A 57671-nucleotide genomic window follows, 5' to 3' on the forward strand; every position below is an offset into this window, starting at 1 on the left:
GGGCGACTCAGCTCGGCAGCGATGCCGTCGCACTTTGACTTCGTACGGCTGGCAAGCATGATCTCCCCGAAAACTTCCGGAAGCTGGGCGCACTTGTGGGTGACGACACGGCCGACACCGCCGGCACCAATGATGAGGACTCTGTGGGACATGATGGGAAAAAGAAGAGAAGTTAAAGGAAATCACAGCGGCGAATCACTCCGCCGCCCGTCCGGAATCAGTCAGGACTCGAAATACGTGTAGCCACGCAGGCCGTTTTCATACGCTTCCATGATGGAGAAGCGCTCCTTCGCTGTGATGCGTTTTTTCACCACCGCGTCCTCAGCGAGCACGCGGAAACGGCGCACCATTTCCTTGGGATCGTATTCCACGTAGCTCAGCACTTCACTGACGGTGTCCCCCTCAAGCTCGCGGGTGTACTTCAGCTTGCCGTTCTCCATGCGCACGCTGACCACGTTGGTATCGCCCAAGAGGTTGTGCAGGTCGCCCAGCGTCTCTTGATACGCACCCACGAGGAAGATGCCGAGCATGTACTCGTCCTCTACCTTGATGTCGTGGAGGGGCAGGCTGGACTTGATCTCGCGGTCATGAATGAACCGGTCGATCTTGCCGTCACAGTCGCAAGTGATGTCGCTCAGAACCACCGTGCGTGTGGGCTTCTCCTTCAGCCTGTGAATGGGCATGACCGGGAAAAGCTGGTCGATGGCCCAGAAGTCAGGCAGGGACTGGAAGACGCTGAAGTTCCCGTAGTAAAAGTCTGTGAGGACCGCATCCAGCCGGGCCATCTGCTCGGCGGTAAAGTTGCCCGATTTCACGTGCTGGGCGATCCAGGCGAGGATCTCCCAATAGAGCTCCTCACCCTGTGCACGCTGACGGAGACTGACCTTCCCGGAGCCGAACTCGGAGCGGATCTTGTCACGATAGTACACCGCATCGTTGTAGATCTCCTGAAGGAACTCTGAGGTGAGCTTCTGGCCGTTCTTGCGCACGCGTTCACAGAGCTCGAAGACATTCTTCAGCAGCGGCGGCGACTTGGCCGGGAGCTTCTTGATGCCGGAGGCCTCGTAGCGGTTGATGTCCAGCACGTTGATGACGAGCACGGAATAGTAGGCCACGATGGCACGACCGGATTCCGAGATGATGTTGGGGTGCGGGATGCCAGCCTCATCGGTGACTTCACTGATGGCCTCGATGACGTCCGCGCAGTACTCCTTCATGCCGTAGTCGGCGCTGCTGGTCTCGTTGGACTTCAGTCCGTCATAGCTGATGGCCAGACCGCCGCCGAGGTCCAGGATGCCCATCTTGGCACCTTCCTGCACCAGGCCGACATAGACGCGGGCAGCCTCCACCGCCGCGTTACGAATGGCGCGAATGCTCGGGATCTGGGAGCCCTGGTGGTAGTGAAGCATCTGTAGGCAGTCGAGCATGCCCTTCTCGCGCAGGACGTCCACGGTCCGCATCACCTGGCTGATGTTCAGACCAAAGACGCTCTGGTCCCCACCGCTCTCGCTCCAGTGACCGGCGCTCTCCGTGGAAAGTCGAATGCGCACACCGAGCTGCGGCGTGATGCCGAGCAGCCTCGATCGCTCCAAAATGAGATCAAGCTCACTGGGCATCTCCAGCACGAGGATGACCTGCAGGCCCATCTTCTGCGCACGCAGGGCGAGATCAATAAACTCCTCGTCCTTGTACCCGTTGCACACGATGTAGGCCTCTGGATCCTGCATGTAGGCCAGGGCGGCGATGAGTTCCGGCTTGCTGCCAGCCTCGAGACCGTAGTGATACTTGCGACCATAGCGGGTGACTTCCTCAATCACCTCCTGCTGCTGGTTTACCTTGATGGGATAGACGCCACGATAGACGCCCTTGTAGTTAGCCTCACGGATGGCGTTGTTGAAGCTCTCGTTGAGCTCCTCAATCCGCCAGCGAAGCAGATCACCAAAACGGATCAGCACGGGAAGCTGCATGCCACGCTCGCGCATGCCGCGAACGATGTCGGGCAGACTGACCGGTTTCGTCTTTGTCCCATCCTTCAGATTCACCACGACTTCGCCTTTGGCGGAGACGTCAAAGTATCCATTGCCCCAGTCGCGAATGCCGTAGGTGGTGGCGGATTCCTCGATGGACCACGGGGGGAGTTTTTTGCTCATTTCTGGATTGTAGGGAACTGGCGAGGGTGACTGGCTCTAAAGAGGGCCGATTGTGGACACATTTTGCCGGATTGGAAAGTGAACTTTACGGAAACAAATAGCGGACGGACGGGGTCATTCCCATCATTTGCCAATGCAGAAACGGCTGAAGATGGCTCCGAGGATTTCCTCAACGTCCACCCGACCGGTGACTTCGCCGACCGCCTCCATCGCTTCACGGAGAAAAACCGCGACAAACTCGGGGGCCTCTCCCCGCTTCAGCGCCGCAGCTCCATGCACCAACGACTCCGCCGCACGCTGGAAACAAGCCTGATGCCGGGCATTGATCGCTACCATCTGGGAATTACCCGCCCCTGCCCCGGTCCATACGGCATCGCGCATGGCCGCACGCAGAGGATCAAGCCCCTCTTGGTTTTCACAGGATAAGAGAATCGCCCCGCGCTCCACATCAGGCAGCCAGCTTGGATGAAGTCCCAGATCGCTCTTGTTCAAGATCAGCAGATAGCCACGGCGATCCTCCAGCCCCGGCACGCGGCGGGCAGCGTCGCGAGGAAGACTGCCATCCACGACCTCAAGGATCACATCCGCACGAGCCATTTCCCGGTTGGTCCGGTCGATCCCGCTCTGCTCGATGCTGCCAGCGCCCTCGCGGATGCCGGCAGTATCCACCAGCACAAACGGCAGCCCGTGAATATGGAGCACTTCCTCGATCGTGTCCCGTGTCGTCCCCGCTTCGGCACTGACGATGGCACGGTCAAAACCACTGAGCAGATTGAGGAGCGAGGACTTGCCCACATTGGGCTCCCCGCAGATCACGGTGCGAGCCCCGCTGCGGAGGATGCGACCGTGATGGGCCGTGTCGAGCAACGATCCAACCCGCAGATGGATCGATGCCAGACGCTTCTGCATGGCAGCACCGGTGTCGGGATCGATGTCCTCATCCGGGAAGTCGATGTAGGCCTCCACGTGAGCGAGAAGTTCGATCAAGTCCGCCCGCAGATGCTCGGATTCCTTGCCCAAGCGCCCCTCCAGCTGCTGCGTCGCCGCCTTGAGCGCCATTTCGCTCTGCGCGTGAATTAGATCCATCACCGCCTCGGCCTGTGTGAGATCCATCTTCCCATTCACGAAGGCCCGTTGGGTAAACTCACCCGCTTCGGCAGCGCGCGCGCCATGGTGCATGAGCAACTCAAAAATGCGCCGCGTCACCAGGATGCCACCGTGGCAGGAGATTTCCACGACGTCCTCGCCCGTGTAGCTGGCCGGGGCCCGGAAATGGCTGAGCAGAACAGAGTCCACCACCGCGCCTTCCTCATCCAAAATGTTCCCAAAGTGCTGCACGCGAGGCTCCAGCGCCTCCAGGACTCGCTTCCCCTTAAAGACCCGCTGGGCCACCTGCAGGGCATGTTCCCCTGACAGGCGCAGGACGCTGATGGCTGCCTCACCGAAGGCAGTGCTGATCGCGGCGATCGTATCGTGCATGAACTGGGCTGACTGTACTGGACCAAGGCAGAATGACCCGGCCTGAGATGAGCCAGAGCAGCTCCTCAAACCGGGTCAGACACATTTAACTCTTTTTAAGGGAATCGAAAGCGACTTTCACTTCCCCAAAATGCCCTTCAGGGTGGCGATGCAGCGCTGGTTCTGCTCCATGGTACCGACCGAAATACGCACCCAGTCGGGCAGCTTGTACTCTGCCATGGCGCGAACGATGACACCCTTGTCCAGCATCTTCTGGAAGACCAGATTGCCGTCTCCCACCTTCACCAGCACGAAGTTGGCGTAGCTGGGCACAAACTCCAGGCCCATTTTGCCAAACTCGTCTTGGAGATAGGTGCGACCTTCATCGGTGATCTGCTTGGTGCGGTTCTGGTGCTCCTCGTCGGCCAGACCTGCCACGGCACCCGCTTGGGCGATGGCGTTGGCATTGAAGGGCTGACGGGTCTTATGCAGCACGGTGATCAGCTCCTCGGGTCCGATCCCGTAACCGATGCGCAGACCGGCCAGGCCCTGGATCTTGGAGAAGGTGCGCAGCAGGATAACGTTCCGGCCCTCACGCACATACTTCATCGTGTCCGGCGGGTTGTCGAGGAACTCGTAATAGGCCTCATCCAGCACCACGACGACATGGTCGGGCACCTTGTCCATGAAGCGATCAAGCGCCTCCATGCTCACCACCGTCCCAGTGGGATTGTTGGGATTGGCGATGAAGAGCTCGCGAGTCCGCGGGGTGATGGCTGCCAGCATGGCATCCAGATCATGCACGAGGCCCGGATCGGGCACCTCAATGGTTTCCGCACCGAAGAGCGTGGCCATGAGCTTGTACACCACGAAGGCGTGCTCGGCCGTCACCACCTGATCGCCCTCACGCAGGAAAGCGTGGCCGATGAGTTCAATGATTTCGTTGGAGCCGTTGCCCAGAACGATCTGACCGAGGGTGACGCCAAACTTGTTGGCCAGAGCCTCGCGCAGGCGATAGCCGGCTCCATCCGGGTAGATGTGAGCCTCCGTGAGCGCGTTCTGCATGGCCGCCACCGCCTTGGGCGAGGGCCCCAAGGGATTTTCATTGGAGGCCATCTTGATGATGTCCCCGGGTTGCAGACCGCGTTCGCGGGCCAGTTCTTCAATCGGCTTGCCTGGCTTGTAAGCGACCAGGTCTTTCAGTTGGGGATTGGCTTGGGTCCAGACACTCATGATCGAGTTTGCGGTGAATCGGTTCCTTCCTACGGATTGCCCGGGGACGCAATGAGGAAGTGAATTTCATCTCCATCCAGGTTTCTAAGACATTCCCCTTCAACTGGCAGCTAATTGTTGTCCCAATCCGGCGTTTTGTAGCGATCCATTGTGCTCTCTCCCTGTTGCAACCCATGAAACTGCGAACCTTCCTCATTCTCTCCCTCTGCTTCCTCACGGCCACTCTGGCCTCCGCCCAAATCTCCTTCCAGGGCAAAGAGGGCCCGGGCAAGGGCAAGAAGATCGTCCTTCTCGCCGGGGATGAAGAGTATCGATCCGAAGAAGTGATGCCCATGCTGGCCAAGATCCTGTCCGAGCGACATGGCTTCGATACCACCGTCGTGTTTTCCATCAACCCCGCCAGCGGCGAAGTGGATCCCGAAGCCAAGGGCAACAATCCCGGCCTGGAAGCCCTGGATTCCGCCGACCTTTGCATCATGCTCCTGCGCTTCCGCACCTGGCCCGATGAGCAGATGAAGCACTTCGCCGCCTACGCCGCTTCTGGCAAGCCGATCATCGCCATCCGCACCAGCACCCATGCGTTTAACGGTCTGAAAGGCCAGTACGCCTCCTTCAACAGCTTCGGCAAAAAAGTCCTTGGCGAGCAGTGGGTCTCCCACTGGGGCAAACACAAGTCTGAGGCGACCAAGGGCATCATTGAGCCCGGCCAGGAACAGAATGCGCTGCTGCGCGGCGTGAAGGACATCTTCGGCGACACCGATGTCTATGAAGCTTATCCCCCAGCGGATGCCAAGATCCTGGTTCGTGGTCAGGTGCTGAATGGCATGACTCCCGAGTCCCCCGCCGCCAGCTACTCCAAAAAGCGCGCCAGCGACAAAGCCGAGCAGGATGTGAACAGCCCCATGATGCCGGTGGTCTGGACGCGTGAAGTGAAGACGGAGTCCGGCAAGGACGCCAAGATCCTGACCACGACCATGGGCTCCTCCTCGGACTTCCGTAACGACGACCTCCGCCGCCTCATCATCAACGGTGCCTACTGGGCCACCGGACTGGAAGTGCCAGCCAAGGCCGATGTCAGCTTCGTCGGCGACTTCAAGGGCAGCTTCTACGGCTTCAAGGGCTTCGTAAAAGGTCTGAAGCCTGAGGACTACAAGAAGTAAGTCACCAAGTGATTTTCCGGCACCAGAGGGAACGGCGCACCAGCTCCGCCGTTCCCTTTTTCATTTTACGGGAAGAGACGTACGCCGACTGAGCGGCGAAATAGAGCTATGAATGCAGGCAGGAGTTCATCCCGACTGAACCGGGACCTCACATGGGGTGGTCTGATCAGTCCAAGGAGCGGCGCTTTGTGCTTCAAGCACAACCAACGAGGTGATCGGAGGGGTCAGCGCAATCGAGCGATCCAGGCGAACGAAGTATCTTCCACTCCCCGCCCTTCTCCCGCCGCATAGCGGACGGGATCTACTATGTGACCTCTACAAAAGGAGAGTGACGGCACAGCCACCGCCCCCCCCCAGGATCATAGTCCCACCCGACTACCGTCTTCTGCGCCGCAAGAAGAGGCAGCCCAGCCCGAGCAGCAGCAAGCAGGCCTTCGATGGCTCTGGCACCACGACGACCACCACCCCATCCGAGAGGAACAGACTGCGATCCCACTTCAATCCAGTTCCGAGTGTTGGCAGAATGAGATCCAAGTTTACATCCCACTGCCCGTCCGTCGTCAGGGGGTTGGCCAACGTGGCCCAATCCATAAGATCCAGCATGTCACCAGCCACAAAGGTACGTGTACCGCCGTCAACCACGATGAGCCCCCCTGCTTCCAGCGTAAGCGTGCCCTTGATATCAAGCTGGTCATGAGCACCCAGCCCAAGCTCACGCAAGCTTGTCCCCGATCCGTCGATGTCTGAAAAGTCCAGCCCGGCCAAGTAAGTTGCAATGGCGCTTTCGCTGAGCGTCTGAATAATCGAATCGTTGTAGAGCATTTCGAAGCTGCTGACTTGGAACAACAACCGGGGCTCGGCAGACAAACCACCTCGCTTGACCATGAGATCTCCAGCGAAGGTCAAGCGGTCGATTTCCGAAAGCCGGCTGCCAGCATTGATCACCCCTCTCTCACTCACCACCACATTGCTGTTGATCGTTCCCTTGCCGCCAAGCTGACCACCGGTCACGCTGATCCTGCCAGCTACGGTTCCAGACGAGTAGCCATCCACAAGCAGCCTCCCTGCAGTCACCTTGGATTCGCCCGTCAAGGCATACCGAGTGGACACCTCCGTGGTACCCGATCCCGCCTGCACCAACGATCCGGCTCCTCCCACATCTCCAAGCACCACATCTCCAGAACTGTTCACCGCCAGTGTGGCTCCGGTGGCAATCTGCACCGCCCCGCCAAGAACGACGGAGGTGGCCCCGCCATCGCCAAACTGCAATGTCCCGGCAGAAACGGATGTGGATCCGGAGTACGTCAACAGGCCCGACAACACCTGCGTGCCCGCGCCAGACTTCTCGATGGAGAGGGGCGAAACCCCATCCTCAATCTTGCCTGCATACTTGTAAGTCTGCCCGGCAGCCACTGAAACACCCAATACAGAGGCCGATGAGCCTCCGTTTCTGACTGAGCTGGTCGCGTCCACGCCTGACAGGCCGCCCACCGCTTCTGAATAGCCATCGAGATCAAACATCCCGGTCTGAACCAGAGTGAGGACGGAACTGTTGTTGATCTGATTGGTCTGACCAAGGCGCAAGATCCCAGTGTTGTTGACCACAATGGATCCGGCAATTGCATCCACTCCGGCGGACTTTCTCAAGAGCAAGACGCCAGCGTTGATCACCGTGTCACCTGTGTAAGTGTTGGCGACAGTACCCGAAAGTGCCAGAATGCCATTGCCGCTCTTTGTCAGCCCAGCTTCCGCATTGTAGTAACCATCGTTGGTCTCAGTGTCACCGCTGGAGATGACACCGCTCAATTCAAGCTCCACACCTGCCGTCCCAATCCGGAATTCACCGCCGCCAGAATACAGGCGAACATTTCTGCTCGTCTGCGCACCCGCTGACCCAGTGTACTCAAGGATACCGTTGTTGAACGACAGACCGTTCGATCCCGCTGTGGACTGGCCAATGTTGCTGTCGCCAGTGTCAGAAATCTTTGCGACAGAGAGAATCCCCCTGGTGGCACCGCCCGAAGAGCCATTGATGTAGGTCCCCCCAGAGTAGGTGTTGCTGCCAGAGAGAACCATCTTCCCGGCTCCTGATTTGGTCAGCGCCGTAGCACCCGTGTTGTCGGCGATGATGGACTCGATAAAAAAGTCTGCCCCCGCGTTGTTCTGGTGAATGATAAGATCACCACTGACAGATCCCATCAGGGTTCCGCCCGTGATGCGCGTCGCGTTCCCAGCGACAGTGGAGGTCACCAGAATACCTCCAGAACTGATGACGTTGGATCCCTGAAGCGTCAGGGTGACACCTGCTGCGGTGTTGAAACGCAAGCTGTTGATGGTGAAGTTTGCCGCCGGACCCTGGCTGCTGGTGATATCCACATTGTTCGCCGCCACCGTGAACGAATTGGTCTGAAAGGAGGACAACCCGGAAATGGTGATATCTGTGCCGGAGGCACCGCTCACCGCCCAGGTATTGCCGCCCCAGGTCGCATACCCGCCAATGATACCGTTGGTGTTGAGGGTGCTGGTCGTGAACGCAACCACCGGCGAAGAGGTATTGGTGATGTTCAACGTGGCACCGACAGCGCGGTTGATGACATCAAGGTGAATCACTTGGCTTGTCGCAGTGTGAGTCAGAGCGGAAGCCCCGGCCTCAATGCGCAAGCCCCCACCGGCCACCCGGAAGGTGGTGGCGTTGCTGCTGCCGTCCCGGATCCAGTTACCTCCGCGCAGCGTGATACCCTTGCTCACAGCAGCCACGTTGTAGAACCTCAGTGTCGCATTGGAGTTGATGTAGATAGTGTTGCTGGCATTGCCGAGAGCGTTGGCACCACCGCCAAAGGTGAAGTCGCCCTGCTTGACGTAGAGATCTCCCAAGTTGGTCGTCCCCCCGCCTTCATAAGTGACCTGGGACGAGCCGATCTTCGTAAGGGCGAATCCTGCGGCAGATAGCGTACCATCGAAGTCCAAGCGTTTGGTGCTAGTGTTGATCGTGGTGTTTCCTGCCAGGATGACGTTGTTTACCCGGACCTGGTCTGCCCCACCACGTAGTGAAGTGACGTTGGCCAGAGAAAGCGCCCCCTGCCGGTTGTACCCTTCGCCAGTAAGCGTGATGGCTTCCGTGTAGGTGCCCTCCGCTGTGAACTCCAGAGTCGCACCATCCTTCACAACGGTTCCTCCCGCAGTCGTTCCAAGCGCATTGGCGTGCCCCACCACCAGTTTACCAGCATCAACATTCACCGCTCCCGTGAAGGTGTTGTTGCCAGCCAGTGTGACCGTTCCCAGCCCCACCTTGGTCAGCGCTATTCCACCGGTACCATTGATGATGGTGCCGTAGTAACTGCTGGAGGCATCCCCGGAACCCACCGTCAACAGAGCTTGCGTGACGGCCGTGTTCGTGATCACGCCCAGTGTGGCCTGAGGGCTGGCACTCGAGAGCGCTCCTGCTGTGACATTGTACCCATTGAGGTCCAGCGTGCCGCCTTCAATCGCAAGCCGGTTGCCCACCGCCACTGCCTGGGCGTTGCCCAAGCGCAAGGTTCCGGCATTCACAGTGATCCCGCCAGTAAAGGTATTGCTTCCCGCGAGAACAACCGCCCCTGCACCGCTCTTGGTGAAAGCCACCTCACCAGTTCCGTTGTTCCCAATGGATGCCCCAATGGTCAATGTGGAGGCGGCAGCAGTCTGATGCACCACCAGTTCACCGGTCGTATTGGCACTGGTTCCCGCTGTGAGGGTGCCATTGGTGATGGCACTGTCAAAGTTACCGCTCACCAACAATCCGCCTGATTCAATCCGAAGCGTGTTACCGCCCAGATCCACAGTCGTGGCCCCAACCTGCGCGAGGTTCAGGGAGTTCACATTGCGGCTGGATGTGAGCGTGGAACTTGCCGTCTGCTTGATGTTCTGCTTGAAGGTCCACGTGCTGACAGCGGTGTTCAGCGCATAGTCAGCCCCAGACATGGCGGTCACACCAAAGGAGCCATACTTGGCAAACTCCGTGCCCACCGTGGCCCAAGCTCCGATCAGTCCATGATCCTGGGTGGAAGGCACTGTATTGAACCGGATCTGGTTCTGCAAATCTCCGCCCAATCCTGTCCCGACAAAATCCACTGTGGAATAGTTCAGGCGATTCAGAGAGGCGAATGTGAGCTGGGAGGTAAATCCCCCTGCTGCCTGCGAGCTCGAGATGCTGTTGGCACCGGATTCCAAGTTCAGGGCGCCTGCGGTCTCTGAGTAACTCGCACTGCCTCCGTTGTGAGAGAACTCCAGCTTGCCACCGACCATGGAAATCGCGGCGCTGTCGTTGAGCCGGTTCGCAGAATTTGCGCCACTGGTATTGGTCAGACGCAGAGTGCCCCCGGAGGCGACCTGGATCGCCGTCGTACCGCTCAAGGTACCGCCACCAGAGAGCTCCAGCACACCCGCGCGGACGCTGGTGGCCCCAGTATAGGTGTTGGCACCTGTCAGACTCAAGATGCCATTGTTGATCTTGGTAAACGCCAAGGTTCCGGCCGCACCATTCTGCAGGATGCCGGAGAAGACATCATTGGTGACATTGTTCACTGTAAGCGTGCTGACCCCCGAGCCTCCATTTTCGATCACGCCATCACCGTTTGTGCTCCGGATGGTCCCCACCGTTTCGTTAAAGCCAAACAGCTGAAACACGCCACCGCCTGCTCCTGATCCCTTGAAGCTCAGAACCGTGCCCGTGTCATGAATCTGGTCGCTCGTACCGAGACGAAGGATGTCCCTGCTAGAGCCCACTCCATCACCGATGTTCACCTGGGTGTTCGTAGTGATGGAATTGAGGAACTGCGTTTTGGCCAGCCGAAGGATGCCTGAATTGACGGAGGTGGCGCCTGTGTAGGTGTTGGAACCGTTGCCCGTGAACTGCACGATCGCAGCAGGATCCACCGCCGTAATGACTAGGCCGGCACTGCCGCTGATGACGCCACTAAGCGACACCGTACCCGCTTGCGCAGTGATCTGGGAGTTGGTGGCAACGCTGATGGTCCCGGAGAAGGTGTTGGAGCCGGACTGGTTCGAAATGGCTCCGAGGGAGACACCACCAGATTGATGACCAGACCCATTGATCACCAGGTTTTCATTAACGGTGATACCCCCACGGATTTCCAGGGTGGCCCCGCTCATCACAGTAGTGGTACTGCTGGCATTCGGTCCGAGCGCGTTGGCATGCCGGACGTCCAGTACGCCCTGCGCAACTGTCACCGTTCCGGTGAAGGCGTTGTTGGCGTTCAGAATGAGACGTCCTTGTCCGGACTTCGTCCAGTTGGTCCCGGCCAGAATCGCGGTGATGGTGGTGCCCGCCGTGTCTGAGTAGGCATGATTGGTAGCGATCCAGGCCCCGGCAGTGAGCGTCACATTTCCGCCCTGGATGGTGTAGTTGCTACTCCCAGCATCATTGAAGGTGATGTTGTTGACCAAAACTCCACCCGCCTGGACGCTGACCGCCCCGGCGGCACCTGATCCGCTGCCGAAAATCACGTTCAGGGTGCCATCGGAAACGAAAGACGTGTTGGCACTGCCAGTCCACCAGTTCGTGTTCGGGGTGACGGCCCAATTACCTGCTCCGTCTTGAGCACCATTGGTACCGGTGTTCGCATCCCAGACCAGAGCATTGGCCAGCACCACGATGGTGCCGTCCACCAGAAGACGGCTCGTGTCCCAATAGGTATTGGCGGAATCCGAAAGTTTCATCGCCCCGATATCCAGCAGCATATCGGCGATGCTGCGATCCAGGACCGACATGGTCCCCCAGTCAAAAAGCTTGAGTGACTGGTTCGCGGTCCAGAGGTTCGAGGAGACCGCGTTGTTGTTGACGATGAGCCTGCCGTTGAGATCCACGGTGCCTGAGCCGGTGAACTTGATTTGATCAATGCCGCTGGCCGACCACACATCCAGACTGATCACGCCATCATTCACCAGTGAGCCCGCGAAAGTCAGTGTCTGGGCCACCGTTTGACCAAAGACACCCACGCTCAGAAGACCATTGGCCGCGATGGAAGTATTGCCCCCGATAATTCCGTTGCCGGACAGCGTGGCGCTGGCTGCTACCGTGACAGCACCACTTCCGGAACGAGCCGTGCTGGTTGCCGATCCCGTCCCAGCACCCATCTGCAGAGTGCCTTCATTGATGCTGGTGGTCCCAGTGTAGGTATTCACACCAGAAAGGATCTGCGTCCCCGTGCCGACCTTGGTCAGAGACACCGCACCGGATCCTGTCCCATCATTGTCCTGGATGATCCCGGCGTAGCCTGTGCTGGACGCAGAAGTCAGGTTTGTGACGCTGGACGCATTGCCATTGCCAAACGTCAGGTTCTGACTGCCTGCGCCGTTATTTCTAATGATGGCACCTGCTGATCCCGACAAGAGACCCACACTCTGGCTGGTGCCATTAAGATCCACCACGCCCGCTGCCCCCACCGTGAGGTATCCGATTGAGGCTCCCAGTTTGCCAGCCCCGCTAAGGCGCAAAATGCCGCCATTGACGATGTTCCCGCCAGTGTAGTCATTGTTCCCATTGCTGATGACAAGAGTGCCAGCTCCGGTTTTCGTCAGTGTACCCTGTGAGGAGAAAAATCCTTCATCCGCGGCGAGGGCCTCTCCGGAGATCTTTCCAGAGATTTCCACCGTCACCCCGGCAGTGACCACCTCCAAAACTCCGCCCCCTGAGAGCAGATTCACATCACGGCTGATCGTGCCATTCGCGCTAGTGTTCGAATAGCGGAGCGTGCCGTTGTTGAAGTAGAGATCATTGGTCGCGCTGTTGTCCCCGAGGTTGTCATTCCCACTCGCCGTCACGTTGGTGACCTGAACCACTCCAGTGCCGATGGTGCCGCTGTTGTTGCCACCGTTGATGTAAGTGCCCCCACTGTACGTATTGGTGCCGGAAAGAATCAGCGTTCCCGTGCCCGACTTGGTCAATGCCGTGGCTCCACCGTTGTTGCGAATGGTTGAACTGATCGTGAGCGCTTGTGATGCATTCTGAATCACCACCAGATCTTGCGAATTACCGCTTTGAAGGAAGCCACCGGCGATACTCGTCGCACCCGCCCCGGTAACCAGCACCCCCCCGCTCCCAAGAGTCAACGACTCCCCCGCTCCAATGGTCAGATTCGCCAACGCGGTCAAACGCAGAGAATGAATGGTGCGGGTGGAGATGCTGGCCGCAGGATCACCCGCCAGACTGACGTTCTCCGTCGCCAGCCATGTGGAAGAATCACTGCTCGTCTGGAAGGAAGCATCCACCAGTCCACCGATGGCACCATCGTCCGTGTCCGGTCCGTTCACCGCCCAGGTGGTGCCGCCGTAGGTAAAATACCCGCCCAAGATTCCATTGGTATTGCGAGTGTCGGTGGTGGCAAGAGTCTTGTAGGTCGTGGGGCCCACCACGAGAACGTCATGGTCCACTGTGGCCCCCACGCTGCGATTGATCACGTTTAGCCCCCAGATCAAACCGTGGACGGTTGAGTTGCGGGCGATGCTGGATGCCCCAGCGTTCAGGGTGATGCCTCCCGTTATGCCGATCGTCGTGACGTTGACGTTGGTGCTGCCACCGCCGCGGCGCAGCGTACCACCGTTCAGAGTGATCCGCTTCAGGTCGCTTCCCTTGTCGTAGGTTTGCAGGACAGCTCCCGTGTTGATGAAGATCGTGTTCCCAAACGTGGCACTGGCATCATAGCCCATGTCCGCGCCGCCACTGAAGTTCAGCGTCCCCTGCTTCACGAAGACGTTGCCCAGGTTTCTGGTGTTGCCCCCTTCCAGCGGCAGTTCCCCAGTTCCCAACTTGGTGAGACTGAACCCTGCCGCGTCAAAGACGTTGTCCATATCGATGCGGGAGTTGTTGAAGATGGTCGTGTGTCCGGTCAGGTACACGTTCATGGCGCTCTGGTTTTGGCCGCCATTTTTGATGAGGGCCCCCTGCCCGTTCACCCCGCGTCCTTCCAGAGCGATGTACTCATTGAAGGGCTCATTTGCGGTTCCCCCGCCGGAAAGGTCCAAGGTGGCCCCATTCTTCACAAGAACCCCGTTGACCGCCGTGCTCCCTGAAGTTCCTAGAATGGTAGCCGTCGTACCCGTAGTAGCTGGGTTGATGGCCAAAGTACCCTCATTCACCACAATCTGCCCGGTGTAGCTCGGGCTCGCCGCGTTGAGCACCAGGATTCCGGTTCCCTGCTTGGTCAGCGTGCCACTCCCAGACAATGCACTGGAAAAGTTGATCAATCCTCCATTGGTGTTGATCACAGCTCCACCTGCGCCAATGGGGTCCAACTGGTCAGATACATCATCGGCCACACCACGCCCATATCGAAGCGTCGCTCCATTGATGATCAATCTACCTGTGCCAAGCGCCGCAGCAGACCCGATTTCGGTCACACCACCTGAGAGAGTGATGTTGCCCGTCAAGACATTGGCACGATTCAGGTACAATGTCCCACTGCCGGTCTTTTCAAGCGCACTGCCCCCCTTCAATACCGCATCGATCAGAATGTCCGAAGAGGAGGCCCGGAACTCAAACGACAGCCCAGTCGGCTGAATCAGTAGAGACAAGCCAGACAGGAACTGGAGATTGGAGCCACTCCCGTTGATCACTGCGGCTCCCGTGAGGGTGAGGGTGCCGTTGCCACCCAAGATCGTGGAGGTGCCCGTGACGCTTTGCGTCAAATCCCTGACATTGACCTCATTCGTGATGTTGACCAAATTCGTCCCACCTGTCTGGAAGTAGGCGTCCCCGCCGTCTGCCCATGCACCTGGCGGCGTGGTACCAGGAGAGTCAAACGACTGCCAAACGTTGCTCTGCCAGTTTACCGCCGTGGGTGCAGGTGTTAATCCAGAAGCGCTGCTGCTGTCGAAGTACTGCCCGAAACCTGGTAGCGATGACATCACGCCGACGGAGGCGAGGATCAAGCAACGGGAGGCGGCAAAGAAGCGTGTCGTGGTCAACATGGCTAGGGGAGGGGCCAAATAAGAACAGAATTTTCCCGGGAATTCATACAAAAACTTGGATGTACGAGATAAATGCAAAAGTCTGGTGTTGAGGGTCTGCCGACTTACTGGCCACCACGCCCCGTAATACAGGCTTTTCCCTACCTCAAGCCAAGCAAACCATTTAACCCAGGAGAGCCCAAGCTCTCAAATTCCATGAGTTTGGTCCGAATGTCCCCAATAATCGGCACCGCTTCTCCGTTTAGCCTTGTCCCGCCGGAGGTGCCGTAGGCACCAGGCGATGCCTGCCCTACCCACTACCGTGACCCTGCAAAGACTCGTCTTCAGCTCTATGTGCGTCGCGCCGTTGTGCCAGGCTGCGCCCGATACCAAGGCCTTTTTCGGCAATCACTGCCTGGAGTGCCACGATACGGAAACCAGAAAAGGCGGCGTGGACCTGGAGGCACTACGCTGGGCTCCGAATGAGAAAGCTGCCTACGACAAGTGGGTGAAAGTTTACGACGTGGTGCAAAAGGGTGAGATGCCCCCCAAGAAGGAAGACCGCCCCGCTGCCGATGCCTCCAGAGCCTTTCTGACCGACCTCGGTGACAACCTGAGCACGGTGGACAAGCAGAAGATTGCCGCGAATGGACGCACCGTTCTGCGCCGACTCAACCGCGAAGAGTACGAGCGGACGGTGCAGGATCTGCTGAGCATCAGCCTCCCTCTCACGGCCATGCTGCCAGCCGACACGCCGCTTTACGGGTTCGACACTGTATCAGAGGGCCTGCGCCTCTCCACCCTCCAGATGGAGAAGTACCTGGAGGCCGCGGACGCCGCCGTCGATGCTGCGATCAATCTCGGACCAGAACCCGCTCCCATCAGCGGCCACTGGCTGGTCAAGAACGAGGAGGGCGTGCGCAAAAACATCGACACTCCTGAAGGCACTCTGACCAACCCCAATGACCCCAAAAGCAAGCACCGCCAGCTATTACGGGAACTGCCGGACGGGGCCATCGTCTTCTTTGATCAGGGCTATCCTGCGGCGCAGATTCGCCAGGTGGAGCGCCATCCGGCCGGACTGTTCCGCATCCGCGTGAGCGCCTACGGCTTTCAGAGAAAGGGCGAGAGCATCCCCATGCGGGTTTACGGAGATAACTTCAAGGACAAGCAGCTCCTAGGCTGGTTCGACATGCCGGCCGACAAGCCTCGCGTGGTGGAGTTCGTGGGCCGTCTCCGAGCCAATGAACATTTGCGCATCGAGCCGACCAACACGGGCGTGGATGAAAAGGGGCAGAACGTGTACAATATTGGGGCCAAGGAGTTTGGAGGATCGGGCCTGGCCATCCAGTGGGTGGAGGTGGAAGGCCCGCTCAAAGAAACCTGGCCTCCCCGCAGCATGGAGGCCCTCTTTGGCGACACGCCGATCACCAAGATCGAGGAAGGTCGCAAGAACCGCGACAAACGGGTGGCTTATGAAATCAAGCCGGAAGATCCCAAGGCCAGCGCCAAGGCGGTTTTGGAACGCTTTGCCACCAAGGCCTTCCGCCGCCCGCTGGAACCGGGTGAGGCAGACCGTTATGTGAAGCTGACGACGGATGCGCTGGATGAACAACTGAGCTATCTCGACGCCATCCGCATCGGTTTTCGCGCCATTCTCACCGCTCCGCAGTTCCTTTTCCTTGAGGAGCACACCGGCAAGCTGACCGACTACGCCCTGGCTTCCCGGCTCTCCTACTTCCTCTGGAGCACCATGCCGGATGAAGAACTGCTCAAGCTGGCAACCGAGAAGAAACTCAGTGATCCCCAAGTGCTGCGGGGCCAGGTGGAGCGGATGCTCAAAAACGAACGGGCCAAGGCCTTTGTCACCAACTTCACCGGCCAGTGGCTGGACCTCCGCAACATCGACGCCACCACGCCGGACAAGAAGCTCTATCCCGAGGCGGACGAGCTCCTGCGGGTTTCCATGGTGGACGAGACCGAGGCCTTCTTCACCGAACTCCTTGCCTCGAACCTCCCGGTCACCAACATCATCCACTCAGACTTTGCCATGCTCAACAGCCGGCTGGCCGCGCATTACCAGATTGACGGTGTGGATGGCGAGCAGATCCGCAAGGTCACCCTGCCCGCCAACAGTCCGCGGGGCGGCATCATCACCCAGGCCAGTGTCCTCAAAGTCACGGCAAACGGCACCACCACCTCGCCCGTCTTGCGCGGTGCCTGGGTCATGAAGAAGCTGCTGGGGCAGCCTCCCTCCCCACCCCCACCGGGCGTCGGCTCCCTGGAGCCAGACACTCGCGGTGCCACCACGGTGCGCGAGCAGCTGGACAAGCATCGCAACTCGGAAACGTGCAAGGGCTGCCATAGCAAGATCGACCCACCCGGTTTCGCGCTGGAGAGCTTCGATGTCATCGGCGGCTTCCGGGACCGCTACCGTTCCCAGGACAAAGGTGACACTGCCACCGTGTCGAATACCCGGAAGAAGCGCCTCTACATCAAGCTCGGCCCAGCCGTGGATGCCAGCGGTGCACTGGCGGATGGAGCCGCCTTTACCGGGATCATCGACTTCAAGAGTCTGCTCATGGCCAATCCCCAACCGGTGGTCCGTGCACTGACTGAAAAGCTCGTCATCTATTCCACCGGCGCAGGCATCGGATTCTCCGACCGCCCCGCCATTGATGCCATCGTTGCCAAAACGGAGGAACAGGGCGGCGGACTCCGCACTCTGGTTCAGGAAATTGTGCAAAGCCCGCTCTTCCAGTCCAAGTAAGACGCCCACCCGATCCCGCCACCGCCACTATGAACCGCCCATCATCCCCCCTTTCCCGCCGCGGCTTCCTGCGTGGCAGCGGCGTCTCCCTGGCTCTGCCCTTCCTGGACGCCATGTTGCCTCACAAAGCTGCCGCTGCCGCTGCCGCATCGCCCAAGCGGATGGTGGCCGTCTGCACGAGTCTCGGCATCTACGGCCCGGCCTTCTTCCCCACCCAGGCCGGTCGCGGCTATGTCGCCACAGAGTACCTGGACCTGATGAAGGAGCACCGCAATGACTTCACCGTCTTCTCCGGGCTCTCCCACCCGGACCAGTCTGGCGCCGATGGCCACTCCTCAGAGATGACCTGGCTCACCTCCGCCCGCCATCCCGGCTTGGGAGGATTCCGCAACACCATCTCTCTGGACCAGTATGTGGCGGAAAAGATCGGTGTGGAGACACGCTACCCCTCGCTCACACTGGGCACGAACAATGTCAGCCAGAGCTACACCCGCAGCGGCGTGATGATCCCGGCAGAGACGCGCCCCTCCGTCGTCTTCGCCAAGCTCTTCACCAACGGCTCCCAGTGGGAGGTGCAGCAGCAGATGCGCAAGCTCAAGGACGGACGCAGCATCATGGATACCGTCCGCGAAGAGGCCAAACGGTTCGGCTCCCGAGTTGGCTCCTCAGACCGCGAGAAGCTGGACGAGTACTTCACCTCTGTGCGGGAGATGGAACTGCGCCTGGCCAAGCAAGAGGAATGGGTGCAGAAGCCCAAGCCCGTGATCGACGCCAAGGCTCCCTCCGATATCGCAGAGAATGCCGACATCATCGGCCGCATGCAGTTGCTCTTTGAACTGGTCCCCCTCGCCCTTCAGACAGACAGCACCCGCCTCATCACCATCTTGGTGCAAGGACGCGGCGACGTGCCACCGGTGCCCGGCGTGAGCATCGATCACCACAACCTCTCCCACCACGGCCAGGATCCCGAAAAGATCCGCCAGCTTGAGCTGGTGGAAAAGGCCGAGATGAACGCCTGCAACAAGCTGCTCGGCGCTCTCAAGCAGAAGAAGGAAGGTGACAAGTGCCTGCTGGACAACACGATGGTGCTCTTCGGCAGCAACCTCGGCAACGCCAACAGCCACGACTGGCGCAACCTGCCCGTGCTGCTGGCCGGCGGTGGCTTCCAACACGGTCAGCACGTGGCGCGCGATGCCAAGGACAACACCCCGCTCTGCAACCTCTATGTGCAGATGCTCCAGAAGATGGGCATCGAAGGCGACACCTTCGGCACCAGCAGCGCCGCCAGCGTGCCCGGGTTTGTGTGAGACCTGCTGCGCGGGAGACTCCAGACTAGAAGACACAAGACGCAAGACCTGACGCCGGGGGGGCGATGCCACCCCGTAGCGCAGATTGGCAATCTGCTGTGCCGTCGATTGGCAATCGGCAACATTCGCCAGCGGGGTTGGCTTGCATTTACCAGAACACCAACAGGGCGTTGGACTCTCCATGTGGCGGATCGAGGTCCGAGCCGGGGTTGGAGTACCGCTTTAAAGCGGAATCACGCCTCACATGTTCCTTGAAGTGAATATCTCCCCAAAATACCCAGTCATCGCCAACCGGTCCTGCGCATCCCAGCGACGCAAAATCAGAGAACACGCGCCTCCTGATTCCGCTTAAAAGCCAATGCCATCAGGGAAATCGGAGCCTTGGTTCCATCATCGCATCAAAGCTAGCATCTGGCTTTTGCATGGCATTTACCAAGCGGCTTGATTCGCGGTGACGGAGCCGAAGCTGAGGGCCAAAGGCCCGGATTCATACCAGCCCTGGGCAGCGCCCAGGGTTTGGGATTCCTCAATACATTCAGGGCTGTAGGCCCGGCCTCATCAAGCCTGCGCACGACGAGCATCCCTGCACGACGCCGGGCCTGCAGCCCTCAACATCTAAAACCAACGCCAACCTTGAGCGTTGCCCAAGGCTGTTATGACTCCGGGCTTTCAGCCCTCAGCTCTTTCGCAAAGAGGATCATCAGCCTCGCCACACTTTCCCTGATGGTATTGGCTTAAAAGCGGTACTCCAACCCTGCTGCGAAGCGTGGTGGTGATTTGAAAGGGCCAGTTGGAGAAAAGCCGAAAGCGACACTTGATCCCGTCCCCGCTTCGCCCATCCCACAGACCGCGGGGCCAGAGACCCCGCCTCCTTTACTCCGCGACCAAGTCGCCTCGCAGCTTGTTCGTGAGTACAGGAGGCGGTGGTTCCCAGCCCCGCTCACGCTCCAAACGTCTCTTGCTCCAGTTCCCGCTCCGCACACCAACAAGACCGCAGGGCCGGAGCCCCCGCCTCCTGTACTCTGCGGCCAAGTCATCTCGCAGTTCGTTCGCAACGCCCCCCTCCCTACGCGCCCTTCTTCTGCTCCTTCATCGCCTTCTTGACGCTCTCTTCCATCGCGGCGTATTCATCGCGATAGTCATCACTCTGGAGTGTGAGTGCCCGCCCCGCTGTCCGAAGCGCTTTCCAGGCCAGCTCAAGCTGGTTCGCCTTCTGAGACTCCCGGACGAAAGGCGTCAGCATGTCTGAAAAGACGGGACCGCTGCTGGCTTTACCCAGCTTGCCCATGGCCCAGTCCAGTTGCTTGTAGGCCTCATCCCATTTGCCCTCTTTCATGAGTTCTTTCATCTTCCGGTTGGCAGTGTCCAGACTGAGGTCAGTGCGTTCCTTGGAGTTCGCGGAAACCACACCACGCTCCAGCTTGTCCGCCATGTCGGTCTGCCCGGTTTCCCGCAGCAGCGCCACGTACTTGGTGGTGTATTCGGCCTTCAGGTCTGCATTGCGACTGAACTGGCGAATGGCTGCCTCGTAGTGCTGGGTCATTTGCGCAGGCACTGCCCCGGTGCCTTTGAGGATGTCCGTCCGACGGTCCCAAGCATCCGCATCATTGGGGCAAAGCCCAATCGCCGTCTCGATGGCAGCCTTTTCCCGAGGCAGATCGTTGGACGCCTTGAATAGATCCGCCATCTCCACATGGAAACGCGCCGTCAGATACTCCGGACGGTTACGGAAGCGGCTGGCCAGATACAGCAAATCGTGATCGGTCATCTTCTTCCCCGTCTGCGGATCTCGTGCGGAACCAGTCGCATAGTTGTCGTAGGAATAACGCCCCTCGTTGAGCTCCCAATGATCGTCAGACTTCATGTAGCCAAACCAAGCATGAGCTCCGCGATTGCCCTCCCCCACAAAAAGAATGGAGGGAAGCCCCCGTGCCTTGCCTGAGGTCCAGGCGAAGTAAGCCTGATCCACAGTCATCCCATAGCCCTGCAAAAGCAGCGCCAGAGGCTTGAGTTGGTGATGTTTTGAAGTGCCTTTTGCGAAAGTGATTTCTCAAACGGGGCGGTCCTGCTCCGTTATGCGACGCCTGCTGTCCCATAGACGGGGGGCTCCAGCCCAGGCAGATACACGCTTTGCGGGCTGGCTCGCATCTTCCATGGACCGCCTGCTGTCCCATAGAACGCCAGCAATCTGAGCAGATCCACCCGGCTCCAAGTCACCCCTCGGATCATCGTGAAGAGGCGGGTGAAGCTGTGCGGCCAGCCCGATACTTGTGCCAGGAACCGCAGCAGCACATAGAGCAACAGGGCCGCCCAGAGCTGCCAGCGGATCGCGTTTTTGCTATGTCCCAAAAAATCACAGATGCAGAGCGTTTGCTTGATCTGCTTGAAGAACACTTCAATGCCCCAGCGGCTCTGGTAGAGTTCTCCTACCGTGCTGGCGGCCCATTCTGTCTGGTTGGTGATAAAGGCCATGCGCACTTCCTTGCCGTCAAGCTCCACGAGCATCTCCACCCGGCGCAGCGGGCCGGGATGTTGCGAAAGGCTCCTGGCTCCTTTGAGCACAATGAGGTCATCGCGCAGCACCTTGCCTTGCGGCCGTGCCTGGAGCTTGCGCGTCACCCGGTAGCTCATGTTGTCCTTGGCACGGGTGACCCAGAAGATGCCCCGCCCAGTCAACTCCCAGAGGTGGGCAAAGTTGATGTAAGCCTTGTCAAACAAGGCAATTTCCCCGTCTTTGAGGCTGGCACAAAGCGCGCGGGAGCGCGAGTCATCATGATGAGAGGCTTCTTCGATGATGGCAAAGGCTGGCAGGAAGGTTTGCAGGTTGAGACGCAAATGGAGCTTGGCCGCCGCCTTGCGCTGCCGGTGCTTGGCCCAACTCATACAGTTGGCCACCAGGGCGATGGTGCTGGAGTCGATGGCGTAGATGGCCCGTCTAAACCGCCGGGGCAGTCCTTCATAGCGCAGGCCAAACCCGGGGTGCCGATGCTGGAGATGATCCAACATCTTCCAAAAGAGGGTCTCCATCAGGTCGCTGTCCCGATTCTTATTGGCATGGGACAGGGTGTTGCGGGCTGGCGGTGTCGCTCCGCGGATGGCAGCGAGGGCCCCGGCATGATGCCTCAAGCTGTCGCACACATCGTTGAGACTGATGGAGTGTGTCAGTTGCGCGTAGAGCAGGCTGACCACGTGACTCCAGGAACTGAAGGTGCGCGGCTGGCTGCCGTGGTGGTGTTGAGCGCAGAGGTTCGCGACCAAGTGCCCGGGAATGAGCTTGCAAAGCTGCCCCAGAACGCTTCCAATGACTTTGGCTGGTTTGAATTTCATCTCAGGCCTACCCTGTGTGGGGTAGGCCGCCAGTCACCTTTTTGTTTCGCTGTGGGACGGCTGTGAGCCTGATCAATACAGATGCCGCCGGTCTTTTCGATATCGACCAGCTTGTAGCTTTCACCCAACCAGGAGAGCTTGCCCTCTTCGTACCGCGGAGTGTCGTAGTTGATGCACGAGAAGGCGCGACCAAAATCATTCCGGGGAAAACGCACGTTCTTCTGCGCCCAGCGCAGTTCATCGAAGCTGATCCAGGTGTCCACGATGAACTTGATCTGCTCCACCTCAAGCTTCTTGATATCCAGCATGAGCTTGCCTGCCGTGTCGCTCTCCAGCCAGAAGTTGAAACGGTCCACGTTGGTGACGCTGTCCGACTCCAACGGCACTGCGGACGACTTCACTTGATGGTGAGGCCATGAGTCAGGGCGGTTCCGGTCAAAGACCACGGCCACCGCAATGGCCAGCGCCTTGTACACCTTCCAGGCCTCCGGCTTGGCGTGGCGAATGGCGGCCAGCGTTCCCAGTACCTTGGAGGCATCGTCCTCGGTACGAAGATTGGCGAACAGCTGATAACTCAGCGATTCGTCCCCTATGAACTCATCCACAATGGCCGTGGGAATCTCAGCCGTACCGTCCTTGGGATACTTCGCCTGATCAAGGAACGCGCACCATTGCTGAATGCGACGCCAGCGGCCAAACGCCGGATCGGTGCCCGAAGTGGACTTGTACCCCGTGCGCAGGACGCCGCCCAACTGGAACGCCGCCGTATTCCACCCCAGGGACTTGATGGCTGCAATTTCGGGTGCCGTCGGGACCTTGCTGATATCAGCAGCCTTGGCAGCCGACTGGGTTCCCAGGGCAGCCGCGAGGTGAGCGCCGAGAGAGAGGAGGAAGCGGGTGGTGCGCATAGGGTCAAAATCCCTGATCCAGGGACGTTTTATAGTGAGAAATCCCCCACCCAGCGTTGGAAAAAAGCCAATCCGGGGCAGTCTTTGCCTCCACTACTTGCCATCCTGCGCCTTGAGGACGACAACGGAGCCGTTTTTGGCCAGATCCTTGCCAAAGGCAAGTTCCACCTTGGCCTGGGCATCTTTCACCCCATCCACGGTGACTTGGGGCACCGAGCTATAGCCCGCACCGGCATCCACCAGCTCAAAGGCGGTGACCTTGCCATCCTTCACCAGTGCGTTGGCCACCGCTTCGCGATGCACCCAAGTGCATCGCGCCTCCGGGCGAAGCGGTTTGCACCAGACAAGCTGAATTTTCGCCAACACACAATGCCGAGTCAGGATTGCTTAGCCTCTGCCAGCACCGCCCGACAACCCACAATTAGTTTTGGACTCTTTTTAGCTCGTCCGTGCCACTGTTTCGCGCAAAGATTACCTCCTAACATATCCAAATTGACCCATCTCGCCTGCTGGCACGAAACCCATAATCAGCGCCCCTTTCATGTCGGGTGATCTCGAAAAATAACCGTCGATCAATGTATGCCTGCGCCTGGGGACTGCTATGACTGACAATTCCTCCATCTCTTTCGCCAAATCAAGATCCAAGCGGCCACAGCAGTCATCAATAATACCAAGCGCCCTCAGGATGTCCTTTGAATCCACCAACGCATCATCCAGAATCAAACAGACAAGCACGCTTCTAATCAACTTAATTTCACATTTCCTCACTGCAAGCACTGACATGCGGACGGCAAATGTGACAAATGCATATGCTTGCTCTGGATCCAATTTTCCGCGCAGCAAAAGGATCGCAGCGCTGTCCAGAGCATGCAATTCAAATGCCCGGGCAAGCTGAATCTCCACTTCCAATGGAATTTCAACCCCTTCGCCAAGTGGAAAGTCATAACATTTTGGCCGAGAACTAGCCCATTGGTCAATTGCCGAGTTGAGATCCGCATCTGTACGCATGGGTACATTCTACTCAGAAATCAATTTACCACCACGACTAAGAACACGATTTATCTCTCCCCAGGTAACGGATCCTCTACGCACAGCGTCAAAAGGAGTCACCAGCCTCACAGGGAGACCTGCATCAACGCCACCATCGATCCACGCATCGTTGATTCCCGGAGTCCAATCACGATCGGCCATTCGAAGCGCCTGCCATCCGTCCTTGGCCTGTTCAATTGCTGAATCGCCATGCCCTATGACCAGCCCGGATTTTGCTTTGCTGGCATTTTGGTATACTTCCCAGGCTTTTTCCGCCTCTTTCGGATTTGCAAAGGTTCGTCCCTTCGCAAACGCTTCGAACGACGCGGCGATCCTATCAGAAGCTACTTTTGCGGCTCGCTTGGTTCCAGCTTTTATCCCGTCATCACCGTGCCTGAACAATCCAGTTAGCTTCTTGCCCACAGTTCTACCGAAAGGCAATACACCCAACAAAGTGGCACCCCCGCTCACCCATTGATTAACTGACTCTCCCGTAAGTGGGTCTGAACCTGTTACCGTCTCCCACACTCCCTTCGCTGACCCCGCAAAAGGAAGAGCGTCACTAACCGTAGAATACATCTGTCTTCCAGCCTTGCCGTCATTCTCAAAACCAAACGCGTGTTCATGCCGTGAGCCGTGTGGAGTCGTCCAATCTAGTCGCGTTCCATTGTCGTCAATCGTCCAACGAACCTTCGAACCATCAGGCACGTCGACCTTCTCTCCACTAGCTTCCACCTCCAATAGTCCCTCTGGATCAAAGCTCGTCCACGGATTCTGCCGCACGTACGCATACAAGTTGGGGCCATCCACAAACCCCGCAGGATCCTTGGTCAAGAATGTACCCGTCTCCAGATCACGGTACCGGAATCCCTCATTCAGCAGCCTTGTCGGATCTTCATCTTTCGAATTCGCCTTTTGCCGATCCAACGTGCTGCCAGCCTCGACGGTACGCGTTCCGAAGGCCTCATAGCTGGCTTGATAGGTTAGCGCCCCCCCCTCATCGGTCTTGGCGATGATGTCACCCCGCACGTTGTTGTGCGAGTAGCTCGGCACGCTGGCACGCAGACTGTAGAGCATGCCTCCCACGCCGCCCCCCATTCCATTCCCACGAAGGTATTCCACGCTCAATACCGCGTCCTCAAACTCCTGCACAGCCAGTCCACCACTAAAGACGACTTTTCTGGTCTTGGTTGTGGGACCGTCGATCTCAACCACTTCCACCCGCCGGGTCCGGTAGTCATAGGCATGCAGGAACTCCCTGTCGTTTGCCCTTGGATCATAGACCCTCACCAGTCGGTTCTCATAGTCATAGTCGTACTCGGCGTCATCCTCCCCGGCGAACTCCCGGGTCCGGCGATTGCCATTGAGATCATAGGTGTAGACAGTGGTATCGGCCCCCGTGGTCGACGAAGTCAACTGATTTGCAGCGTTGTAGGCATAGCTGGTTGTCCCTGGTGTTGAACCACCGGTAATCACCCGCAACGAGCGGTTGTTGGCTGTGTCATAGCTGTAGGCCGTCGTTACAGTCCCGCTGCCGGTCGTGGTGGTGGACTCATTCACCAGGCGATAGACATCATCATAGGTGTTGACCACGGTGCGATTGGCCAGACCGGAGGGATAGACCTCGGACACCTGAACGACATTGCCTACCAAGTCGTGCTTAATGGTCTGCGTATAAAGCAGGCCAGAAGTAACAGTCAGCCCCTGAATCTGTGTCGCCCTATTCAGCGCGTCATAGAGGGTGGTAGTGGCATCGCCGTTGGGCAGAGTGCGAATGGATACCGCCCCGCTCGCATTGTAGGCATAGCTCGTGGTTCGGCCGTTTTCCGTCATCGTGGCCAACCGGTTAAGTGAGTCATAGGTGCTTACAATCTCCCGGCCCGTACCGCCGTAGGTCACCAGGGTTCGATTGCCTGCCAAGTCATAGCGATACTGATGAGTAACGCCGCCGGAAGTTTCGCTCTGCGGACGATTGAGTGCATCATAGGTGTAGGCTACATCGGCCTTGCCGCCCTTCCCCGCCTCCGTCACGGTGAGCAAGTTGCCCACCGCGTCGTAGCCATAGACCCGATTGTCCACCGTGCGCCCTATATAGGTCACCGTCTGCAGCCGGTGGCGGTCGTCATAGCCGTACTCTGTCCGTTGCCCTTCGGCATCCACACGAGCGGCCTTGTTTAGATCGTTGTATTCAAAGACCGTCTCTCTGTTCAAAGCGTCCCGGACGACAGTGTTGCGGCTCAACCCGTCGTATTCAAACTCCGTGCGCTGGTTCTTGCCATCAATCACCGCGGTGCGATTCCCCACTTTATCGTATTCATTCGTCACCACCATGCCCTCAGCGTCCGTGGTTGTATGCAGTCGATTCAGGGCGTCGTAGGTATTGGTCGTCACCTTGCCATTGGGATCGGTGACCGTTCTCACATTGCCATTTTTGTCATAGGTCGTAGTCACCACAGGTCTCGCCGTGGTGCCGTCAGGCTTGATCACGAGAGGTGCCGTCACTGTATGGACCCGGTTGGCCTCGTCGTAGACCGTGTCCGTGGTGAACCCTCTCGCGTCTGTGACCGCTACGACATTGCCCACGGCGTCATATCCTGTAGACGTAGTAGGCCGCATGAATACAGCATTCTCCGCATCCCACACTTCAGGCTGCTGCTCCCACACTTTTCGGTTGCGTGAGTCATACCCGATATCCGTGCGCTGTCCCAGAGCAGTGACTGCTGCCACGACGTTGCCCGCCTCATCGTACTCACTACGAATCACTGGATTTCTATTCTCTCCGGAGATGGCATCCAGCACAGATGGCTGCGTCACCTTCACTGGCCGGCCCGCCCCGTCGAATTCGGTCACCGTTTGCCGACCCAGCTCATCCTCCACCTTCCATTTGAGTCCCGTTCCCGTATAGAACATCTTTTGGGTGGTCGAGTCCGCAAATGTAACCTGCTTGGGCCGGTTGAGAGCGTCATAGGCAGTGTGGGTTGTCTTGTTGAGCGAATCTGTGACCGCAGTGACATTGCCCACATCATCATAGTCAGTGATGGTGGTCGCAAAGATGCCAGCCCCTCCGTACTGGACGCGCGTTTCAGTGGGCCGGTAGAGCGCATCATAGGTCACACCCGAGACATAGCCCCGGGGATCCTCCGTACGGGTGGGCTTGAACGGAGTGGTAGCAAACACTCCGCCTCCGCTGTTGGCTCCATACTGATACACAGTCACCTGGCTCAGCGGGGCGTGAATTTCCTTCAATCTCTGCAGCCCGTCGTAGACATAGCTGGTGGTGTTTCCTTCAGGATCGGTCGAACTTTCGCAGGAACCCACCGCATTCCAGGTCTTCGTGGTGACCAGATCGGGCCCATCCATCACACGCGTCTCGGTATCAATCCGGTTAAGCGCGTCATAGGTCCACTTGGTGAGGCGATTGTTCTCATCCGTTTCCTCCGTCTTGTTCCCACGCAGATCGTATTCAAACTCCTTGTCCGCGCCTCCAGGGTAGGTGACTTTCTTCAGACGGTTTCGCCGGTCGTATTCAAAGTACGTGGTCTTCCCGCGAGGGTCTGTAGCGGAGACCTTGTTCCCGTTGGAAGCATATTCATAGACCGTGACCAGATCAGGTCCGTCCATCTCAACAACCTCGCTGGCGACGCGTCCCGCAGAGTCTGGGATGAAACGGGTGATCAGGTCTGATGCCCAGCCAGGATCCCCTGAAGCGCTGCGCACGATGCGCTTGGTGACAAAGCCTGGGAAGATCGAGTTCCCATACTCAAAGTCTGTCTGCTGGGCCAGCGCTCCATTGCTGCCATAGATGGATTCCCGGGTACGGCGGCCAAGATGGTCCGTGAGGTAGCGGGATTCCCGCCCTTCCTCATCGGTCACCTTGGTCATGATGCGCCGGGGATCATATTCAAATCTTTTGCTCTTGCCCAAGGCGTTGGTCTGCTCCGTGGGATCGTCATAAACCCCGTTTAACCCGGTTTCCAGCAACGGAAGGATCTGACGGTAAGTCTGGGGGGCATTCCAGACGTCCTCGTATTTATACGTCGTGATATTGCCTGACAAGTCACGGGCCATCACCAAGGAAAGCCCGGCCTCTTCATCAAACGTAAATTCTTCAAAGCCATGCCCCTCATGCGTGACTTTCATCTTCCGATAGTAAACAATCTTGGGATCGGCAATGGAGCTGCCAATGGGAGCATACTCATGGAAGTTGCCTATCTCACAAACCACCCCATCCGACCATTCGTAGCTTCGTGCGTGCCCTTCAGCGTCGATGACCCGGGTCTTACGCAAGCTGTCTCCAGCAAGACGGGCAAACCCCAGGTTATCACGCTCAATCTTCGTGGTAGAATAGTTCTGGAATTCCGCAGTCCCCAACCCATCCGGCAGAAACACCTTCTTGATCATCCTGGGGAGCCCGGTGGTCACGTAGTAGCCGTTCAGCGACATGTCTTGTGAGTTCCATTGAAAGGCATACTTCCCCTTCCCTAGATTGTTCCCATCATGATTGAACATGTACTCGAACTCATAGCGATTGCCGTTGGAGTCCTGCACCGAGGCCATATCACAGTGCAGGTAGGCCATGCCGGGATCGGTGGAATCCGGAGGTCGTGGTGCCAGGTCGTCTTCTGTAGCAACGTTATATGTATAGCGAGTGTCTGCACCATTTGCGTCAGTGACCTTTTTCAACAACCAGACATATCGATTGGGATTGGTTGCATAGACAAATTGCTCGTACTCAAACTCCGTCTTGTTCCAATTGGGATCCCAAATGGCAGTGATCAACCCCGCATCATTCTGACTGATAAAGATGGCCTGGTCGGATCTGCCCTCCACGCTTATGACCTTGGGAACCAGTGTATGACTAGACTGGTAGTCGTAGACCAATTTTTGCCCCAGGCGGTCTGTCACGGAAGCCAGACGATAGAATACGGAGGAATCAGGAAGGCTCCCCCCAGTGAGCCGGTCTGCCTCGATATGATAGTTCAAAGAAGTCGGAGTGAAGAGGGCGACAGAACCAAATTTCTTTTTGAAAATCAGATTCCCATCGGCCGTTTCCTCAAGACTGGTCAGGAACGTGGAACGCTCGTGTTTGGCCGTTGGAAACGGAACGTACCGCGTCTTGTACTGCTGATTCACCAGTTCCGAATACATGGCGAATCGGTGCGTGGAGCCATTTTCATCCGTCACGCTGGCAAATCCCGGGTCCGTAGCTGTGGCGCCCACAAACTTGATATGAGCAGTCAAGTTGGACCCCCAGGCCGCTCCGAAAGGAAGATCGGGCCGCTCATGCGGTCTCAAGCCACTGCGCAGACTCCATATTTCGGACTGGGAGCTGCGCCTTACCTCAAGGGGCAACTCACTTCCCGGCACTGAGACAAAGGCATCCGTGACCTGGTGGCGGAATCCCAAGGTCATGGCATCGATGAAGGTTTCTTCTGATTGCTGATCGTCCTCCGCTTCAGCTTGAGGCTTGCTGTCAGGCAACGGCCTGCCGTTCAGTGCTATCTTACGATAGCGTGCACCCGAAGCTTCGTCAGACGGCACACTGAGATTCTGACGAAGTTTCTCGTGATAGAACGTGATCTCATCCGTGCCGATCACCGTGCCATCCGCTGCGCGGACGGTCAATGTCAGCACCAACTTTTCCCCATGTACTGCATCCTCAGTAGCCCGGATCGACAGCGGCACGCGTGATCCCAAATTTCCGACGGTGTAGCCGCTGGATATTTCTCCACCAGCATACAGATGAAAGCGACTGGCATTGGTCCAGGTCAATGTCACCGTCGTCCCAGGTATCCTCCCGCCTTCAATCGAAAACCCTGGACTGCCGTTTACAATCTCATCCAGGTCTTCTAGAACGGTAGTCTGGACTCTGCGACCCTCAGCCTCACGCTCCTCCAAATCCAATGTTCCGCTCCGGTCCCAAACTTCCAATCTCTGGGCCCGCGCCAGGTAGTATCGTCCATTTTTCTGAGAATGCGTCGGGTCGATTTCGTACTCTTGAGTTTCCGGATTCGAACTTCCACCTGCGACGAAGGTTCGCTTGGCGACGATGGTTGTACGCTGTTCACGAGAGAGAGGATTCTCTGGATCATACTCCTCTTCGAACACTTCATACCATTCGATCGTCCTCGAACCTGAAGGATTAAACTCTATTTTGTATTTGAGTTTCAGCACCCCAAAAATTTCCCAACCAGGACTCAAATGTCGGGATGCCACGACTCCTCCGAGTTCACTCCTGTCCAAGGCAATATAGTCTCCTTCCGCTCCTTGCGCCAAGCCTGTGTCATCATACGACTGAGACCCCCACAATCTCTGCCATTCCGCCGGATAGTCGGGCATCAGTCCCAGAACGTCTGCAATAAAGTCTTCATGCAGATATTCATCTGATAATTCGATCTCCTCATCGCCAGAAACGTCGGGATCATTTCGATGCGACACAAAATGTGTCGGCGTAGCAACTACTTCACCTCCTACAGATGGGTCCCAATAGCCCCTGAAGTACTGGCCAGCTCCGTCATACCACCCTCCCTCGAATGGATCCATGTAATAACTATCTACAGTTACCTCATCAGGATCTGGCCATGTGTCTCTAGTCGTGATGGTCGCATCTCCATCAAACAGGGTCAGGTACTGAAGCCGCCCAGTGGCTGGATCTGGCGCTGGATCTATCAACGTTTCAGAAAAGAAGCTCACGCTTGTAATCGTGTGGTCTATTTCGGTTTCAGACGACACCCGGCGAACTTCCCTGAGATAAACTTTGGGTGGCGAGGATGGATTCGTGAGTTCCCAGAATCCCATCTTCTCCCCTCCGGTCCCAGCTTGCTTGTAGAGCACGCTCTTGACAAACGGCAATCGATACCTCCCCTCTGGCGACGGTTCAGCACGATATCCCCTCAGAGAGGCTACAATCCTGTAGTGATAGCGCACTCCGGAGAGCAGTCCCGAGTCACTGAACTCCATGTCTCCAGAGCTGCTTTTGGTGGCCACTACCCTCCAAGATCCGGCACCGTCCTTGCGTTCAACAAGATACAGGAGATCCGGCTGCGGTGGAGCGGATGCGTCCCATCGCACCGTCACCTTCGTGGCATCATAGTCACCACCTTCCGTCGGTGGCCAATCTTCCCGATCTGTGGGATACACCGTAATGGTCTGTACACGAAGAGGCGAGACTGGAGGGTCCATGACCGGGATCAGGCCGTTGCCGCCGGGGTTGGGGGGAGCATTTGGGTTGGGCACAGTGCCTCCTGAGTCACCACCCAAAGTGCCTTGAGATACATAAGCCGTCAGTTCCGATGCAATTGGCGGAATAGTGCCCGCTCTCACAGCGATTTTCTGGATGGTGTCAGAGCTAAGGGTGTAGCTCAATGAAAGCCCCCCATTGACGTCAGTCGCATTTGCCAGTGCCGATGGCTGGCCCGCGCCCCCCTGAATCTCCCCAGCGCCCCGAGTGACCAGGCAATTGAGAGGGAGTCCTACAACAGCCAAGCCACTCTGCGTAGTGACCCGGACAGCCATCGGCACCGGAAGAAGCTGTCCCGACTGGCCAATTTGATTATTGCCGGCCACGATGGCCATCTGCGGCCGAGACCCTTCTTCCAGAACTATTCTCACCGGCTCAGACACTCCATACCCGCCGATGTTGTCGTAGGCACGAGCTGTAAGCATGTGCTCACCGGCGGGCAGATTGGGCCACCACTCCAGAGCATACGGAACGGAATTGTCCTCGGCCAGTAGTACTTCCCCTGCGTAGAATTCCACCTTGGCGATCACGCCACTGTTATCCGAAGCAACCGCCTCAAGTGCGACACTTGAGGTACCATTGAAGACGACATCCGACTCTGGGCTGACGAGTGCCACGGTGGGAATGGGGTCCACTTCCATCGTCACCGGCACCACCACATCCGCAAGTCCAGGAACATGGTGCAACACCCGGATTACCCCTTCAAAAGTCCCTCCCTCGAGAGGCCCAGATTCACAGATCACTTCTAGCTGCTCGCTTTGACCTACAGGAACACTCCCCATCAAAGGCGCAACTTTCAGCCATTCATGCTGAGGAGCCAGACGGACGGCCAACGCCGGCTTCACATAGGCTTCATTTGCCGCCACCGTCTGTCCATGCTGTGAATCATCCTGAACTCCCACCACCACACCGCTGTCAACCGGACCGGAGATGGTTTTGTAGTAGAAAAATATTGAACCGTCTTTCTTAAGCACCACTTGAAAGGTTGCCGCACCAGCAACGCCGTGAAACGGAACATTCTCAAACTGGATGATGCAGTAAGTACCGTAGTCCAATACATAGACACTTCCCCCGGCAAGAGCATCAATCTTGCCCGCGAGTGGTGCGATGATGTGCTGTGGCAAATCCCAAGTGGGCATCGCATTCCCATAGGATGCTCCCTGGATCGAACTTCCTGGTGCCCCCAGCGTGACAAAGCCACTGGCATTGACATGGACCTCTGAATACTCACGTCCATAGAACGGGAATGAAAAACCAAGCTCCAGACGTTGGAAATTCCTGCCTGCCGCAACATCGGGGACCAACTGCACGCCCGTCGCACTAATGTCATTCCACTGGTAGAGCGGGCCATTCTCCGCGTCAGAATCTGCCCATTGATAAGACTTGCCCTTGGCAGTCTCCGCTGAAGCGTTTTCAACAAAGATCTCGTACTCGACCGCCTCTGTTCCTTGGTTGGTTAGAGTCAGCGTGATGATCTCAGAATTCCCCGCAGAGAGCACAGTCTCAATGGGGCTGGGCGTCGCATACACACTTGGCAGCGGGATCTCAAAGACAACGGGGGCGCCACTGCCAGCCGTGGCCGCTACCTGGCACCCTGGCACCGCCTGGGACGCACGCTTGAAGAAGATCTGGCATTTTCCATCTCCGCCTGAGCGCACCCCCTGAGATTCGGCATAGCCGCTTTCCCCATTCACCAAGGTGGCGATGACACCTCCCGCATTGACCCGAAACGTTACCGGCGCGTTCGGCAATACTGCCATTCCCGCTGCATTCACCACACGGACGACCATTGGCGCAGCGGCTGCACTCCCGGGAGCCACTCGCTGATTGTCACCACTGACCACCTCCAGTACTGGGACGATCAGATTGCTACCCTGGCTGTAGTAGTTGCTTGGATCGCTTCCGCTTTGGTGCTCCTGAATGGTAGTGAGAAGATCCCCATCGTCATCGTCAGCTGCGCCATGATTCAAATTTCCAAAATGTTTCAGTTCCCACCAGTCTGGCAGTTCGTCGTTGTCATGATCGTAAGGAACATGGATGGTGAATGGCGATGACCGAAGCGAACGAGTCCCGTTGACGTCGATTCCGACGACGGCGATCTCAAAGTCGCCCCAGGTCCAGGGAACAAAGTTGAAGTTGAACGGCGCGGTGGAGGACGAACCCAGCAACACACCGTGGTGGTAAAACTCCACGGAGTGCGGAGTCGCCCCACCTGTCATGGTGGCACCAATCACCTGACTCGAGCCCAGTGCGATGGTGACATCCCCACTTGGCGAATTGATCGCTGCCGTTGGCACCGAATGGATCAAGCTGAAGCCAAGGATGCAGATGGGTTGGGGAAAATCCAAAGAAACAGCCTCGCTCAACTGCCCACCGGCCCCCTCCCCCCAACAGGCGACATGTCCGTCCTCTTTTAGTGCGACCGAATGCGTATTGCCTGCCGCAATTCCAACCACACCCTTCATGCCCGGTACTTGCACAGGTACCGACGAATGCGACATACCACCCACACCAAGCTGTCCCGAGGCATTTTCCCCAAATGTCCAGATCGTACCGTCTCTCTTAAGAGCAAGAGAATGTCTAAGACCTGCAGAAATTGCTGACACTTCGTCCAACCCGTTCACCATAGCTGCAACGTTCCGTGCGGTTGTCGTGCCGTCCCCCAAATGGCCAGCGATATTGCCACCGAAAGTCCAAACGGTGCCATCGTCTTTTAACGCCATCGAATGATCACCACCGGCTGAGATCATGGTCACACCAGCCAGTCCAGTCACCCTCACACGTGTTCTCCTCGTCGTGTAGGTGCCATCGCCCAATTGCCCCAACCCGTTTGAACCAAAGGCCCAAACCGAACCGTCTGATTTTAGGACCAGGGAATGATAGCCTCCTGCGGCAACCGTCACCACGTCCGAAAGTCCCAGCACCTGCACAGGAGTTAGCTGATTGATGAAATTGTTGATTCCCAATTGCCCTTCACTATTGAACCCAAATGCCCAAACTCTGCCATCTTCTCCTGCAACCAGGCTGTGGCCACCGCCTGCGGACACCGACACTGAATTGCCGCTTATGGGTACTTGAGCAGGGAGCCAGTGATCGATTACAGAGCCATTTCCAATCTGACCGTAGAAGTTTCCCCCAAAGGCAAATACCTCTCCACTACTAGCAAGAGCCAGACCGTGCGCCCCCCCCCCTGAAGCCGCGATGATACTGCTCAAACCTTCCGCTTTTGCAGGAAACCTGCGGCTGACATTTGTACCATCGCCCAGGCCACCCCTATCATTATTGCCAAACCCAACCAGGTCTCCATTCTCCTTTATCGCCAAAGAGGTTGCCGATCCTCCAGAAACCGACCTTATGCCCTCCAAGCTGCTAACCTCTATTGGCTTGCCCTGTTCGGTCGACAAGCTTTGGCCAAACATCCCCGTCTCGTTATATCCAAAGCCCCAAATCGTTCCGCTACTAGTAAGGACTACGCTGTATGCATACCCCCCAGCAGCGGCCACAGCATCATAAACTCCTTCAACTTTTCTCGGAGATGATCGATTGATGCGCGTTCCATCCCCCAACTGGCCCAGGTCGTTGTTCCCACACGTCCATACCGATCCATCGCCCGCAATGATCAGCGTGTGAAATTCGGCAGCTGCAATTTCCCGCACTCCAGTCACACCCATTACCTGCACCGGCGTATGATGGTCTAAGGTCGTGCCGTCCCCCAATTGACCGCATTCATTCGAACCAAAGGACCAAACGGTTCCATCGTTTCGAAGTGCCAAAGTATGGCACTCCCCTGCCTCAACCGCCACGATGTTGTTCAGCCCGACAATCTGTACGGGAGACACACGATCTGTTGTCGTTCCATCTCCCAACTGCCCAGCCTCGTTCGAACCAAATGCCCAAACGGTGCCGTCACTTTTGACCGCAACTGTGTGACAGGCACCTGCAGCGACCCCAACTACTCCGCTCAATCCAGAAACTTGCACTGGCACTGTGCTGTATTCCACCGTGCCACCCTCTCCCAATTGCCCCAGGCCGTTACCCCCTACAGTCCACACGGTTCCATCCACCTTCAGGATCACGGTATGCGCCTCTCCGACATCTACGGACTTCGCTTCGGTCATTCCCAAAACCTGGGTCGGTGTGGAATGATCTGTTGTTGTTCCGTCCCCCAACTGCCCCAGATGATTGGCCCCAAATGCCCACACAGTCCCGTCACTTTTGACCGCTACCGAGTGAGACTCCTCTGCAGCGACCTCAATCACTCCAGTCAATCCAACCGACTGCACCGGCACACTGCTGCTGTTGGAAGTTCCGTCTCCCAGCGTACCATTCCAATTGCCTCCGAGGCTCCAAACGGTACCATCGCTCTTCAGCATCACCGTATGCGAGCTACCCGCCGCAATGTTTCTGGAACTCAGCGTCTGGGCATTGATTCCACCAGCGCCACCAAGCATGAGAAAGATCGAAACGGCCATGAAGCATTTCAGCAGCCATGACAGGCTTGCTTGCTCCCGAGGTCTCTTCCTTCGGAGATCGTCCGACGCGCGGTTTTCAGCTTGTCCGGCTACGGCCGACCGCACGATTTTCCGCCTTGCCACCGTATCCGTGTAGATTGCAATCATGAAGAGGGGAAATCTTGTTTCATCGAACCAATGAACCCAGCCAATCCAAGGAGTTGGTTCGGGAAGGGCTTTTCTCAATCCGCATGTATTCTTAATTTACCCACCCCTCATCGGCAAGCGGGCCTTTCGGCCTCTGCTGCAAACAAATCGTTGCATTCAGAATTGCGATGCGGCGACGCGATCTTGCAAAAAAACAGAAAGGCCGGAGCTATGTGCTCCGGCCTTCAAAGTTGTGGAATATGCAGTTCCCGCTCGCGCTTACTTCAGCTTGATCGTGAGCTTCTCTTTGCCTTCGATCTTGATGCCATCATAGCCCTTGAACTCTTCAGCAGCCTGCTGAGGGGTCATGTCCTTCTTGTCCATGAGCTCGGCGAACTTTTTGAAGCCTTCCGGTTTTTCCAGAAGCTTGTCCATGTTCATCTCCATGAGCGTCACGGTGTCACCGCTCACGTGGGTGGCATCCGTGCTGGCGATGCCGCTGGCGGACTTGAAGGCGAAGTGGAAACGCATGCCGGCGAACATGGGCTTCATCATGGCCATCTGGGCCTCAAGATCCTTGGGCACTTCCGGCTTGGGTGCGTTCGGGTCAGCCTCTTTGGGCTTGTCCTGGGGCAGGTTCACCGTCAGGGTGTCACCTTCCATACCGAAGGTAATGGACTTCTCGTCATCCTTCACATCGCCAGGCGCATACTTGAGCTTGCGCACATCCGGGAAGGCATAGGTCAGTTTCACACCTTCGCGACCATCGGGAGCTTTGATTTCCTCGTAGGACTTGAGCGTGACCCCCTCACCCAGCTTCGCGGCTTTCTCGCCAGCCTTCTCCTTGGTGGGCAGGATGTCCATTTTCGGACCGCCTTCCCCTCCCTGGGCACCCGCGCCTGCGGCCATCATGGCCTTGAGCTGAGCGCTGACGAGTGTGGTCTCTTCCACCACGCCGGAGCCGTCTTTGTTCACAGTCACAACGGAAGAAAGCTCAAAACAGCTCGCCAGGAAGAGCGACGCCGTCACGGCACCAAGGAGTCGAAAGAATTTTTTCATCGCGCCACCTTATCAATGCGAGGAACGCCCGCACAAGGTGGATTTGGGGGAATTTTCGACAGGATAAGAAAAATTGCGGCCTGGAATGCGGGGTGAGATGCAGGAAAGAGTATCCGGGGCTGTCAAGGAGAGCCAGAACGACTTCTCAGCATCGCCGAGGGTGTAGTCCGATGGTCCCCATCGGCTCAGTCGCCGCGGGGTCACATGCCCAACCCTACAATGATTATCCCCCTCAGCCAGCCAGACCGCCGAAACTCCTTCGGAGTAAATGCCCGTCACGACTACACCCGACGTAGGCTCGCACAGAGCTCACCAACGTCGGGCTTATGGCACCATCCTCTTCGAGGAAAAGCTTCGACTGAGCCTCTGCGCGGCGCACGTTTCTCAATCTCCGCCCAATCGCCAAGCAGTTGCTTCATCCTCCTCACGGAGTCGATTTCCAATTCTCCTTCACCCACGCCATGGCCTCCTCGGACGAGGTGAGCACACCTTCCAGTTGAAGATTCTGCACGGCCGTGAGCAACTCTCCCACTTGGGGCCCTTTGGGGATGCCCAAGCTCATGAGTTCGTGACCGTTGATCAGCGGCTTGGGGATGAGCGGGAGCGGATCATGACCGAACTCCTCCTGCTTCTGCCGGATGAAGTCGTAGTTGTCCGAAAAGCCGTTGCTGCTCTGGCAGTCCACGCGGTGCAGCTCCATCTCGTCTTCGAACCCGGGGCGGGCCATGAAGCGCTTGAGGCGCGAAATCCGCATTTTCTGCACGTCCTTGAAGACCATGTGATTGGCCACGGCCTCGACGGTCGGTTCGATCACGTCGTTCGGATATTTCAGGCGTCGCAGGATTTCCTCCGCCATCTCGGCACCGAGTTTATCGTGGCCATTGAAGCGGATGCGACCGTCCGGATCCCTGCTGAAGGTGGCCGGCTTGGCAATGTCATGCAGCAGGACCGACCACACCAGCGACAGGGAAACCTGCTCAGGCAGCAAGCCAAGCATGATGCGGGTGTGGATGAACACATCCCCTTCAGGGTGGAACTGCGGTGGCTGCTCGCACCCCTGCAGCACGAGAATCTCGGGCAGAACCGAAGCCATGAGGCCGCTGCTGACCAGCAGATCGAACCCACGCACGCGGTTCGGGTGCAGCAGGATTCGCGAGAGCTCCTCGCGGATGCGCTCGGCGCTGATGCTCGTGATCTTGGGAGCCATCTCCAGCATGGCGGCCCAAGTCCCCGGCTCGATCTCAAAACCCAACACGGTGGCAAAGCGCACGGCCCGCAAGAGGCGCAAGTGGTCTTCCTCGAACCGCTTCCGTGGATCGCCGATGGCTCGCAACACCTGCCGGGCAAGATCCTGCCTCCCCCCGACATAGTCGAGCACCTCGTCATTGATGGGATCGTAGAACAGCCCATTGACCGTGAAGTCACGACGGTGGGCGTCTTCCTCCGCCGTGGTGAAGGTCACAGATTCCGGCCGCCGACCGTCAGCGTACTCACCATCATTGCGGAATGTGGCGATCTCAAAAGAATGCTGCCCTTCCCGCACCAGAATGACTCCGAAATGCGCGCCCACGGCAAAGGACTTGGGAAAGAGGCGCTGGACCTCGTCAGGTCGCGCACTGGTGGCGATGTCGTAGTCCTTGGGCTCCTTGCCCATCAAATGATCACGGACACAGCCGCCCGCAAAGACGGCCTGATGGCCTGCCTCTACGAGACGTCTGACGATGCTGACAGCAGTTTTTTGCATTGGGGGCTTTGAAACAGATGATCCCGCAAGATACCCCCAAGTCCTTGCTTCTCAAGATGCGCGGCGTTTTTTGATCACTGGCAGAGTGAGGCCGACGTCCCTGGCAAAGACCACCGGCGGCACACCACCGTTGTCGAACTCCGCATCGTCAAAATGCCACCACTCCGTGTCCAGCATGCTGAACCCTGCCGCAGTCATCGCGAGCTGGAGAGACATGCGGCGGGATTTCACCTCCTCGCTGGGCAGCGGAGAGTTGTGCGACGTTTTGGCGTCCGCTTCGTCAAAACCCGTGGGCATTTCCAGCTCCCGGCCCGTGGCATCTACCAAGGTGACGTCCACAGCAGTGCCGGAACAATGGCGGGACCACATGAGACTGGGGGGAGTGAACATGCCGGTGTAGCCACCGTGTTCAAAAAGCGACTCCTGCACCTCGGGCGGACGCCAGGCATCCCAGATCTTCAAACCAAACCCTTTGGACCGCAGGATCTCCTGGGCCACCCGCAGCTTTTCCACCGTGCGGATGTGCAGCAGGCACGGCATGTCCTGGGGGTACAGCGGCTGCCAGCACACATTTTTCTTGGTGCGATACGGCAGGTCATACTGGATGTCGGGAATGTAAATCCGCACGTCCACCAGACCACGCTGGCTGGCCGCTGAGATCACTTCATGCAGTTGAGCTGCGCCCAGCCAAACTTCCTTCTTCCCGTCCGTCTTGCCTGTGTATTTGGACTTGGGTGGCGTGCTGCCACAATGCGTGAGCAAGCAGGCAGAAAAAGCGGCCAGGGCAATTAGTTTGGTCCTCACCATCGTGGGCAGTTTACAATCGTTGCAGATCAGGGTTCGTTTGTTGGGCGAACCGTTTCCTACACCATCCCGCCCCCCTCGTGACCGAAATTCTTGCTCACTCACTGATTTTTCTCCTGGGGCTGATCGCAGGGGTGGGCGTCCTCCGCACGGTGGAGCGATTCCCCTTCCCGTTCTACCGTTTGGGCCAGTCGGCCACACGCTCGGGCACAGGACGTCGGACTCTCGTTGTCCTTGTCACAGCCGGACTCTATCTGGCTGCATTTGCTGCGGTCCGGGGCCCGTGGGAGTCCTGGCCATCGTGGGGCCCCCTGTTGGCGCTCCATTGGATCTTCATCACGCTGCTCATCGCAGGCACCTTCATCGATCTCGACCACTTCCTTTTACCGCATGAGATCACCTTTGGCGGCTTGGCGGTCGGGCTGGCAGGCACCGCCTTGGTGCCCGGACTGCTGCATGAGTCCACCACCTGGAGGGGCTTTCTGGCCTCGGTCGCGGGTGCTTGCGTCGGAGCCCTTCTCATCTGGCTGATCATCCAGCTGGGCAAGCTGGCATTTGGCAGGCTGAGCAGGCAGTTTAAGGAACCCCTGTCCTGGAGCGTCACCCAACCTACTGAGGAACAGCCGCCCCAATTCAATCTGGGTGATGAGACGCTTTCGTGGGAGGACATCTTCTTTCGCCCTACCGACCAGCTCCTCCTGTCATGCTCAGAACTCACGATCAATGACCAACAATGTGGCCCATGCGAGCTGAAGGTCTGGAGAGACCGGCTGGAGACTCGGGCAAGAAACAACCAGGTCATCGTCCAGCAGTCCATGGAGTCCGTGACGATCCTGAAAGGTCAGTGCACGAAGGTAGTCATCCCTCGCGAGGCCATGGGTTACGGTGACCTCTTTCTGCTGGCCATGATCGGCAGTTTTCTGGGCTGGCAGGGAGCGCTGTTCACGCTGGTAGGAGCATCCTTTCTGGGGTCTGCCATCCCTCTGTTGGGGGCGGCGGTCCTTCGCAGCAAGGAATGGAGCAGCAAGATCCCCTTCGGCCCCTATCTGGCCGCGGCGGCTGTGATCTGGCTCTTCTTCCGCGTCAGGCTGCTGGAATTCCTGAGCCCGTTCTTTGTGGTTTGAGAGCGGTGCCTGGAAGCTTTGGACGGGCGATGAATTAACTTTCCCCGTCGGCGGCTTCCGCTAAGCTGGCGACCACATTTCCCCTTTCTTCACCCCTGCCTCATGACCCGGATTGCTGTGCTCGAGTTCCTTATCCACCTGCTGATTTTCTTTTTGGGGGCAGGCATCGGTTCATTCCTCAATGTGGTCATCTACCGGCTGCCGCTAGGTATCTCGGTGAACAATCCCAAGCGGTCCTTCTGCCCGCAGTGCAAGAAGCAAATCCCCTGGTTCCAGAACCTGCCGCTCATCAGCTGGCTCTCGCTGCGTGGCAAGTGCGCCGCCTGCAAGTCCCCCATCCCCTTCCGCTACTTCTTTGTGGAGCTGCTCACCGGGTGCATCTTCTACGCGATCTTCATCAAGTTCCGCGGTTCCTGGGACTACCGGCTGGATTGGGGTGACATGGTGATTCTCTACTGGATCTTTGCCGCCCTCCTCATCGCTGGCACGTTCATCGATATCGATCACTACATCCTGCCGCATGAGATCACCTTCGGCGGCCTGGCCGTGGGCCTGATTGGCAGCTGGATCGAACCTCAGCTCATGGGTGAGTTCATCCGCAGCCGTGGCCTGGTTGCCTCGCTGGCGGGGGCCTGCATCGGCGCGACCCTCATCTGGGTGATCATTCAACTGGGGAAAATGGCCTTTGGTCGCATCAAAAGAAAGTTCCAGTCCCCCGAAGCGTGGACGATCTCCCAGCCGAAGGAAGACGAGCCCCCGCTCTTCGAGATCGCCAAGGAGTCCTTCACCTGGCACGACATCTTTTTCCGCCCCTCTGACCGTCTGGTCATGACTTGCACAGAACTCAAGGTAAACGAAACCAGCTATGGCCCCTGCCAGTTGGAACTGCGGGAGAATGCCATGAAGATCCGCCCGGAGTCCGGTGCCGAGGTACAGCACACCACGCTGGAGGATATCAAGAAGCTGGAAGGCCAGGCCACCCAGGTCCTCATCCCCCGCGAGGCCATGGGCTACGGGGACATTTACCTGCTGGCCATGATCGGCAGCTTCCTTGGTTGGCAGGCGGTGCTTTTTACTGTCGTCGCCGCCTCGGTCCTCGGCAGCATCATTGGCGTGGTGCCCCGCCTCTTTGGCAAGACGGAATGGAGCAGCAAGATCCCCTTTGGCCCGTACCTCGCAGGCGGAGCGATGATCTGGCTCTTCTACGGGCCCCAACTCGTGGAGTGGTATATGAACCGCCTCGTTGTCCGGGAAATTCTGGATGTGTAAGCGTCGGGAGGCAGTTCAGTTTTGATCACCGAGGAGGCATAGCTGTATTGCGTTAGCATACTTGGACAGGTCACTCCTACGTATTACCCTGCCGCCATCATGAGGATCCTCATCACCGCTGGCCCCACCCGTGAGCCACTCGACCCCGTTCGCTACCTCACCAACCGGTCCTCCGGTCGGATGGGATATGCCCTGGCTGAAGCCGCCGTGGCAGAGGGTCACTTGGTGGATCTTGTGAGTGGGCCAGTAGGCCTGCCACCCACCGATGGCGTGAAGATGCACTTTGTGGAAACAGCCCAACAAATGTGGGAAAAAGTGCGCCAACTCACTCTGGGTGAACCTCCACCGCAACTGGCAATTCACGCTGCCGCAGTGTCCGACTACAGACCAAAGATCGTGGCGGAACAAAAGATCAAAAAGCAGGCAGACACCTTGGTTCTCGAGCTTGAGCGCAATCCGGATGTGCTGGGATCCATGCGTGGAGCCTTCGGTTTCAAGGGCTATTTGGTAGGCTTTGCTGCTGAAACTCAGAACCTGGTCGCCAACGCCCAGGAAAAACTGAAACGCAAGGGGTGCGATCTGGTCATTGCCAATGACGTGAGCCGCAAGGACACGGGGTTTGACAGCGCGGAAAACGAAGTCATGCTTTGCCTCCCTTCGGGCGAAACGGAGCTAATTCCCAAACAGTCCAAGCAAACGCTGGCGCGCGAGATCATCCGAAGGGTCGTCGCGCTGGCTTCCCAGTAGTCCCCTTCCCTCCATGAGTTCGAGTTCCCTCCTGAGTGTCGCCCTTGAAGCCGCCCACGCCGCCGGCCAGCTACAACGCGAGAACCTGGGGTCCGACCTCGCCGTGAATGAGATGCTGCAGTACGACATCAAGCTCGATCTCGATGTGCGCTGCCAGACCCTGATCACGGACATCATCCTGAAGAACTTCCCCGACCATGCGGTACTTGGTGAGGAAGGGAACGCGGGCAATCCCGACGGCACCACCCAGTGGATCGTGGACCCCATCGATGGCACGGTGAATTTCTTCTACGGCATCCCGCACTTCTGCGTCTCCATCGGTGTGAAGGTGAATGGTGAACTGGTCGCCGGCGTCATTTACGATCCGAACCAGGACGAGACCTGGGCCGTGGAAAAGGGCTCCGCCCCCACGCTCAATGGCAAAACCATCCGCACCAGTTCCCGGACGAAAATCAGCGACGCCGTGGTGACCTGCGGTTTCTCCAAGAGCGAGGAGGCCATCCTCGCCAGCTTTGAGCGCTACAAGCGCATTTCCCTGGCGGTGAAAAAGACCCGCATGCTTGGCAGCGCAGCCTTGGCCCTGGCTTACATTGCCTGCGGTCGTCTGGACGCCTATGTGGAGGAGCAGATCAGCGAGTGGGACGTGGCCGCTGGCCGTCTCATCCTGGAAGGCGCAGGAGGCACATTTATCGAGCAGCCCAGCCGCACTCACGAGGGCAAGATGTTCATCGTCGCCACCAACGGCAAGATCGACATGAATCCGTACCTCTAAGGTGCAGGCTTAAGGCACTGATCCACTGAGTTACTGAATCACCGATTTACTGATTTACCGAAATGTCCACCCGTGTCGGCATAGGCTACGACGTCCACCAGTATGCAGAAGGCCGCGCCTTCATTCTCGGCGGTGTGGAGATCCCGCACCATCGGGGCTTGAAGGGCCACTCTGACGCCGACGTGCTAAGCCATGCTATTGCAGACGCAGTCCTGGGGGCCCTGGGTGAGCCGGACATTGGCTACTGGTTCCCGCCAACCGACGCCAGCATCGAAGGCATCAGCAGCCTCAAGATCCTGGAGAAAGTCGCCCAGATCGCAGCCGACAAGGGCATGAAGATTGTGAATGTGGACAGCACCGTGGTGGCCGAGGCTCCCAAGGTGAATCCCCATCGCCTGGCGATGAAAGAGAAGATCGCCGCCGCATTGGGGGTCACGCCAGATCTCGTCGGGGTGAAAGCCACGACCAACGAGCGCATGGGATTTGTGGGGCGTGAGGAAGGCGTGGCAGCCATGGCCGTGGCAAGCGTGGAGAAGGCGTAGGGAAGAGAGTAGGCCTAGAGGGTAGAGAAGCCACCGCCTCCGGGAGAAGACGCGTTCTTTGAACGCGCATTGAATCCGCGCCCGCATAAATGCGGAACTCCAACCCTCTCCGGTCCAACTACAGGGTTGGAGTACCGCATTGATGCGGCTCAGGACGCGGTTCCCCTGACGCGACAATCCCGGCCACACCGTCCATCAGCAAACACACACCACCTCCTCCGCTCTCACGCGGGGCCGGAGTCCCCGCCTCCTTTAACTCTACGGCGCTCCATCCATTCCAACAAAAAACGCGCCCCGTGTCACAGGGCGCGTTCTCTGCAAATCAATCTAAAATCCTCGAACCCAACCAGCTGTCTTAGTGCTGGTTGCAGAACTCTTCGAAGCGGTCCATACCGGCGTTGATCACGTCGAGGCTGGTCGCGTAGCTGAAGCGGATCGTGTAGTCTTCACCGAAAGCAATGCCAGGAACGGCGGCAACCTTCTGCTTGCTGAGCAGTTTCTCGGCAAAGTTCACGGACTTGATGCCGATGGGCTCGATGTTCACCAAGAAGTAAAAAGCTCCCCAAGGCTCGACCACGCGGATGTTCTTGATCCCCTGAAGGCGGCCCAACATGAATTCACGACGCACATTGAACTCTTCACGCATGTCCGCCACGATCTGCTGGTCTCCGTTGAGGGCGGCAATCGCGCCGTATTGGGCAAAGGTCGTGGGGTTCGAGGTCGTGTGGCTCTGGATGGTGTCGATCGCGTCGGCAATGGCCTTCGGAGCGGCGGTGTAACCAAGGCGCCAGCCAGTCATGGCATAGGCTTTGGAGAAGCCGTTGACGGTGATCGTCAGGTCCGAAACTTCCTTGCCCAAAGAGGCGATGCTGATGTGCTTGTTGTCACCATAAACGAGCTTCTCATAAATCTCGTCGGAGAGGATCACGATGTCTTCGCCCACGGCGATTTCAGCGATCTTCTCAAGCTCGTCTTTGGAGTACACAGACCCGGTCGGATTGCCAGGGCTGTTGAGGATGATCATCTTCGTGAGAGGAGACATCGCCTCTTCGAACTGCTCGGGAGTGATTTTCCAACCGTCTTCGGCCTTGGTCTCGACGATGACCGGCACGGCACCCACGAGGCGCACCATTTCAGGATAGCTGGTCCAGTAGGGAGCCGGGATAATGACTTCATCTCCCGGATTGCACACTGCCAGGATCGCGTTGTAACAGGAGTGCTTGGCACCACAGTTCACGCTGATCTGAGAGGGCGAATACTTGAGTCCGTTGTCCATCTCGAACTTGGCAGAAATCGCCTCACGCAGCTCGATCAGCCCGGAGCTCTCTGTATAACGGGTCTGGCCATCCTGGAGTGCCTTGATGGCCGCCTCCGTGATGTGGGCCGGGGTATTGAAGTCAGGCTCCCCCGCGCCAAAGCTCAAAACGTCCACGCCCTGTTTCTTCAGCGCTTTGGCCTGGCTGGTAATGGAAAGCGTCAGAGAAGGAGCCAGTTCAGATACGTTTTTGGAGATGAAGTCCATTTGGGCGTGCTGTTTAAAAATTGGAGGGAGGGGTACAAAGGAGAGGCAGGCGGCTTTGTCAACCACCGTAAAGCAATGATGAGGTCATCTGTGAAGGCAATTTTGGGTGAAACCGCCTCACTTCCTCCCCGCCAGACGACCCCGTGCGGTGACCCATTTTCCACGGATGACCACCTCCTCGAAGACCAGCCCCGCCTTCTCTCCCAGCTTGAGGCAGTCGTCCGCCTGGGTCCTGAGGATGCCGCTGACAAAAACGATGCTGTGCTTGGACATGGACTTCACTATTTTGGGGAACACGTCCTCCAGGATGTCGTAGAAGAGATTCGCTGCCACGCAGTCCCAGCGACGGGAGGGTTTCCACTTCAATACATCGGCCTCTTCAATCACGACATTTTGGGTCCGATTGCGCACCAGATTTTCCTGCGCCACGCGCACGGCTTTGTCGTCAAAGTCGCAACCCCAGGCCTCACTGGCACCGAGCTTCTCGGCGGCGATGGCGAGCACACCGCTACCGGTGCCAAGATCCAACATCGTCCAGGGCTGACCTTCCTTGCTCTTCGCATAGTCCACCAGCATGCGCAACACGGTGGCCGTGGTAGCGTGGTGGCCGGTGCCAAACGCCATGTCCGCAGGAATGCTGATCACTTGAAGCTTGGGATGGGCCTTCTCGATCTCCTTGAGCTTGGTCTTGGCCTTCTCCGCCACCACCAGCAGACGTCCCCTCACTTTCACCGGCGGCGGTTGCTCCTGGCTCATCGCCGCCCAGTTCTGCGCCTTCAGTTCGCGCACGCTGCCGCCGAACTGCTTCGAGATGGCCTCTGCCTCTTTCTTCTTCTCGCAATAGACTTCAATGCGGATGGTGCTGCGGCCCGCGATCCGCGTGATGACAGCACGGGGCTCCCCGGCGAAACGTTCCTCCCAGGCATCTGCCCACTTTTCTGATGACAACTTAGACCACACAAACATGGCGGGATGCTAGAGGCAATCCTTCCTTCCGTCACCTATTCTTATCGGGGGCAGGCGGCCCCTCGCTACACAGGCCTGAAGACGATCAGCCCCATATTGTCCGATTTTTCGCCCAGGTACGCGGAAATTCTCGTATCCACAATGCAGCAGCGTCCTTTGTCGTAGTTGGAGGTGGCGTGCATGAAACGGCAGGTGTTGCCATGGCGAACGGCCAGCCCCACATGGGAGGTGTAGCCCGTGTCGTCCTTGGAGGCGATCGCCAGCACATCACCGTCCTGGAGCCGGGACTCGATGCCCGCGACACGATTTTTTGGAATGTAGCTCACAGGAAGCCGGGACACCCTGCCTTCCACATTGGCAATGCCACTGCGCAACGAGGGGTTGTTACGAAGATAGCGATAGTTCCGCCACGCAATCTGCATCTCCCGCACGTTCCTCCGCACCGGCACTCCACCAAGAGACCGAGTCACATTGGTGCCCAGTCCGCGCCGTTGGTTGTCGGCAAACACCTCTTCCAAATGGTGCATGCGACTGAGGTAGGAGCCATCGCACAGACCGTTTCGATAGCGCTCCATTTCTACCATCCGGAGCAACTCGACGGGCGACCACGGCCCAGGGTGGGTGCCAATCACGCGGGCAAAGGCGAGCGACACCTCATAGAAGGTCCAGCAGTCCAACGCGTACAAATTCACCGACGGCGCCTCAACGCGGTCGTCAATCTCCAGGGTGTAGTTGCCGTATCGTGTTCCGGCAAGCGCCCGGCCCACAGTCGCCGTTCGACGGGCGAGGGGCAACGCAGCCCAGTTTTCACTCTGGGCACGGGCTGTGAGCGCATAGAACTTGTCCTCGCCTTTGAAGACCGTGTTCCACGGCAGCCTGCCATGGTACACGGGCACAGGTTGAGGTGCCGGGACGCCGGGTGGAACGGACGTCACCGGAATGATGGGCGGCGGCGGCGGAGTGGAGCACTGTGAGAGCAGCAGTGCGGAGAAGTTGGCAGCAACAAGGGTGCAGAAATCGCGGCGGTCAAAAGAGGACATCTTGAATGGCTGACACGGGTTGAGAGGGCCGGTGAATACAAGCTCGGGAGAAAAAACTGGATATGAGCCCCAGGAATACCTGAGGTCCACAGGTGGACAGTCCGCAAGCGCTTCTGCTCAAACTCCAGCATGGAAGGCCTGCCGCTCCACATGCTGGAAAGCTGACACAAGTCAGATCAGCCCCTCTCCCAAGCCTCATAGCAAAAACCTTGCCACGCAAGCCACCCCCTTTGAAGTATGAAATAACTTGAAACGCATTTGACACTATTTGCGATTGCCAACAAATATCCCAACCCCGGGCAACACGTGCAAAAACTGCCAGTCACAATGCCCACCAGCTCAACACTCCCTGCCCCCATGCCACTCCCTGATCCCTCCGGTCCAGCACCTGCGCGAATGCCCATGAAACCGCAATTCACCACTCCCTTGCTGCTCAAGAGCCTGGTCGGCGCAGTGCTCGCCCTCAGTCTATCCGGTACCGGCATTCAAGCTGGCCCACCAGATGCCAAGGGCGCTGCGACCATCGAGCCATCAGGTCACCCGATGTACCTGGGCACCGTGACCGCGGGATTGAAGACCAGCGATGCCTACACCGACGGGCACTTTTCCATCGTCGCACCGCTCTACAGCACCCTGGGGGCAGACGCCACCCTGGAAGGCAGCGTGTTGTTTATCGAACCTTATGTCTCCTACGGTGAGGGCGGGGAGATCGCCTCATCCCTGGGCTTGGGGTTCCGGCATCTCTTTGGCTCCCAACCTCTCACGGCACTCTCTGCAAACAACACTGCCCAAGCCGGCTTCCTTGATGAAGGGGTCTTTGTGGGTTCAAGCGTGTTTGTGGACATGCTGGACACAGAGGCCAACAATCAATTTTGGCAACTGGGCGTCGGCATTGAGGCTGGCACGCGTTATGTGGAAGTTCGCGGCAACTATTATATTCCTCTCTCCGACAAGCAACTCGCAGAAGAGACTCGCACTCGCGAGACTATTCGCAACTCCAGGAGTCGCAGCACTTCCTATCTGACTGGTGTAAGCGATCCTTACGCCACGGGCAATACGATCGCCCAAGATGCGGCGTTTACCACCCGTACCACCACCACCACCTATACCACGACCATCGAGCGCCTCTTCCGCCGCTATGAAGAGGGCATGGAAGGCTGGGATGCTGAAGTGGCCGTGTTGGTACCGGGCCTGGACCGCTACCTTGATGTCCGCGTGATCGGCGGCTACTACAGCTTTGACAACCAGCCCTTTGGCCCCCAGCAGGGCGGCACTGGCAATGTGGAAGGCTGGAAGGCCGGCCTGGAGCTACGCCCGGTACCAGCCGTCATCCTGACCGGCACCTGGTACGAGGACGCCCGGCTCACCGGCAGTGACTGGACAGTAGGCGTGCAGCTCCAGATTCCGTTCGAAGCGGGCGACCTTGGAGATGGAAAGAACTTCCTCTCCCGAGTCGGAGATGCATTTAAACCACGCCGTCGCCACCTGGCCGAACGGATGGCTGAGCCCGTCCGCCGCCAGAACGCCGCTGTCAAGCTGGCCAGCACCGTGGAATCTAGCTCCCGCAGCCAGACAACACGGAACACGGACACCAGCACCTCCCAGTCCACCAAGATGATCGTCCTCACCGATGACGTGGTTTTTGTAAACAACGGTGATGCGGTCGGTAACGGCATCCAGGCTGGTGACACGAGTGGCAATGGCGCCAACGGGACGGCTGAGCGCCCCTACAACAGTCTGGTGGACGGCGCGAACACCGCGAGCATCAGAAGCAATGCGAGCGGCCAAATCTGGAAAGTGTACACCCAGGGCGATACCGATCTGCCGTACACGGGCAGTGTGATCGTAACGGGAAGCACAGACTTCATCAGCTCCTTCGAGGTGGTGACGGGCATGAACGGGCTGACTTTTGGCGGCAACACCGGCCGACCAGAGCTCACCGGCCTGATCGACGTCCAGAACGTGGCCCACTTTGGCATCCGCGGCTACGAAGTCACCAACTCTTCCAAGGGCAGCGCCCTTTTCGTCTCTGAAGTGGCGGAGTTCACTGCCTCCAAGAACGTCTTCACCGCCTCCGACATCGGCATTCATGTGGAAAACGATGCCATCGAAATGGCGGCGGAGATTAGGGAGAACCAGTTCAATGGCGCGTCGACCGCGATCAAGTTGGATGTCCACACTACAGGCGACCTGACGGCGGAGATCGACCGCAACGAGTTCTCCGGATCTTTTCAGGACGGGCTCTATGGCTATAACAGTGGCAACTCGAACTTGGTCGTGTTGCTTACCAACAACGACTTCAGCGGAAGCTACGTGAGCTCTCTCGGTGCATTCGAAAACGGTGGCACATCAAACCTCGATGTCACGATCACGGGGAACACGGCGGCGGCAGCAGCCACCCTTTCTGATGACGGATTTCAATTCAAGTCCTCCGGCACTGCCACGAACACCCTCCTCGTGGAAGGCAACGAGTTTCTGGGCACGTCTGGAGATTCGCTTGTTGAGATTAACACAGCAGACAGTTCCACTTTCACCGCGACGATCCATGACAACACCTTTGACGGCGTGGTCGATGGCCAGGCTGTGGACCTGATCTCCAACGGCACATCTTCTCTTACCGCCTACGTTACGGAGAACCTGTTCGACGGGGAAATGGAACAGGCTCTAAACGTGGACAAGCTGGGCTCCTCCAAGCTGAACCTCACCTTCAACGACAACACCCTGGCTGCTTCATTCTCTGACGATGCGCTGAGCATCGCCAGCAATGGCGACGGTGTCGGGAGCTCCCTGCTCAAAGCCCTGGTACAGGGCAATACCTTCAGCGGCACCTTCGACCTTGATGGCATTGATGCCGACCAGGTCGCCCAGGGCCCGATTGAATTGACCCTCAAAGAGAACATCTTCAGCGGCACATTCACGGAGAGCGCCATCGATCTGACCGGGGCCGACAGCACTGGGACCTCGGTGCTCATGACGGCATTCATTGAAGACAATGACTTCTCAGGCTCTTACAGCAGCGGCAACTCCGCCGGGGCTGTTCACATTATCGCCAACAGCGCCGCCAAGATCTCCGCCACCCTCAGTGGAAACGAATTCTCCGGCACTTACAGCACGGATGTCGTGAGTCTTCGCAGCTCGTCCACCTCACAGCTGACCGTCACCGTGGCAGACAACACGCTTCTGCTGGGCTCGACTGTCACAGATGCCTTCCTGGATGTTCAGAGCAGTGACACCTCCACCATGACCATCACGGGGCTCGACCGGAATGCCGTCAACGGCACCGTCGTCAGGGGGTTTTCCCTGCGCGAACAGGGTAGCAGCATCATGACGGTCAACGGCACGCTGGATCCGGCCGCCAACAACACGGTCACCACCGGCACAGCAACCCAGACCACCGGCACACCTACCGGAAGCTTCCAGCTCAACGGCAGCCAGAAGAACCTGTAATCCGGGCTTTCAGGTCAAAGCAGACCTCACGCAAAAGGGCAGCCACACTGGCTGCCCTTTTTTCATGGTCATCACAGAGTCCGGTTTCGATCAACGGGTCATCAGCCACCAGACCGTCTTCTGCTCAGGCGACAACTTGAAGTGGCTTCCTTCAATCGGCACCTCCTGCCGGGGATTTCCCTTCGCGTCCAGCGCCTGCACCTTCCACTTGCGCCCATCGGGCAGGCCCACAACGGCCTTCACGCCTAAGACTTCGGCGGGACCTTTGCCCCACTGGGTGCCCACGGTCGTACGGTTGGCATCCCACCCCATCCCGACATTTTCTGCACGGCTCACCACAGCAAGCCAGATGCGTTTGGAGTCAGCCAGAGACTTGTCGTCCAGAGCTGCGGCCATCAGGGTCACATTGCTGGCAGGCGAATCGTTCTCCAGCGCTACCGAGATGGCCCCGAGCTGTTGCTTACCTGGTCCCAGGGTTCCGCTGAAAACCACCGCCTTGCGGTCCACCACGCTCAACCCGGGGTTTTTCCCTTCAGCGACCCAATTCACCTTCACCGTGTCGCCCCCCTTCCTCAACACACCCACGGAGGGAGTGAGTTCCCACGCCCTGTCTTCACTCAGCTCCAAGCCCACCCGCTCCGTCCACGCGACGGCTCCCGTCTTGCCCACCTTGTCCCACACGGGACGCCAGCTCCCCCACACATCGCCCGCCTTCTCCCCGGCATAGTCGAGAATCGGGCACTTGCCGAGCTTCAAGGTTGAGCCCCGGCTGAAGGGGGTGATCAGGCCCATCCGATAAACCAGGGCCGCGATGGGCATCATCGCCTGTTTGGCCGGATGTCCAGGCAGATCGAAGAAGCTCGTGATGCGATCGCTGTCATAGGGAGTGTTGTGCTTGAAAGCGAAGTGATACACCGCACTCCAGTCTTGCACGGAGGCCATGGCGGAAAGCAGAGGGAACGTCTCCGCGGCATAGTCATTGGGGGCCGGCACATCGTACTCACTCAAGCTGTACGGCTTGCCCACAGGACGTTGCATGGCGATCTCCGCCAGGGTTCCTCCGCTCTTTTCCACGACCTGGGATACGTTGTTCACATACCAGTCGTTCATATCCCAGGACTTCCGGGGGAAAGACGGGTGATGCCAGTAGCCGTGCGTGTCCACCAAGTCGCTCACCGCGAACTCGCGACGCGCCCCCGCAATGCCCCCGAAGAGCAACTGCGAATGCGTGATCATCTGCCTGGCCCCGATCTCCTCCCGGATGAACCTCTTCATCTCCAGCGCGTGCTCGATCTCCAGATCCGCCAGAAAGGCGATGAAATCCCGGCGTACCGCCACATTGGCACTGCGCTCTGGGATGGGGATGGTGCCAGCCTCCAGCGTCTGATCCGATTTGAGGAAACCATTGGGCACCGTGTGCAGTCGGATGTCCCTGAGCTCCACGGTGGTGATCTTGTTGAGCAGGCCGAACCCGACGCGGTTCTTGCCATCTGGCAGCACAGAGTGCGGGGCGAAATCCAGGTGGTACTCCTGCCACTCTGGCGTGAGCGACACGTTTTCACTGAGCCCAAGCTGGGCCCACGGGGCAGCGGAGTTCATCGCAGTGATGCTGATGGTGCTCTTGTCCTCGGACCGCGCCTTGAAGGTGAGTCGATAGCTCGCCCTTTCATCCAGATTCAGCCCGACCTGATAGAACTGAAGGCTCCAGGGCACACTGCCGATCGCAGTACTCGTCCAGCGCACCGCCCCATCTCCGATGGCCTTCGCAGTGGCCTGGGCTCCGTTGGTAGCTTCCACGAACCATTCCTTGGCTCCGTCCGTGAAGGAACCGTTCTTGATCAGTTCCGGTCCCGTGCTGCCGTCATTCACACCCCACGCCGCCTGGAGCGCTGCGGTGTCTTTGTACTGCCCCTTCAGGTACTTGAGGAACATCCCCTGCAGCTCTCCTTTGAAAGGCTCCGGCAGGCTGGCCGTCCACCAGGGATTGAGCAGGATCGAGTTTTCATTGTTCATCTCGATCACCGCGACGCCGGGTTCGTCCTTGTAGGCTCGACCCGTGTGGGGATTCACGTGATTGAGCAACACCTTGGCGAAGGCCTGAAACTGCGCAATGAAAGGCCGGTGGAAGTGATCCAGCCCTTTGCTATAGCTGGGCGCACCCTTGGGCGTGCCAGGATACGTTCGGCTGACGTGCAGGTTAATGTTAAGATAAATGCCTTGAGCGATCAGCTCTGCCGCCAGCTTGTCCAGGCGGGCGAGGTTCTGCTCATCAAGCGTGGTAGCTTCATTGTCACCGATGATGGAGCTCCCCTTCCCCCAGTCGTTGTCCATGTGGTGGAGTCGCACGACGTTCACGCCGTTCTTGGCCAGGTGGGCGGCGATCTGAGGAGCCAGTTCCTCAGGTGGGAAGCATGCGGTGCCGCAGAAATTGGTTCCGAAGAGGCGCACCTTTCGCCCCCTTCCATCCACCAGCCACTCCCCTTCCACCTTCAGAATGCCTGAAGCTCCCGCCGGTTTTTCGTTCAGGGCAGAGAGATCAATGGGACTTGGCGAAGCATCCTGCGTGCTGATGGTGAACGGAAACCACCCCGGCTGTCCCGGAGCGGTCGCACTTTGGGCGACAGCGATGCCGCCCCCCAGCCCTAGAAGGGCCATACAGCCAAAAGCACGGAATGAGGAAAGATGCATGGCTCATCTTGCCCAAACTCCGCCGGAAACACAAGACGTCAGGGTCAGGCCAGGGCTTTTGCCCACTCGTCCTGCTTGAACCCCACGAGAGCCACCCCCGCACTCTTATCCAGCGCAACGGGTCGTTTCACAAGATTCCCGTGGCTCGCCAGGAGTTGCAAAGCCTCCTCTTCACTCAATCCCGGGAGCTTCTCTTTCATCCCCATGGCCCGGTAGTCCTGGCCAGAAGTATTGAAGAGCGGTCGGAGATCCCCACCCTTCGCCTTCAACACGACCTTCAGCTCTGCCACTGTGGGCGGGGTCTCACGGATGGGTTTCTCATCGAAAGCAATGTCATTTTGCTTGAGCCACTTCACCGCGTTTTTGCAGGTGGAGCATCCAGAGTAGGTGTAGATCTTGAGCATGGGGAAGACGCCCACGCTACGCAACGGAGCGGGTGGCTCAAGGACATTCCATGGATGATCCAGGCCGGCTCAGGGCTCATTCAACCAGTTCACAAACTCAGGATGGTTGGGGGCCACTGAATTGAAGAACACGCCCTGGATCTCGCGGAAGAACTGGGCCGAGGCCTTGATGCCATCGGTGGGCGGCCCCTCCGTCAGGGCAGGCCAGTTCCCAGCACTGCTCCTCGCCACCTGAAGATCTGCCTGGCTGAGGGGCCGGGCCCCTGGAAGCCCAGCGGGACGATCCCTTTCTGCAACCAGACAAGCTGCAACGGTCGGCACGGATCTGCCTCTTGAGTCACTGTGGCCCAGGCCTGAGAAACCTCCACGCCATTCGGCGACTGGGTACTGCTCCGGTCTGCGTACGCATACCAGACGGTGGGCGTGGGCTGGCCATTCCAACTCTGTGGAAAAGGCATGCTCACCCGCAAGGACCAGCCCTCATTCCCCTGCGTTTCTGGGAACACCGTAGCCAGATAGTCCGTTACCTGCTTCTTGAGATCGGTGGCGGCATCACCCATACATCCGCCAAAACGCCCAAAAACTGGCGCTAGGCAACGCTCATTTTTATAGACAACACCACCGACCACCTGGAAGGCCGACCCATAATACAACGCATCAAGATCGGCGCACTGACCCACTGGCTTACAGAATTACCGGACTACTGAATCACCGAACTACCATCCCTTCTTGCGAGACCGCCCGCCGCAGACATTCACCTTCATGCCGAGCTCATTGGCAAACGCTGCCTTGGCCAGCAGGCAGGCGTCGGCTGACTTGGCGTCGTCGGCATAGGCCACCTGAATGTGGTTGGCCTGGTGCTTGGCCATCAGCTGATCGCGAGACACGCCATACGTCACAGCGTGCATGATGGGCCACTGTGGCGTGGTGTTCTGCCAGCGCCGTTCGGTCTCCTCCTTCGGCAACTCCACCACCGCGCCACGACCGATGTCCATGTGCAGCGACTCGTCTTCGACATAGATGCGGGACCACACAATCTCACCTGGTTTGGAAATTCCCCGGAGCGTGCTCCCGCCGTTCGGGAAATACATGGGCGGCTGGCGGAAGCCCTCGGCCCCTTTCCACCCCTTGACGAAGTGCGCCGGGGGCGCGGCTCCACTGATCAGCAGCACCCAGACGTAGTCACCGCCAAAGGCCTCGCCCCACCGTATGTCGTGCAAGGTACTTTCCACCGGCTGGCCCAGGGCCTGATGCACCCGGCAGGTCATAAGACCATCCAGCCCCGCGCATTCGTCCACCTCGTTGAAGTGCACCAGCGGCTCGCCTTTATAGAGCACCCGCTTGCCATCACGCGATTTCACCGGCGGGCGGTCGCTGTTGTTGAGGATGCCTTCCACCAGATCGCTCGCCGGAAGCAGATCCTTCAGCCCCTGCTGGTACTGGATGCCGATGGTGTCGCAGCCGAAGTCGTCCGCGAGCCGCACGGCGGAAATGTACATCTGGCATTGCTTCAGCACTTGGGCCTCGGTCAGCTCTGTGGCGTGGTCCTTGCCCAGATGAAATTTCATCCCCTTCTTCACGAGCCACTGGTACACCTCCCGGGCCTCGGTCTCGGAGGTCTGGGTCGTCTCGTGATAGAGGCTGGACTGGCTGAGCCTCTCCTTGAAGACACCGCACGCGTGCAGCGCATGATCTGGGATGATCGCGTTGAACATGCCCATGCAGCCTTCATCGAACACACCCATGATGGCCTTCTGTAGCCGGAGCTCAGCAGCCAGTTGTCCGCCCAGTTGCGCGGACTTCGGCGGCACGGTCACGTCTTCGAGCGGTCGCACGTGGGAGAGATCCTGCTTCACCTTGCCCGTCTTCAGCCAGCGGCGCAGTTCGGTGCGGAAGAATTCGTCTGTGAAGTCCTCGCTCCACAAGGTGGAGTACTCCACACCCGCCTTGGTCAGAGAACCGTTGAGGTTCAGCATGCCCACCAGACCCGGCCACTGACCGGACCAGTTGGCCACCGTGAGAATGGGGCCGCGATGCGTCGTCAGCCCCGCCAGCACATGGTGAGAATACTGCCAGACCGCCTCCGCCACGATGAGCGGTGCATCCGGGTCCACATTGCGGAACACTTCAATCCCCTCGCGCTGGGAAGCGATGAATCCATGCCCCTCATCCTCCTTGTAGGGATGAGCGCGCACCAGGTCGTAGCCTTCTGCCGCCACCGCCGCTGCCAGGGCCTTTTCCATGGCATCCTGCGCAGCCCAGCAAGTCTGGTTGGCCGAGAGCCTCAAGTCCCCGCTCGCCACCAGTTGCACCACCTTCGTCTCAACATTCTTCAAGGCTTTTTTCATAGTCAGAAAATTCAATTCAACGAGCATCCCTGTCCCAATTCTAAAGAGCAATTCCGATAATTCTGTGAATTCTGTCTCAACTTCAGAATCAATGCCACCCTCTGTGTTCCCTGTGCCTCTGCGGTTAATTCCTCATACCCACCTTTCCTCCCCTACACCTCCACCGCCGCAGGCCACGCCCGCTCCCGCGTGATCTCAAACTCCTCCAAGTACGTTCCAACCCGCAGGCGCTCCTCGTCACGGAAGCGGTGAAACGGCTCAGCCAGGAAGTCATCGCAAACCCCCAGCACGCTCAGCGCACACTTCACGCTCTTGATGAAGGCTGAACCGTGGCGGCCCACCTTGTAGATGCTGCTGGAGATCCGCATCACTTGAGCGTGAAGCTCCAACACCCGCGGCACATCCCGCTTCCGCGCCGCCTCATACAGGGCCACGTAGAGTTTTGGGCAGAGATTGGCCCCACCACAAACGCCACCGTGCCCGCCCAGGAGCACGCTCTCCCCGAGCAACTCTTCAGGTCCCACCAACAGACTCCAGTCCGGACGGTGCTCCAGCTCCCGCACGAGTTGGTGGAAATAAACCATGTTGCCCGAGCTGTCCTTCATCCCCACCACGCCGGGCAGGTCCATGGCACGGCGGACAGTGCTCAGCTCAAAAGTCACCTTGGTATGGCTGGGCATGTTGTAGAGGAAGACCGGGAGAGGAAGTTCCGGCACCAAGTCTTCCACATACTCGGTCAATTCCGGCTGGCCAACAGGAAAGTAATAAGGAGCCGAAAGCACCACCGCAGTAGCCCCCTGCTCAGCCGAGTGCTGAGCGAGGTTCACCGATTCCACAAAGGAGGTGTCCGTGATGCCCACCAGCACCGGCACCCGCCCCGCCACCTGCTTGCAGGTGCGCTCCACCATCTCCCGCCGCAGCCGGTAGCTCAGGCTGGGGGCCTCACCGGTGGTGCCCAGGGCAAAGATGCCATGCACTCCGCCTCCCACGAGGTGCTCGATCAAGTTCTCCAACCCCGCCACATCCAGCGTGTCGCGGTCTTTGAGCGGAGTGATGATGGGAGGAATGA

31 protein-coding genes (2 of these 31 only partly in view) are annotated in these 57671 nt (G+C 58.3%); 9 read left to right on the top strand and 22 right to left on the bottom strand.

Features of this window, described 5'->3' with window-relative positions; translation table 11 throughout:
* From VSP_RS18015 to hisC, 4 genes are all read right to left on the bottom strand, one after another.
* Positions 1-152 carry the start of a saccharopine dehydrogenase family protein gene (locus VSP_RS18015; RefSeq protein ID WP_009962442.1) on the bottom strand. 1054 nt of this gene lie to the left of the window's left edge, so only the first 152 of its 1206 coding nucleotides appear in the window; the start codon lies at positions 150-152; its stop codon lies off the left edge, out of view.
* Positions 153-221: 69 nt separating this feature from the next.
* On the bottom strand, positions 222-2150 hold the full coding sequence (gene speA, locus VSP_RS18020) for a biosynthetic arginine decarboxylase (protein ID WP_009962444.1): 1929 nt from the start codon (positions 2148-2150) through the stop codon (positions 222-224).
* Positions 2151-2273: 123 nt separating this feature from the next.
* Positions 2274-3629 (bottom strand): tRNA uridine-5-carboxymethylaminomethyl(34) synthesis GTPase MnmE, encoded by a 1356-nt coding sequence (gene mnmE / locus VSP_RS18025; RefSeq protein ID WP_009962445.1) that lies wholly within the window; start codon positions 3627-3629, stop codon positions 2274-2276.
* A 117-nt stretch (positions 3630-3746) separates the two neighbouring features.
* The gene (hisC, locus tag VSP_RS18030; protein WP_009962446.1) at positions 3747-4841 is read right to left on the bottom strand and encodes a histidinol-phosphate transaminase; all 1095 of its coding nucleotides are present in this window, start codon (positions 4839-4841) and stop codon (positions 3747-3749) included.
* Between the two features lie 173 nt (positions 4842-5014).
* On the opposite strand from hisC, the gene VSP_RS18035 reads away from it, so the two are divergent.
* Positions 5015-6001, top strand: coding sequence for a ThuA domain-containing protein (locus VSP_RS18035; RefSeq protein ID WP_009962448.1), 987 nt, complete (start codon positions 5015-5017; stop codon positions 5999-6001).
* Between the two features lie 375 nt (positions 6002-6376).
* Here the strand turns inward: VSP_RS18035 and VSP_RS18040 are convergent, their stop codons facing one another.
* Entirely contained in the window at positions 6377-14968 is an 8592-nt protein-coding gene (locus VSP_RS18040) for a beta strand repeat-containing protein (protein ID WP_009962450.1), read from the bottom strand.
* Positions 14969-15248: 280 nt separating this feature from the next.
* Here VSP_RS18040 and VSP_RS18045 point away from each other — a divergent pair, with 280 nt between their 5' ends.
* Both VSP_RS18045 and VSP_RS18050 read left to right on the top strand, forming a co-directional pair.
* On the top strand, positions 15249-17717 hold the full coding sequence (locus tag VSP_RS18045) for a DUF1592 domain-containing protein (RefSeq protein WP_198141182.1): 2469 nt from the start codon (positions 15249-15251) through the stop codon (positions 17715-17717).
* 29 nt (positions 17718-17746) lie between these two features.
* Positions 17747-19024: a DUF1552 domain-containing protein gene (locus VSP_RS18050; RefSeq protein ID WP_009962452.1), complete on the top strand. Its 1278-nt coding sequence runs from the start codon at positions 17747-17749 to the stop codon at positions 19022-19024.
* A 1066-nt stretch (positions 19025-20090) separates the two neighbouring features.
* On the opposite strand, the gene VSP_RS18055 is transcribed toward VSP_RS18050, so the two are convergent.
* The 9 genes from VSP_RS18055 to VSP_RS39630 all read right to left on the bottom strand — a co-directional run bounded on the left by VSP_RS18055 (position 20091) and on the right by VSP_RS39630 (position 39691).
* Positions 20091-20999, bottom strand: a complete 909-nt coding sequence (locus VSP_RS18055; RefSeq protein ID WP_009962453.1) for a tetratricopeptide repeat protein — start codon at positions 20997-20999, stop codon at positions 20091-20093.
* Between the two features lie 98 nt (positions 21000-21097).
* Complete coding sequence (locus tag VSP_RS18060; RefSeq protein ID WP_009960198.1) at positions 21098-22351, bottom strand: IS4-like element ISVsp5 family transposase; 1254 nt, start codon at positions 22349-22351, stop codon at positions 21098-21100.
* Positions 22348-23259, bottom strand: a complete 912-nt coding sequence (locus VSP_RS43090; RefSeq protein WP_009962455.1) for a hypothetical protein — start codon at positions 23257-23259, stop codon at positions 22348-22350. The genes VSP_RS18060 and VSP_RS43090 overlap by 4 nt, the downstream gene beginning before the upstream one ends.
* 93 nt (positions 23260-23352) lie before the next feature.
* Positions 23353-23625: a hypothetical protein gene (locus tag VSP_RS18070; protein WP_157210951.1), complete on the bottom strand. Its 273-nt coding sequence runs from the start codon at positions 23623-23625 to the stop codon at positions 23353-23355.
* Between the two features lie 105 nt (positions 23626-23730).
* Positions 23731-24267, bottom strand: coding sequence for a hypothetical protein (locus VSP_RS18075; RefSeq protein ID WP_009962457.1), 537 nt, complete (start codon positions 24265-24267; stop codon positions 23731-23733).
* A 9-nt stretch (positions 24268-24276) separates the two neighbouring features.
* The gene (locus tag VSP_RS36100) at positions 24277-36147 is read right to left on the bottom strand and encodes an RCC1 domain-containing protein (RefSeq protein ID WP_081452590.1); all 11871 of its coding nucleotides are present in this window, start codon (positions 36145-36147) and stop codon (positions 24277-24279) included.
* 258 nt (positions 36148-36405) lie between these two features.
* Positions 36406-37185 carry a hypothetical protein gene (locus tag VSP_RS18095; RefSeq protein WP_009962461.1) on the bottom strand — a complete coding sequence of 260 codons (780 nt, stop codon included), beginning with the start codon at positions 37183-37185 and terminating at the stop codon, positions 36406-36408.
* Positions 37186-37609: 424 nt separating this feature from the next.
* Entirely contained in the window at positions 37610-38929 is a 1320-nt protein-coding gene (locus VSP_RS18100) for a CCA tRNA nucleotidyltransferase (protein ID WP_009962462.1), read from the bottom strand.
* Between the two features lie 51 nt (positions 38930-38980).
* Positions 38981-39691: a M15 family metallopeptidase gene (locus VSP_RS39630; protein WP_157210952.1), complete on the bottom strand. Its 711-nt coding sequence runs from the start codon at positions 39689-39691 to the stop codon at positions 38981-38983.
* A gap of 122 nt (positions 39692-39813) precedes the next feature.
* Here VSP_RS39630 and VSP_RS18110 point away from each other — a divergent pair, with 122 nt between their 5' ends.
* The 5 genes from VSP_RS18110 to ispF all read left to right on the top strand — a co-directional run bounded on the left by VSP_RS18110 (position 39814) and on the right by ispF (position 44187).
* A complete protein-coding gene (locus tag VSP_RS18110) occupies positions 39814-40857 on the top strand; it encodes a prepilin peptidase (protein ID WP_009962464.1) in 1044 nt (347 codons plus the stop codon).
* A 102-nt stretch (positions 40858-40959) separates the two neighbouring features.
* On the top strand, positions 40960-42126 hold the full coding sequence (locus VSP_RS36110) for a prepilin peptidase (protein ID WP_009962465.1): 1167 nt from the start codon (positions 40960-40962) through the stop codon (positions 42124-42126).
* Between the two features lie 99 nt (positions 42127-42225).
* Positions 42226-42873, top strand: coding sequence for a phosphopantothenoylcysteine decarboxylase domain-containing protein (locus tag VSP_RS18120; protein WP_009962466.1), 648 nt, complete (start codon positions 42226-42228; stop codon positions 42871-42873).
* Positions 42874-42886: 13 nt separating this feature from the next.
* A complete protein-coding gene (locus VSP_RS18125) occupies positions 42887-43645 on the top strand; it encodes an inositol monophosphatase family protein (RefSeq protein ID WP_009962467.1) in 759 nt (252 codons plus the stop codon).
* 62 nt (positions 43646-43707) lie between these two features.
* The gene (gene ispF / locus VSP_RS18130) at positions 43708-44187 is read left to right on the top strand and encodes a 2-C-methyl-D-erythritol 2,4-cyclodiphosphate synthase (protein WP_009962468.1); all 480 of its coding nucleotides are present in this window, start codon (positions 43708-43710) and stop codon (positions 44185-44187) included.
* Between the two features lie 355 nt (positions 44188-44542).
* On the opposite strand, the gene VSP_RS18135 is transcribed toward ispF, so the two are convergent.
* From VSP_RS18135 to VSP_RS18145, 3 genes are all read right to left on the bottom strand, one after another.
* Entirely contained in the window at positions 44543-45709 is a 1167-nt protein-coding gene (locus VSP_RS18135) for a pyridoxal phosphate-dependent aminotransferase (protein WP_009962470.1), read from the bottom strand.
* Between the two features lie 117 nt (positions 45710-45826).
* On the bottom strand, positions 45827-46675 hold the full coding sequence (locus tag VSP_RS18140; RefSeq protein WP_009962471.1) for a 50S ribosomal protein L11 methyltransferase: 849 nt from the start codon (positions 46673-46675) through the stop codon (positions 45827-45829).
* 65 nt (positions 46676-46740) lie between these two features.
* Entirely contained in the window at positions 46741-47715 is a 975-nt protein-coding gene (locus VSP_RS18145) for an N-acetylmuramoyl-L-alanine amidase-like domain-containing protein (RefSeq protein WP_009962472.1), read from the bottom strand.
* 402 nt (positions 47716-48117) lie between these two features.
* Between VSP_RS18145 and VSP_RS18150 the strand changes: the two genes are divergently transcribed.
* Complete coding sequence (locus tag VSP_RS18150) at positions 48118-51162, top strand: inverse autotransporter beta domain-containing protein (RefSeq protein ID WP_157210953.1); 3045 nt, start codon at positions 48118-48120, stop codon at positions 51160-51162.
* 90 nt (positions 51163-51252) lie between these two features.
* Here the strand turns inward: VSP_RS18150 and VSP_RS18155 are convergent, their stop codons facing one another.
* The 5 genes from VSP_RS18155 to VSP_RS18180 all read right to left on the bottom strand — a co-directional run.
* Positions 51253-53850: a carbohydrate binding domain-containing protein gene (locus tag VSP_RS18155; protein ID WP_081452592.1), complete on the bottom strand. Its 2598-nt coding sequence runs from the start codon at positions 53848-53850 to the stop codon at positions 51253-51255.
* Positions 53851-53894: 44 nt separating this feature from the next.
* Positions 53895-54254: an arsenate reductase family protein gene (locus tag VSP_RS18160; RefSeq protein ID WP_009962476.1), complete on the bottom strand. Its 360-nt coding sequence runs from the start codon at positions 54252-54254 to the stop codon at positions 53895-53897.
* A 69-nt stretch (positions 54255-54323) separates the two neighbouring features.
* On the bottom strand, positions 54324-54575 hold the full coding sequence (locus VSP_RS42385) for a hypothetical protein (protein WP_157210954.1): 252 nt from the start codon (positions 54573-54575) through the stop codon (positions 54324-54326).
* A gap of 395 nt (positions 54576-54970) precedes the next feature.
* Entirely contained in the window at positions 54971-56602 is a 1632-nt protein-coding gene (locus tag VSP_RS18175; protein ID WP_009962479.1) for a fucose isomerase, read from the bottom strand.
* 152 nt (positions 56603-56754) lie between these two features.
* Positions 56755-57671, bottom strand: partial view of a dihydrodipicolinate synthase family protein gene (locus VSP_RS18180; RefSeq protein WP_009962480.1) — the 3' portion only. The gene runs 34 nt beyond the window's last position; the window shows 917 of its 951 coding nt (coding positions 35-951); the start codon falls outside the window, past its right edge; its stop codon occupies positions 56755-56757.

It is taken from the genome of Verrucomicrobium spinosum DSM 4136 = JCM 18804 (assembly GCF_000172155.1).
In the GTDB taxonomy this organism is placed as follows: domain Bacteria; phylum Verrucomicrobiota; class Verrucomicrobiia; order Verrucomicrobiales; family Verrucomicrobiaceae; genus Verrucomicrobium; species Verrucomicrobium spinosum.

Bases quoted from the DNA above. Each gene is read 5' to 3' on its own strand.
- VSP_RS18040 (WP_009962450.1), bottom strand. From the start codon at position 14,968: ATGTTGACCACGACACGCTTCTTTGCCGCCTCCCGTTGCTTGATCCTC.
- VSP_RS18160 (WP_009962476.1), bottom strand. From the start codon at position 54,254: ATGCTCAAGATCTACACCTACTCTGGATGCTCCACCTGCAAAAACGCG.
- VSP_RS18140 (WP_009962471.1), bottom strand. From the start codon at position 46,675: ATGTTTGTGTGGTCTAAGTTGTCATCAGAAAAGTGGGCAGATGCCTGG.
- VSP_RS18075 (WP_009962457.1), bottom strand. From the start codon at position 24,267: ATGCGTACAGATGCGGATCTCAACTCGGCAATTGACCAATGGGCTAGT.
- VSP_RS18125 (WP_009962467.1), top strand. From the start codon at position 42,887: ATGAGTTCGAGTTCCCTCCTGAGTGTCGCCCTTGAAGCCGCCCACGCC.
- VSP_RS36100 (WP_081452590.1), bottom strand. From the start codon at position 36,147: ATGATTGCAATCTACACGGATACGGTGGCAAGGCGGAAAATCGTGCGG.
- VSP_RS18045 (WP_198141182.1), top strand. From the start codon at position 15,249: ATGCCTGCCCTACCCACTACCGTGACCCTGCAAAGACTCGTCTTCAGC.
- VSP_RS18175 (WP_009962479.1), bottom strand. From the start codon at position 56,602: ATGAAAAAAGCCTTGAAGAATGTTGAGACGAAGGTGGTGCAACTGGTG.
- VSP_RS18035 (WP_009962448.1), top strand. From the start codon at position 5,015: ATGAAACTGCGAACCTTCCTCATTCTCTCCCTCTGCTTCCTCACGGCC.
- VSP_RS18100 (WP_009962462.1), bottom strand. From the start codon at position 38,929: ATGCAAAAAACTGCTGTCAGCATCGTCAGACGTCTCGTAGAGGCAGGC.
- VSP_RS18095 (WP_009962461.1), bottom strand. From the start codon at position 37,185: ATGAAAAAATTCTTTCGACTCCTTGGTGCCGTGACGGCGTCGCTCTTC.
- VSP_RS36110 (WP_009962465.1), top strand. From the start codon at position 40,960: ATGACCCGGATTGCTGTGCTCGAGTTCCTTATCCACCTGCTGATTTTC.
- VSP_RS18060 (WP_009960198.1), bottom strand. From the start codon at position 22,351: ATGAAATTCAAACCAGCCAAAGTCATTGGAAGCGTTCTGGGGCAGCTT.
- VSP_RS18155 (WP_081452592.1), bottom strand. From the start codon at position 53,850: ATGCATCTTTCCTCATTCCGTGCTTTTGGCTGTATGGCCCTTCTAGGG.
- ispF (WP_009962468.1), top strand. From the start codon at position 43,708: ATGTCCACCCGTGTCGGCATAGGCTACGACGTCCACCAGTATGCAGAA.
- hisC (WP_009962446.1), bottom strand. From the start codon at position 4,841: ATGAGTGTCTGGACCCAAGCCAATCCCCAACTGAAAGACCTGGTCGCT.
- VSP_RS18150 (WP_157210953.1), top strand. From the start codon at position 48,118: ATGAAACCGCAATTCACCACTCCCTTGCTGCTCAAGAGCCTGGTCGGC.
- mnmE (WP_009962445.1), bottom strand. From the start codon at position 3,629: ATGCACGATACGATCGCCGCGATCAGCACTGCCTTCGGTGAGGCAGCC.
- VSP_RS18145 (WP_009962472.1), bottom strand. From the start codon at position 47,715: ATGTCCTCTTTTGACCGCCGCGATTTCTGCACCCTTGTTGCTGCCAAC.
- VSP_RS18055 (WP_009962453.1), bottom strand. From the start codon at position 20,999: ATGACTGTGGATCAGGCTTACTTCGCCTGGACCTCAGGCAAGGCACGG.
- VSP_RS18120 (WP_009962466.1), top strand. From the start codon at position 42,226: ATGAGGATCCTCATCACCGCTGGCCCCACCCGTGAGCCACTCGACCCC.
- VSP_RS43090 (WP_009962455.1), bottom strand. From the start codon at position 23,259: ATGCGCACCACCCGCTTCCTCCTCTCTCTCGGCGCTCACCTCGCGGCT.
- VSP_RS18135 (WP_009962470.1), bottom strand. From the start codon at position 45,709: ATGGACTTCATCTCCAAAAACGTATCTGAACTGGCTCCTTCTCTGACG.
- speA (WP_009962444.1), bottom strand. From the start codon at position 2,150: ATGAGCAAAAAACTCCCCCCGTGGTCCATCGAGGAATCCGCCACCACC.
- VSP_RS18050 (WP_009962452.1), top strand. From the start codon at position 17,747: ATGAACCGCCCATCATCCCCCCTTTCCCGCCGCGGCTTCCTGCGTGGC.